Source organism: Cupriavidus sp. 8B (genome assembly GCF_054589115.1).
Genome location: NZ_BAAILO010000381.1, coordinates 125269 through 165906 on the forward strand (window position 1 = coordinate 125269; position 40638 = coordinate 165906).

Annotated in this window: 31 protein-coding genes and 5 tRNA genes; 13 read left to right on the forward strand and 23 right to left on the reverse strand. The window is 64.3% G+C overall.

The features are described 5' to 3' along the window. The 3 genes from ACYP5B_RS36110 to ACYP5B_RS36120 form a co-directional block, all read right to left on the reverse strand. Positions 1-289: UvrD-helicase domain-containing protein (locus ACYP5B_RS36110; RefSeq protein ID WP_459572833.1), on the reverse strand; the 289-nt coding region annotated here is incomplete at its 3' end. Further along, positions 286-3198, reverse strand: a complete 2913-nt coding sequence (locus tag ACYP5B_RS36115) for a PD-(D/E)XK nuclease family protein (protein ID WP_459572834.1) — start codon at positions 3196-3198, stop codon at positions 286-288. The genes ACYP5B_RS36110 and ACYP5B_RS36115, both read right to left, overlap by 4 nt. 118 nt (positions 3199-3316) lie before the next feature. After that, positions 3317-3583 carry a hypothetical protein gene (locus ACYP5B_RS36120; RefSeq protein WP_318231114.1) on the reverse strand — a complete coding sequence of 89 codons (267 nt, stop codon included), beginning with the start codon at positions 3581-3583 and terminating at the stop codon, positions 3317-3319. Positions 3584-4113: 530 nt separating this feature from the next. On the opposite strand from ACYP5B_RS36120, the gene trxA reads away from it, so the two are divergent. From trxA to ACYP5B_RS36150, 6 genes are all read left to right on the forward strand, one after another. Next, positions 4114-4440, forward strand: coding sequence for a thioredoxin TrxA (gene trxA / locus ACYP5B_RS36125; protein WP_010814265.1), 327 nt, complete (start codon positions 4114-4116; stop codon positions 4438-4440). Positions 4441-4632: 192 nt separating this feature from the next. Further along, complete coding sequence (gene rho / locus ACYP5B_RS36130; protein WP_043347534.1) at positions 4633-5895, forward strand: transcription termination factor Rho; 1263 nt, start codon at positions 4633-4635, stop codon at positions 5893-5895. Between the two features lie 105 nt (positions 5896-6000). After that, positions 6001-6855, forward strand: coding sequence for a M90 family metallopeptidase (locus ACYP5B_RS36135; RefSeq protein WP_459572835.1), 855 nt, complete (start codon positions 6001-6003; stop codon positions 6853-6855). Positions 6856-7104: 249 nt separating this feature from the next. Beyond that, the gene (locus ACYP5B_RS36140) at positions 7105-7368 is read left to right on the forward strand and encodes a type B 50S ribosomal protein L31 (RefSeq protein ID WP_006157720.1); all 264 of its coding nucleotides are present in this window, start codon (positions 7105-7107) and stop codon (positions 7366-7368) included. 185 nt (positions 7369-7553) lie between these two features. Beyond that, complete coding sequence (locus tag ACYP5B_RS36145; RefSeq protein WP_459572836.1) at positions 7554-9341, forward strand: ArnT family glycosyltransferase; 1788 nt, start codon at positions 7554-7556, stop codon at positions 9339-9341. Positions 9342-9365: 24 nt separating this feature from the next. Beyond that, a complete protein-coding gene (locus ACYP5B_RS36150) occupies positions 9366-10718 on the forward strand; it encodes an MATE family efflux transporter (protein WP_459572837.1) in 1353 nt (450 codons plus the stop codon). A 249-nt stretch (positions 10719-10967) separates the two neighbouring features. On the opposite strand, the gene ACYP5B_RS36155 is transcribed toward ACYP5B_RS36150, so the two are convergent. The 5 genes from ACYP5B_RS36155 to ltrA form a co-directional block, all read right to left on the reverse strand. Next, a tRNA-Asp gene (locus ACYP5B_RS36155) sits at positions 10968-11044 on the reverse strand. Positions 11045-11112: 68 nt separating this feature from the next. Further along, a tRNA-Glu gene (locus ACYP5B_RS36160) sits at positions 11113-11188 on the reverse strand. A gap of 110 nt (positions 11189-11298) precedes the next feature. Next, a tRNA-Ala gene (locus ACYP5B_RS36165) sits at positions 11299-11374 on the reverse strand. A 272-nt stretch (positions 11375-11646) separates the two neighbouring features. After that, complete coding sequence (gene gltX, locus ACYP5B_RS36170; protein WP_459572838.1) at positions 11647-13053, reverse strand: glutamate--tRNA ligase; 1407 nt, start codon at positions 13051-13053, stop codon at positions 11647-11649. A gap of 145 nt (positions 13054-13198) precedes the next feature. Then, the gene (ltrA, locus tag ACYP5B_RS36175) at positions 13199-14902 is read right to left on the reverse strand and encodes a group II intron reverse transcriptase/maturase (protein WP_441636888.1); all 1704 of its coding nucleotides are present in this window, start codon (positions 14900-14902) and stop codon (positions 13199-13201) included. A gap of 1120 nt (positions 14903-16022) precedes the next feature. Here ltrA and ACYP5B_RS36180 point away from each other — a divergent pair. Further along, positions 16023-16964 (forward strand): patatin-like phospholipase family protein, encoded by a 942-nt coding sequence (locus ACYP5B_RS36180; protein ID WP_459572839.1) that lies wholly within the window; start codon positions 16023-16025, stop codon positions 16962-16964. A gap of 107 nt (positions 16965-17071) precedes the next feature. Here ACYP5B_RS36180 and ACYP5B_RS36185 read toward each other — a convergent pair whose 3' ends face one another. From ACYP5B_RS36185 to ACYP5B_RS36205, 5 genes are all read right to left on the reverse strand, one after another. Next, entirely contained in the window at positions 17072-17758 is a 687-nt protein-coding gene (locus ACYP5B_RS36185; RefSeq protein ID WP_400096480.1) for a C40 family peptidase, read from the reverse strand. A 286-nt stretch (positions 17759-18044) separates the two neighbouring features. Further along, positions 18045-19736 (reverse strand): ABC transporter ATP-binding protein, encoded by a 1692-nt coding sequence (locus ACYP5B_RS36190; RefSeq protein WP_400096487.1) that lies wholly within the window; start codon positions 19734-19736, stop codon positions 18045-18047. Positions 19737-19786: 50 nt separating this feature from the next. Then, positions 19787-20914, reverse strand: a complete 1128-nt coding sequence (locus ACYP5B_RS36195) for an ABC transporter permease (RefSeq protein WP_400096479.1) — start codon at positions 20912-20914, stop codon at positions 19787-19789. Further along, positions 20911-21963 (reverse strand): microcin C ABC transporter permease YejB, encoded by a 1053-nt coding sequence (locus tag ACYP5B_RS36200; RefSeq protein ID WP_150983328.1) that lies wholly within the window; start codon positions 21961-21963, stop codon positions 20911-20913. Before ACYP5B_RS36200 ends, ACYP5B_RS36195 begins: the two co-directional genes overlap by 4 nt. An 18-nt stretch (positions 21964-21981) precedes the next feature. Then, positions 21982-23862 carry an extracellular solute-binding protein gene (locus ACYP5B_RS36205; RefSeq protein WP_400096478.1) on the reverse strand — a complete coding sequence of 627 codons (1881 nt, stop codon included), beginning with the start codon at positions 23860-23862 and terminating at the stop codon, positions 21982-21984. A 238-nt stretch (positions 23863-24100) separates the two neighbouring features. Between ACYP5B_RS36205 and fabI the strand changes: the two genes are divergently transcribed. Next, positions 24101-24889 (forward strand): enoyl-ACP reductase FabI, encoded by a 789-nt coding sequence (fabI, locus tag ACYP5B_RS36210; protein WP_318231122.1) that lies wholly within the window; start codon positions 24101-24103, stop codon positions 24887-24889. 104 nt (positions 24890-24993) lie between these two features. On the opposite strand, the gene ACYP5B_RS36215 is transcribed toward fabI, so the two are convergent. The 3 genes from ACYP5B_RS36215 to ACYP5B_RS36225 form a co-directional block, all read right to left on the reverse strand. Continuing rightward, positions 24994-25881, reverse strand: coding sequence for an alpha/beta hydrolase (locus tag ACYP5B_RS36215; RefSeq protein WP_459572840.1), 888 nt, complete (start codon positions 25879-25881; stop codon positions 24994-24996). Positions 25882-26063: 182 nt separating this feature from the next. Continuing rightward, positions 26064-26140, reverse strand: a tRNA-Arg gene (locus tag ACYP5B_RS36220). Positions 26141-26268: 128 nt separating this feature from the next. Further along, on the reverse strand, positions 26269-27486 hold the full coding sequence (locus ACYP5B_RS36225; protein WP_459572841.1) for a GGDEF domain-containing protein: 1218 nt from the start codon (positions 27484-27486) through the stop codon (positions 26269-26271). Positions 27487-27885: 399 nt separating this feature from the next. Here ACYP5B_RS36225 and ACYP5B_RS36230 point away from each other — a divergent pair. From ACYP5B_RS36230 to ACYP5B_RS36245, 4 genes are all read left to right on the forward strand, one after another. Beyond that, positions 27886-27962: transfer RNA gene (locus tag ACYP5B_RS36230), tRNA-Pro, on the forward strand. Between the two features lie 775 nt (positions 27963-28737). Further along, the gene (gene infA, locus ACYP5B_RS36235) at positions 28738-28959 is read left to right on the forward strand and encodes a translation initiation factor IF-1 (protein ID WP_006157708.1); all 222 of its coding nucleotides are present in this window, start codon (positions 28738-28740) and stop codon (positions 28957-28959) included. Positions 28960-29349: 390 nt separating this feature from the next. Continuing rightward, the gene (locus ACYP5B_RS36240; RefSeq protein WP_400096475.1) at positions 29350-29826 is read left to right on the forward strand and encodes a SixA phosphatase family protein; all 477 of its coding nucleotides are present in this window, start codon (positions 29350-29352) and stop codon (positions 29824-29826) included. Between the two features lie 139 nt (positions 29827-29965). Next, a complete protein-coding gene (locus tag ACYP5B_RS36245) occupies positions 29966-30820 on the forward strand; it encodes a GNAT family N-acetyltransferase (protein WP_082054896.1) in 855 nt (284 codons plus the stop codon). 83 nt (positions 30821-30903) lie between these two features. Here ACYP5B_RS36245 and ppx read toward each other — a convergent pair whose 3' ends face one another. Further along, entirely contained in the window at positions 30904-32436 is a 1533-nt protein-coding gene (ppx, locus tag ACYP5B_RS36250; protein ID WP_400096474.1) for an exopolyphosphatase, read from the reverse strand. A gap of 145 nt (positions 32437-32581) precedes the next feature. Here ppx and ppk1 point away from each other — a divergent pair, with 145 nt between their 5' ends. Next, positions 32582-34705: a polyphosphate kinase 1 gene (gene ppk1, locus ACYP5B_RS36255; RefSeq protein ID WP_400096473.1), complete on the forward strand. Its 2124-nt coding sequence runs from the start codon at positions 32582-32584 to the stop codon at positions 34703-34705. A gap of 67 nt (positions 34706-34772) precedes the next feature. Here the strand turns inward: ppk1 and phoR are convergent, their stop codons facing one another. The 6 genes from phoR to pstC form a co-directional block, all read right to left on the reverse strand. Beyond that, on the reverse strand, positions 34773-36116 hold the full coding sequence (gene phoR / locus ACYP5B_RS36260; protein ID WP_459572842.1) for a phosphate regulon sensor histidine kinase PhoR: 1344 nt from the start codon (positions 36114-36116) through the stop codon (positions 34773-34775). A gap of 149 nt (positions 36117-36265) precedes the next feature. After that, positions 36266-36973, reverse strand: coding sequence for a phosphate regulon transcriptional regulator PhoB (gene phoB / locus ACYP5B_RS36265; protein WP_043347578.1), 708 nt, complete (start codon positions 36971-36973; stop codon positions 36266-36268). A gap of 23 nt (positions 36974-36996) precedes the next feature. Next, the gene (gene phoU, locus ACYP5B_RS36270; RefSeq protein WP_318231129.1) at positions 36997-37701 is read right to left on the reverse strand and encodes a phosphate signaling complex protein PhoU; all 705 of its coding nucleotides are present in this window, start codon (positions 37699-37701) and stop codon (positions 36997-36999) included. A gap of 55 nt (positions 37702-37756) precedes the next feature. Then, the gene (gene pstB, locus ACYP5B_RS36275; protein ID WP_020202891.1) at positions 37757-38545 is read right to left on the reverse strand and encodes a phosphate ABC transporter ATP-binding protein PstB; all 789 of its coding nucleotides are present in this window, start codon (positions 38543-38545) and stop codon (positions 37757-37759) included. Between the two features lie 53 nt (positions 38546-38598). After that, entirely contained in the window at positions 38599-39486 is an 888-nt protein-coding gene (pstA, locus tag ACYP5B_RS36280) for a phosphate ABC transporter permease PstA (protein WP_440938105.1), read from the reverse strand. Positions 39487-39497: 11 nt separating this feature from the next. Beyond that, positions 39498-40463 carry a phosphate ABC transporter permease PstC gene (pstC, locus tag ACYP5B_RS36285; RefSeq protein WP_400096470.1) on the reverse strand — a complete coding sequence of 322 codons (966 nt, stop codon included), beginning with the start codon at positions 40461-40463 and terminating at the stop codon, positions 39498-39500. Positions 40464-40638 lie beyond the last annotated feature (175 nt).

Below are 40638 nucleotides of genomic sequence, written 5' to 3' on the forward strand. Positions count from 1 at the left end.
TGAGCGCGGCGATCACCGCGTCGTCATCGTCGCGCGCGAGCTGCGCGAGCACTTCCAGCAAGCGCTCGCGCATTTCCTCCGCGGCCTTGCGTGTGAAAGTGATGGCGAGGATCTCGTGCGGCGCCGCGCCAGCCAGCAACAGGCGCAGCAGGCGCGCCACCAGCAACCAGGTCTTGCCGCTGCCCGCGCAGGCCTCGACCACCACGGAGCCGGCGGGGTCGCAGGCCGCGCGCGTGAACTCGGCCTCGGCAACCGGCTGGCCATCGCGCAGATAAGGGTGGACGCTCATGCGCGGCCCCCGATCCCCGGCGGCAACGCCGTGCTTTCCCAGAAGCCCTTGCGGCACAGGCCGCGGGCGGTGCAGTAGGTGCATGCGCCGGCGTCCCCGAAGGCCGGCAGCGGCGCGTCCTGGCGCAGGCGCATCACGTCGCTGCGCAGTTGTTGTTCGAGCCACGCCACCGCGGCATCGAAGTCAGGCAGGCTCACTTCGCGCTGGGGTGCCGGCGGGCCGTCCTTCGCGCCTTCGAGCGCCACCCAGCTGCCACCGGCGACGTCGGCGCGCAGCAATCCATAAAACGGCAACTGGCAATCCTCTTCCACGTCCCCCACCTTGCGCTTCAAGCGCAGCACGGTCTGGGTCTTGTAATCGAGCACCGCGCGGCTGCCGTCGCGCGCGCGATCGAGCCGGTCGATGCGGCCGTTGACGCGCAGCGGCTGGCCGTCGGGCATGGGCAGGTCGACGGTGGCATCGAGCTCGCCATCGTCCCAGAACCAGCCCTGCGCTTCGCGCTCGGCCTGCCATGCCACGTAGGAGGGCAGCACCTCGCACCAGCGGCGGTAGTAACCGATGGCGTTGCCGTCTTCCTTCATCAGCGCGCCGAACTCGTGATCGGAAATCTCGCGCAGGCGCGCCAGGCGAGCGTCATCGCGGCGCAAGCCGTCCTGCGACGCTTCGCGGTGGTAACGCAGCAGCACGCGGTGCAGCAGCTCGCCGATATCGCGTTTTTCCAGGTCGTCGCTGACGACTTCCAGCCCCGCCAGCCCGAGCATGCGGCCGGCAAAGAACTGGTAGGGACAGCGGCGCAGCATGTTGTACGCCTGCGCGCTCCAGCGCTCGGGCACCAGCTCCGATGCCGCGGGCGCGGGCATGCCGCCCACCTCCGCGAAGGTCTCGTGCAGCACCGGCAGCGCGCTTGCCTCGATCGGCGCGCCCGCGCGCGAGCACAGCGCGCTGAGCCGCTCGATCCAGCCCGACACATGCTTGGGCTCGCCGCGCGCGCCAAGGCGCTGCCAGGTGAGCACCACGTCATCGTTGTTCAGCAAGACCTCGGCCAGGTCGCGCGCCTGCTGGGCGAAGCGCACCTCGCGGTCTTCCAGCGCGAGCTCGCGCCGCATCTGGTTGGAGAAAAACATCAGCTCGGCCGCGCTGGAGGGGAGCTGCGTGTCGTCACAACCCACCACCACGACACCGTCGAAGCGGCGCATGCGCGCGCCGTTGAGCGGCAGGATGGTGATGCGCGCGGCGCCGCTGGCCGAGGGTTCCTTATAGGCAACCGACTCAAGCAAGGCTGACAGCATGGAGCGGAATTCACCGAGATCGAGCGTGGCGCCCGAGCCCGTCTCGTCCTGCGGCAGCTCGGCAAGGCGCGCCAGCGCGTCGAGCAACTGCATGCCGGCATCGTCGGCCGAAAGCGCCTCGCGCATGCCAAGCACATCGAGCGTGGCATCGAGGCGCTCCAGCCAGGTCGAGACCGGGTGCTGCGCATTGCCGCGCGGCCAGGCGCCGGCTTCGGCCGCAAGGTGCTGCACCAGCTCGCAAGCGGCCTGCCGGGCCGCGCGGCGGGCGTCTTGCTCCGCGTCGTCGCCGTTGCTATCGCCGCTGGCCTGGTCAGCCGCGTCAATCCGGAAGCGCTGCTGCAAGCGGCGCCAGCCACCGCTGATGCCGTCGCGCCGGATCTGCCGCTCGAGCGCGGCGATGGCCTCGCCCCGCAGCGGAAAACCGGGCAGGCAGAACGGGCTCTTGAGCAGGTCGAGCAGCGCCGAGGTATCGCCGTCCTGGTTGAGCAGGTCGAACCATCGCATCAGCGCAGCCGCAGCACGCGTGGTCGAGAGCTTCCAGCCGGTTTCGTCGCGCACCGGCGCGCCGGCCCGCGCCAGCAAGGCGCGCGCGCGCCGCGCCACCACGCGGTCGTGCGCCACCAGCGCCACGTGGCGGCGGCCTTCGTTGAGCCACTGCACGAGTTGCTCGGCGGCAGCGCCGGCCTCGTCCTCGAAGCGCGCGCTGCCGATCACGCGCACGCGCGGGCGCTGCGCCGGCAGGCCGCGCGGCGCGCGGCGCGCGGCGGCTTCGTTCGCGCCAGGCAGCCGCGCCTCGGGCCACAGCGCCAGCAAGGTGTCGTACCAGTCGTACTCCCCTTGCCCCTCGCCCATGTCGGCATCGAGACCGCTGCTCTGCGCCTGCGCGGACTGCGCAGTCCAGTCATAGCCGATGCGGATCACCGGCACGAGCTCGGCAGCTTGCCGCAGGAACGCTTCCTCGATCGGCTGGGGCGGCGTTGGCCCGAGCCAGATGACCGGACCGTCCAGGTGCTGGGCCAGCCGGTGCAGCGTGCGGCGGCGCGCCGGCAGCGGATCGTCCGGTCCGGACAGGGCTTGCCAGAAGGCCATGACGATGCGCGCTTCCTCGCCAAGGAAGCGGGAGGACAGATGCGCGTAGGTCCGCTCCAGCGCGCCTTGCAGCAGGGCCGCACGGTCGTCCCCATCGACATCTTCGTCGCGGATGGCGTCGTCGTCGAGCCAGCGCGCGCTCAGTTCGTCGCTGATGGTGAGCAGCGTCTGCGCCAGCCCCCATGCCGCGGCCTCGGTCTGCGCGCCAAATGCGCGCCGCAGCCAGTCCTGCGCGCGGATGGCCTGCTGCACGGCCAGCAGCCGCGCCGCATGGCTGCGCACCGGGATCGGGTCGGGCGGCAGGTCGAGCAGCCAGTGGCCAATGGTGACGACGCGTGGCAGCAGCCGCGGCTTGCCGGCCGCGCGCGCGGCGGCATCCAGCGCCTGGCGCACGCCGGGGATCTGCGCAGCGGTGGGCACCACCACATGCGCGGCGGCTTGCTGCTCCCCGCAATGGTCGAGGAAATACCAGGCCGCGGCGGCGGCCTGCGCAAGGAAGTCGGGGCCGGGACGAAATTGCAGCGAGGTCATGAAGCGAGAGTGACGGCCGGATCGGATGCCATGGCAAGCAAGCGCGCGGCGGTCAGCGCGCGCAGCCGGGCATCGCGCATCGGGATGCGCGAAAAGCGCGGGAATACCCGGAGAGCGTTCAGTGGCTGCCGCCTTCAAGGCGCGTGCGGATTTCGCGCGCGGTCTCCAGCAAGCCTTGGTAGCCGGAGCGCGCGTGCTCGGGCAGGTCGGGGTCGCCTATCAGCGCGCCCAGGGTCTCGATGACGCTGTACAGGAGGCCCTTGGCCGCGCCGCCGGCAATGCTCTCCTGTTCGACCGCGGCATTGATGTGATCCAGCGCGTCGCTCAAGTGTTCCACTTCGGGAGGCTGCTCCGGATCCGGCTTGGAAGGGGTGTCTGGCGTCATGGTCTGTAGCCTTGTCTGTTGCGCGGGAAGGCGCCGGGCGCGAGGCCGGGCGCATGATTCTATTCTACGCGTCCGGTGGCGCCGCGCGACCTTTGCATCGCATGGGATTGCGCTTCTCGCAAGGCAGGCGCACCGGGTGTCCAAACACAAGAAACGTTATCGATAAGTCACACGCCAGGCGCCTGGCGGCGAGCCTCGACGCACCTCCCGATTGATAAAAGCTCTTGCGCCGATTAATACAATCATCCCACCAGGCTTGGCTTCGCGGGCAGAATTGCACTACACGCCGCCGCACCGGCCGGTCTTATCACCGCGTACGGCAGCGCACCGTAAGGTTGGCGGGCAGGTATTGAATTCCCATCAACTGGTAACATATCAGCAGCATCCCGCCTATCTTGGCTGTCCCGTCGCTCGGGCCGGCCTGCACCGGGTGAGGCGCCTGCCTACGGGTATGCGCAAACTCGTGTAATGTAGCGGTTCGGCAAATCCCGCCTTCAAATTAAACTGAGCGAAACCAGAGGTTTTCCGCCATGAGTGAACAAATCAAGTATGTGAGCGACGCCTCCTTTGACGCTGACGTGCTCCAGTCAGACAAGCCCGTCCTGCTCGATTTCTGGGCAGAATGGTGCGGTCCGTGCAAAATGATCGCCCCGATCCTGGACGAAGTGGCCAAGGACTACGGCGACAAGCTGCAGATCGCAAAGATCAACGTCGATGAGAACCAGCAAGTGCCGGCCAAGTTCGGCATCCGCGGCATCCCCACGCTGATCCTGTTCAAGAATGGCGCGGTTGCCGCGCAAAAGGTCGGCGCGCTGTCCAAGTCGCAACTGACCGCGTTCCTCGACGGCAATCTGTAAGACGCTTGCCCGGGGCGCGGCGCCTTCAGGTGCCCCCCCCCCGGTGTAGCCACAATCCGACGTGCGTGCGCCTTCCCTGGCGCACCGTCCGGATTGTGCTAAGATGGCATCAACAACTTCCCCGAGCGTTCGCTCATTTCCTCCCCCTTCCTTTAGGTCCAGCCCGTCCGGGCGCCTCTGTACCCCTCGTCTATGCACCTGACAGAACTCAAATCGCTTCACGTGTCTGCGCTTCTCGAAATGGCCGCGACCCTCGAGATCGACAACGCACAACGGATGCGCAAACAGGAGCTGATGTTTGCGATCCTGAAGAAGCGCGCCAAGCTGGGCGAAATCATCTTTGGTGACGGCACCCTGGAAGTCCTGCCGGACGGCTTCGGCTTCCTGCGCTCGCCCGAGACCTCCTACCTGGCAAGCACGGACGACATCTACATCAGCCCTTCGCAGATCCGCCGCTTCAACCTGCATACCGGCGACACGATCGAGGGCGAAGTACGGACCCCCAAGGACGGCGAGCGCTATTTCGCGCTGGTGAAGGTGGACAAGGTCAACGGTCAAGCGCCTGAAGCGGTGAAGAACCGCATCATGTTCGAAAACCTGACGCCGCTGCACCCGAACCGGCCGCTGACGCTGGAGCGCGAAATCCGCGCCGAGGAAAACATCACCGGCCGGATCATCGACATGATCGCGCCGATCGGCCGTGGCCAGCGCGCCCTGCTGGTGTCCTCGCCCAAGTCCGGCAAGACCGTGATGCTGCAGCACATCGCCCACGCGATTGCGAACAACCATCCGGAAGCGGACCTGTTCGTGCTGCTGATCGACGAGCGCCCGGAAGAAGTGACCGAAATGATGCGCTCGGTGCGCGGTGAAGTGGTGGCGTCGACCTTCGACGAACCCGCCATCCGCCACGTGCAGGTCGCTGAAATGGTGATCGAAAAGGCCAAGCGCCTGGTCGAACTCAAGCGCGACGTGGTGATCCTGCTGGACTCGATCACCCGCCTGGCACGTGCCTACAACACGGTGGTGCCGGCCTCGGGCAAGGTGCTCACCGGTGGTGTGGACGCCAACGCCCTGCAACGCCCCAAGCGCTTCTTCGGCGCTGCGCGTAACCTGGAAGAAGGCGGCTCGCTGACCATCATCGCCACCGCGCTGATCGAAACCGGCAGCCGCATGGACGACGTGATCTACGAAGAGTTCAAGGGCACCGGCAACATGGAAGTGCACCTGGAACGCCGCCTGGCGGAAAAGCGCGTCTATCCGTCGATCAACCTGAACAAGTCCGGCACGCGCCGCGAAGAACTGCTGATCAAGCCGGAAATCCTGCAAAAGGTCTGGGTGCTGCGCAAGTTCATCTCGGACATGGACGAAGTGCAGGCCATGGAGTTCATCCTCGACAAGATGAAGGCGACCAAGAACAACGCCGAGTTTTTCGATATGATGCGCAGAGGCGGCTGATCGTTCGTTATGCCGCGCGCTGCGGTTCGCGCGCTGGCACTGCACTGGAAGGGCGTGCCTCGGCGCGCCCTTTTTGCATTTCCGCCCTGTGCCTTCAGGAGTCCCATGTTCGGCCGACTGAGCCACTTCCTGCGTGCGCGCTCGCGCGTGCGCAAACTCGAGCACTACGCGATCCCCGATGCGCTGTGGACGCACACGGTGGCCATGCTGCCGTTTGTGCAGCGCTATGGCGACGCCGATCTCGCCGCCCTGCGCGAGCTCGCCACGCTGTTCATTGCCGACAAGGAATACTCGACCGCGCATGACCTGCCGCTCACCGACGACATGGTTGCCAGCGTGGCGCTGCAGGCCTGCGTGCCCATCCTCAGGCTGGGCATCGAGTGGTATCGCGGCTGGCGCGGCATCGTGCTCTATCCCGGTGAATTCGTCATCCGCCGTACCGTCGAGGACGAGATCGGCCTGGTGCATGGGGTGGTGGAGGAAGCCAGCGGCGAAGCCTGGGAACATGGGCCGGTCATCCTCTCCTGGCCCGATGTGCAGACGCCCGGCGCCGGACTGAATGCGCGCCACGCCCACCACCCCGACGACACCTACAACGTGGTCATCCACGAGTTCGCCCACAAGCTCGACATGCTCGACGGCGAACCGGACGGCGTGCCGCCCTTCTCGCGCGTGCTCCATCCGGGCATCGACCGCGAGCAATGGGCCGAGACCTTCCTCACCGAATACGACCGCTTCGCCGACGCATGCGAGCAGCAGTCCGACCATGCCTGGGACCATCCGGAACGGCTTCCGCCGGCGCTGCGGGTGATCGACCCGTATGGCTGCGAGGCGCCGAGCGAGTTCTTCGCGGTGGCCTCGGAGACCTTCTTTGTCGAGCCGGCTGGCCTGCGCCGGCACTGGCCGGTCCTCTATGATTCGCTCGCGGCGTTCTACCGTCAGGACCCGGCCTCGATGTGATCGAAGATCAATATTTCGGCACCCTCGCCCGCCCTGCGCATCGCGCACTCAAAACTTGCCCAGCATTTTGTTTTTCTGCGATAATCCCGGATTGTCCGTTATCGGCAAGTGGTTCGTTCGCCGCAACGCTGCCAGCGCAATCGGTGCAATCAGCGCATCCAGCTTTTGGCGCTCTTGGCGCTTTTAGTCATGGCAGCGGCAGCAGCACGGCAAACAACGGACTGGCTACCCAACCTGAAAGGAAACACCATGAAAGAAGGCATTCACCCGAATTATCGCGAAGTCGTATTCCTCGACGTGTCGAACGACTTCAGCTTTGTGACCCGCTCGACCATCCAGACGCGCGACACGATCACCCGCGACGGCAAGGAATACCCCCTGGCCAAGATCGAAGTTTCGTCGGAATCGCACCCGTTCTACACCGGCACCCAGAAGATCATGGACACGGCCGGCCGCGTCGAGAAGTTCCGCCAGAAGTTCGGCAGCAAGCTGAACAAGCTCACCGCGAAGTAATTCGCCGCGAGCCCGCTCGCTGCATGGCCTCGGACAAGATGCTCCGGCGCCGCGCACCCAAGCAAAGAGGCAGCATCGGCTGCCTCTTTGCTTTTGCAGCCTCCGCTGGATCGGCACCAACCGGCGCCGCCGGACGCAGCTAACCGGAAGCGCCCGCCCCGGCCGCCCCCAAGCCCCACCAATCAATGAGCGCAGCCAAGACTTCCCGTGTCCACCTGACCGCAGCCGCCACCGGCACGCTTCCGCGCGCGCTGCTGCTGGCCATCTGCATCATCTACGGCCTGGCTGGCTTGTTCGGCCGCGATCCGTGGAAAAACGAGGATGCGGCCGGCTTCGGCGTGATGTGGCAACTTGCCACCGGAGGCACCCAGGACTGGCTGATGCCCAATATCGTGGGCCGCCCTTACGGCGAAGACGGCCCGCTGGTGTTCTGGGTTGGCGCCCTGATGATCCGGCTGTTTGGCGGCTGGCTCGGCGCGCCGGACGCGTCGCGCATCGCCACGGCACTCTTTTACTTTGGCACCTGCGCGCTGATCTGGTACGCCACCTACCTGCTCGGCCGGCGCGCCGAGGTGCAGCCTTTCGCCTATGTCTTCGGCGGCCAGCCCAACGCGCGCGACTACGGCCGCACGCTGGCCGACGGCGCCCTGCTGATTTTCCTGGCCTGCGTGGGCCTGGCCATGCGCGGCCACGAAACCACGCCGCAGGTGGGCCAGGTCTGCTTTGTCGCCATGAGCCTGTATGGCATGGTGCGCAGCCTGGACAAGCCGCTCCAGGGTGGCACCTGGCTGGGCGTCGGGCTGGGTGCGCTGACCCTGTCCAGCGGGCCGGTCATCCCGCTAGTGTTGCTGGTGTCGGTCATCATCTGCGGCCTGGCCTGCAAGCCCCTGCCCTTGCCGCGCGTCTTGCTCGCGAGCGTACCGCTGGCGCTGGCGCTGGTGGCGGCCTGGATGGCCGCCGCCTACTTGGGCGCGACCGACCACAACGACGCCGTGACCTTTATCCGCGAGTGGTCGCGCTACGATCGCCGCACCTACGGCGCACCGAACGCCACCGCGCTCAACTTCATCGCACGCAACCTGCTGCTGTTTACCTGGCCGGTGTGGCCGATTGCCTGCTGGGCCTGGCTGAGCTGGTCGGGCATGCGCCGCGCGCCGCATGTGGCGCTGCCCCTGGCGATGCTGCTGCCTCCGCTGCTGCTGCTGTTCCTGCTGCGCTCGCCGGGCGACGTGCAGTTCATCCTGCTGCTGCCGCCGATGGCCGTGCTTGCCGCGTTCGGGTTGCCCACGCTCACGCGCGCCGCCATCAACGCGATCGACTGGTTCGCCCTGCTGTTCTTCACCATCTTCGGTGGCTTTGTCTGGTTCATGTGGATCGCCAGGACGACGGGCCAGCCCCCGCGCATCGCCGCCAATATCTACCGCCTGCTACCGGGCTTCCAGCAAGACTTCACCGTCAGCGCGATCATCTATGCGCTGCTGGTGACGGCAGCCTGGATCCTGATCGTGCGCTGGCGCCTGTCGCGCGCGCCCAAGCAGATCTGGCGCCCCGTGGTGATCTCGGCCGCGGGCACCACGTTGATGTGGGTACTGGCAATGACGCTGTGGATGCCATCGATCAACTACGGCAAGACCTATCGCGATGTGGCCCAGGCCGCCTCGATGGCGCTGCCCACGGCTTATAACTGCGTCCAGCCGATTCGCATGGGCGACGCGCAGCTGGCCTCGTTTGCCTATTTCGGCCACATCCGCTTTGGCGGCCCGAACGACGGCTGCGACATCCTGCTGCGCCACGATCCCGTCGACTACGGCGAGCCCACCAGCATCTCGCATTTCGAATGGCGCCTGATCTGGGAAGGCCGACGCCCTTCCGACCGCGACGAGCGCTTCCGCATGTATCGCCTGGTCGATATGTCCCGGGTTGCGCCGCCCCGGCCCAGCCTGCCTGGGCGCCGGCTGCCGAGCCACCCCTGAGGTGACTGCGCCGCGCCTGCCCGCATGAACATGTTCCACGATATCCGCCGCATTTCCGTGCTGGCCGCGCCGGTCCTGGTCGGCCAGCTTGCGGTGATTGCCTTTGGCGTGATCGATACCATCATGGCCGGGCGGGCCTCGGCCATCGACCTGGCCGCCGTGGGGCTGGGCGGATCGATCTACGTCACGGTCTACATCAGCTTGATGGGCGTGCTGCAGGCGCTCGCCCCGATCGCCGGCCAGCTCCATGGCGCCGGGCGGGGGGCGGAAATCGGCAGCGAGGTCAGGCAGGCCGCGTGGCTGGGACTGGCGCTGGCGATCCCCGGCATGTTGCTGCTCTTGTTCCCCGGCCCGCTGCTGGAGTTTGCCCAGGCACCGCCGGAGCTGGTCGAGAAGGCCACGCACTACCTGCATATCCAGGCATTCGGCTTGCCGGCCGCACTTGGCTTTCGCATCTACTCCGCGCTCAATAACGCCTTGTCGCGCCCGGTCATGGTGACCGTGCTGCAGCTCGTCGGGCTGGTGGTGAAGGTTCCGCTCAATGCCTGGTTTATCGACGGCGGATTCGGCCTGGCGCCGATGGGCGGGCCGGGCTGCGCGCTGGCCTCGGCGCTGATCAGCTGGATCTGGTGCATCTCTGGCGTCCTGATCCTGCGGCGCAACGCGGCCTACCGCCCCCTGCAGATCTTTTCCAGCTGGGCATGGCCGCAGGCGCGGCCGATCCGCGCGCTGCTGCGCCTGGGCGTGCCGATGGGGCTGACCTACCTGATCGAGATCACCTCGTTCACGCTGATGTCGATCTTCATCACGCGCATGGGCACCGTGGTGCTGGCTGGCCACCAGATCATCGCCAACCTCGGCGCGGTGGCCTACATGCTGCCGCTGTCGCTGGCGATCGCCACTTCCACGCTGGTCGCGCAGTCCATCGGCGCGCGCGACCAGGACAGCGCACGCCGCATTGCCCGGCGCGGCATCTGCCTGGCAGCAACGCTGGCGATCATGGTGGGCGGCCTGCTGTGGATCCTGCGGGAACCGCTGCTGCATGCCTACGCCAAGGATCCGGCAGTGGTACGCGCCGCCCTTCCTCTCATGTTGTTCATTGCCTTCTACCAGGCTTTCGACGCGGTACAGGTCATGACGGCGTTCATCCTGCGCGCCTACAAGATCGCACTGGTGCCTACCTTGATCTACGCGGTGTCCCTCTGGGGCGTCGGCCTGGGGGGCGGCTACGTGCTGGGCTTTGGCCTGATCGGCTCCCTGCCCGCCTTCACACGGGGTGCCGCGGGGTTCTGGCTGGCTAACAGCATCAGCCTGGCCATCGCCGGCTCGCTGCTGGTGCGCTACTTCGTCACCGTCAGCCGGCGCCGCGCACGCTGAACAAGCCTGGAACGCGCGGAGGATGGATTATCTCCACTGCGGCTAGGGCATATAGTCGAGCCATGGCCGACCGCCGCCGGCGACGACGCGATAATGCCTGCCTGGCTAGCAGGCGCGGCCGGACATAATGCGCCGCGCCACCACCGTGCGCGCGCCGAATCAAATAGCGGGGATTATCGGAAACTGCCTGAGCGAATGCCGGACAGCGAAAGAAAAAACCCGCATGGCATAACCATGCGGGTTTAGTTTTGGCGGAGTGGACGGGACTCGAACCCGCGACCCCCGGCGTGACAGGCCGGTATTCTAACCAACTGAACTACCACTCCATACTCTTACCTGCCATCGACAACGATGCTTTCGACGACAAACCGAACGTTTGGTTACGTTCGTTATTTGGCGTCCCCAAGGGGATTCGAACCCCTGTACTCACCGTGAAAGGGTGATGTCCTAGGCCTCTAGACGATGGGGACAGAAACTTGTCTTTCGACTTATTCCGTCTGGCACTGCGAAGACCTGAATAATCAGATTTTCACCGCACCTGGGAAGCCTCGATTTACTGCATTCGAAACTTCCGGCATTTTGGTGGAGCTAAGCGGGATCGAACCGCTGACCTCTTGCATGCCATGCAAGCGCTCTCCCAGCTGAGCTATAGCCCCATGGTACTCCGTTGCTGCCTACTGCTTTTTACTACCACTGCGTTTCGCGTTTGTTTCTTCGTTTCAGCGAAGACAAGATTATATAAACAACCTTGCTTTTTTGCAACCCCTTTTTTTAACTTTTTTCTGCGATCCGCATTACTGCGGGATTACTTCTTATCGCTTCCATCCGTTATGCCCGCTTGGTTTTTGTCCGCGCTGCAGGGAGAACGAGATTATGCTGAATTCCTGGCGGGAGCGCAAGCCCCCGCCAGAACTTTCTGCAAATTATTTCAGGCAAGCCCCGCCTGGATGCGGCGCAGCACCGTATCGCGCCCAAACAGCTCCAGCACGGCATCGATGGCAGGCGTCTGCAACTGCCCCGCCACAAGCAGGCGGACCGGCATGGCCAGCTTGGGCATCTTCAGGCCGAACTCGGCCAGCACCGCCTTGAAGGCCGCGCTGATCTCGTCGCGCCTCCACTCGGTGAGCGCCGCCAGCCGCGTGGCCAGGGCCTGCAGCGCCGGCAGGATGTCAGCGTTGAGGTGTTCCGCCTTGAGCGCCGGATCCGGCTGCGACTCGCCACGGTAGAACAGCAGTGCGGCCTGCGCCACGTCCTTCAGGGTATTCGCACGGTCCTTCACCAGCCCGATGACGCCTTCCAGGCTTGCACCTTCCACCTTGCCACCCAGCGCCTCGATGAACGGCTGGGTCAGCCCGGCCAGGCGTGCGTTGTCGCCAACCTTGATGTAGTGGTTGTTCAGCCAGGCCAGCTTTTCCGGGTTGTACTGCGCCGGCGACTTGCCCAGGTGCTCCAGGTCGAACCACTCCACGAACTGCTCGCGCGAGAAGATTTCCGCATCGCCGTGCGCCCAGCCCAGGCGGGCCAGGTAGTTGAGGACGGCCTCGGGCAGATAGCCTTCGTCGCGGTAGCCCGTCACGGGCATGGCGCCATGGCGCTTGCTCATCTTCTCGCCCTGCTCGTTGAGCACGGTCGGCAAGTGGGCGTACACGGGAGCAACGCCGCCCAGCGCACGGATGATGTTGATCTGGCGCGGGGTGTTGTTGACGTGGTCGTCGCCGCGGATCACGTGGGTGATGCGCATATCGAGATCGTCGATCACCACGCAGAAGTTGTAGGTCGGCGTGCCGTCAGGGCGGGCGATCACCAGGTCGTCCAGCTCGTCGTTGGAGATCTCGATCCGGCCCTTGACCGCGTCGTCCCAGACCACACTGCCGCCAATCGGGTTCTTGAAGCGGATTACCGGCTGCACGCCGGCCGGCGGGGCCGGCAGGACCTTGCCCGGCTCGGGGCGCCAGAAGCCGTTGTAGCGCGGCTTCTCGCCCCGCTCGCGCTGCGCGTCGCGCAGGGCGTCGAGCTCTTCGGTGCTCATGTAGCAGGGATAGGCCAGCTCGCTGTCCAGCATCTGCTTGACCACCTCGCGATAGCGGTCCATGCGCTCCATCTGGTAGAACGGGCCTTCATCGATATCGAGATCGAGCCAGGCCATGCCTTCCAGGATCACGTCCACCGATTCCTGCGAAGAGCGTTCGACGTCCGTGTCCTCGATGCGCAGGATGAAATCGCCCTTCATGCGGCGCGCAAAGGCCCAGGGGTAGAGCGCGGAGCGAATATTGCCGAGGTGAATGAAGCCGGTCGGGCTCGGCGCGAAGCGGGTGCGGACGCGTTGTTGTGTCATATAGGAATGAAACAAAAAAGCCCGCGCACGAATGCGCGCAGGCCGGGGTGTGGCGGGTAGGGACAGGGTCATTGCTGACCCGTCCCCCCCTAAGAACCGTACTTGCGAGTTTCCCCGCATACGGCTCAAGCCTTTCGAAATCCCCTCACATTGAGGGGGCCGGTTTCTTAACGGTTAGACCGTGGTTATGTACTTGGATGTGACAGTCTGGATGCAACAGTACCCGATTTCCTAGAGCGTCCGAGCCACCGTGTACACGATACTCAATATGATGGTCATGCCACCCCGTCTCTTTGGTCATCCTGCACTGGCACAACGCACACAAGCCGTGCTGTGAAATGTACAACTTGATCCATTGCTTTCGGTGCGACATGCTATTCAACATGCGCTTCTGCTGCAAGGTCTCGCCATACCTCTCCTGCGCCGGATCAAAGGGGTGGTAATCCCCTCGGACTTTCTGGTGGCGCCGGATGGGTGTTCGCGGTAGCGAGTACAACTCCACCCTATCCTGACTGCCGTCGTCTCTCACTACTGTGGTTCCAAACACCCAACTTCGATCACCCCTGGATGCAAAGTACTTCTTACGAATCCAGGTGGGCGTCTTGTTGGCGTGCCTCCGTTTCGCCCACCGCCATAGAGCACGAAATATGTCGTGTTCCAGACGGTTGAACGTGGCTTTTGCCACCACCGGGCTGTGATACTGCGCCCAGCCCCTCAGCAACGGGTTCAGCAGTAGGATGAGCTTCTCCTGCTGCACCGCTTTGTTAGCACTGATGACAGCCTTCACCTTGCGATAGAACGTTTGCACGTTTTTCTTGCTTGGCTTGATGAGTAGCTTTCCCAGGTACTTCCGGAAATTCCACCCCAGAAAGTCAAAGCCGTGTGCGATGTTGACGATTCGCGTTTTCTCCGTCGAAAGCGTCAGTCCCCGTACTGCAAGGAACTGCTCTACCCACGGTTTCACTTCATTCGCCAGCATCTCTTGCGAGGAACCGGTGATCACGAAGTCATCTGCGTATCGGACTACATTCACCTTCAGCTTCCGAGACTGGGCTACCCCGAGCGTTGCCGTCACATGGCTCAACAGTTGCTCTTCCAGTCCATTCAGCGCTACGTTTGCCAATGTCGGGGAGATGATGCCTCCCTGCGGCGTTCCAGCCTCGGTTGCCTGAAACTGGCCCTGAAATACCACGCCAGCCTTCAGCCACTTCCTCAGGATCGCTTTGTCCATTCGGACATTGCTCTCCAGCCAGTCATGACTGATATGGTCGAAACAGCCTTTGATATCCGCTTCCAGCACCCATTGGGCTGAGACCTTCTGTGACAAGGCCACGTATAGCTGGGACATGGCATCCAACGTGGAACGATTGAGCCGGAACCCATACGAGTTCGGATCGCTCGTCCCTTCGGACACTGGTTCCAACGCCAGCAGGTACAAGGCCTGCATGGCTCGATCCAACATGGTCGGAATGCCTAGTGGGCGCTCCTTCCCGTTGGCCTTAGGGATAAAGACCCGCCTCAATGGCATAGGTCGGTACCCTCGGCGCTTCAACCGCCCAATGGCTTCCCACCGGGCTTCAGGCGAATCCCACAGTTCGCGATCGACGCCTGCCGTTCGCTTACCTCGGTTTGCCGCCACTCGTCGTACCGCCGATGCTTTGGCGGACCACGAGCGGGTCAGAGACCTTTGCAGAGCTTTCACCCTGCGCCAGTCCCCTTCCTTTGTTGCCTTCGCAATTCTGACCTGCATCTCCCGAACGTTCCGCTCTACTCTGCGCCAATTGATGGCCGCCCAGCTACGCGATGCGTCGGAAAGCGCAGAATCATCCTTGCAGATGATTACTTCCATGCTGCTCTCCTATCTTGAGGGCTACCCCAACATCAAGAGAGACAACTTGCCCCCTAAGGGGCACGTTGGCCCCCTAGGGGAAAATTTCACATTCAAGCGAGATCTGTCAGTTCGTCTTGCGACGAAAGACCAGTTGGAAGTCTGCCCGCTTTCGCGTGGAGTGATGTTGCAACCCCTATCCGAACCATTACAGCCCGGCATTCGCTTTTTCCAACCTCCCATACCCGCACAACCGACAGCGTCCCTTACGGTTCGCCTGCCGAAGTCAACTGCGTCTCGGCGGCCATACGGGCTTACTGCGTTCCCTGCACGTTACAAGACCGGGTTAGGGCCTGCCTATTCGCCGGTGGTCCAATGACGACGTATCCCAAGATCCTAGCGGGATAACCGACCACATACCTTTTGGTTGATGCCTAACAGCAGCTTTGGCACCGCAATGCTTACGACGTTTATCAGCAGTTCACTTAAGTTACCCATGCCAGTCAGCCTAGCTCCTCAACCCCAGTGCTGCTTGGAGTCTCTACAGTTCTACCTCACGGACGAACCGCACCCTTGCGGGGGCTACATTGTCAGGAAAGCTTCACACCCCACCGTCACCAGTGACGCATGTCTCCCTAGGCTACTGCTAATCGCATAGCAGGTTCTCTATCGGGGGCAGCCTCGCGGCTGGCTCCGACCGAACCATAACGCGCAGAGCTTATCGCCCTGATCTTCTTACCCACTCTTGCGGGTCAAAACGTCGCGCACACCTTCGCCTTATGGGCGAAGACATCCGCCCCTGGCGTAGTATGACGATCGTCAGCTCATACTCAGGCACTACGCCTGAGGAACTACCATTGCAGAGACGACTCAGGGTAAACCCCAGTCGTTACGTTTAAGTTGCGGCGGAGGCCGCTGCGAGTTCAAGGCTCTCGCATCGCACAGGATCGCCGCATTATAGCAAGCAGGGCGTGGCAGCCCGCCCCGCCCTGGCTCGGAATGCCCAGCCGCGCGGAATCATTTATGCTCTGCCCGGTCTGAATGCTGTCGCGCGGGACGCGTGGCCAGCGCGGACAGCATATTCCTGCCGTCACGCGCGCTGGTTGTGACGACTGCGCCATTTCTCTTCCCTCGGTTATCCATGCAACGACGCAACTTCCTTGGCGCCGGCGCGGCAGCGCTGCTGGCTGCCTGTTCCTTTGGCCCCAAGCCGGGCACCCTCACCGCCACGCCGGAAACACCGGCCGTGCCGCCCGCGGTGCCGCCTCGTCCCATCAAGATCGGCCTCGCGCTTGGCGGGGGCGCCGCGCGCGGGTTCGCCCATATCGGCGTGATCAAGGCACTCGAGGCCCAGGGCATCCACCCGGACCTCGTCACCGGCACCAGCGCGGGTGCGGTGGTCGCGACGCTCTACGCTTCAGGCATGAGCGGCTTCCAGCTCAACAAGCTGGCGCTGACGATGGACGAAGCCGCCATCGCCGACTGGGCCCTGCCCTTCGGCACCCGTTTCGGCGGCTGGCTCAAGGGCGAGGCGCTGCAGAACTACGTCAACAAGCTGGTCGCCAATCGCCCCATCGAGTCCATGAAGCTGCCGCTGGGCATTGTCGCCACCGATCTCAAGACCGGCCAGGGGATCCTGTTCCGGCGCGGCAACACGGGCCAGGCGGTGCGCGCATCGAGCAGCGTGCCGGGGGTGTTCCAGCCAGTCTCGATCCAGGGACATGATTATGTGGACGGCGGACTGGTCGAGCCCGTGCCGGTGGATTCCGCGCGCACCATGGGCGCGGACTTCGTGATCGCCGTGAATATCTCCGCCGAGCCTTCCAGCCAGAAGAGCAACGGCCAGAGCGGTGTATTGCTGCAGACCACCGCCATCATGGGGCAGTCGATCAGCAAGATGGCGCTGGCGCGGGCCGACGTGGTGATCCGCCCCGACCTGCCGGACATGGGCGGCAGCGACTTCGCCTCACGCAACCGCGCCATCCTGGCTGGCGAGCAAGCCGCCGCCGCCGTGATGGCGAGCCTGCGCGACAAGCTGGCCCAGGCTCGGCTGCGGCCCGCCGGGACGGTGGCCGCGCAGTAAGGGCGGGCGCACGTGCCGCCGGGCGGCGGCACCCATGAAGAAAATGGAAAAAGGACTGCGTGGCAGTCCTTTTTCTTTGACCTGTGCGGACCGCGTCCGCCTGTCGATCAGCCGCCGTAGAGCGAACGGCCACCAGCGCTGGGGTCGAAGCGCTTCAGGGTCTCGACCATATTGCCAAGGTTGTTGGCGCTGCCGCTGTCCTGCGGCGCATCGTCGATACGGCGCGCGCCGTTGTAGCGCGTCACCCAATACGAGGCGCGCATGTCGTCGACACGGATCTTGCTGCCGGTGGACGGCGCGTGCACGAACTTGTTGTCGCCGATGTAGATGCCAACGTGCGAGAAGGTATGGCGCATGGTGTTGAAGAACACCAGGTCGCCGGGACGCAGGTCGTTGGAAGCCACCGTGGTGCCGACCTGGCTCATTTCAACCGAGCGGCGCGGCAGCACAAAGCCAAAGGTGTCGTTGAACACGTAGCGAACGAAGCCGCTGCAGTCCAGGCCCGATTCGGGGCTGTTGCCACCAAAGCGGTAGCGCACGCCGATCAGCCCGAGGGCGTTCATGACGAGGTCGCCGGCCTTGCTGGCCACATGGCTGGTGGAGCTCATGACCGAAGAGAGCAAGCCGCGCTTGCCTTCCGGATGCGGCTCTGCGCTCAGTTCGGTACGTGCGTCGATGCGGGCGTCGGGATCCTTGAAGACCGTATCAGCCAGCACTCCATTCGATAGAGTGGCACCGCAGGCAATGGCAATTCCTACGGCGCCGCGCGCCAGGGAATGAAGCATTCGCTGCATTGGTTCTCCTGATGAATCGTTCTAGACCAGGCCTGGGAAAACACACCGGGCGGGCTTGAAATCAATGGGATGACTCGCATGCAAAAAGCGGACCAAGTGATGCAAACCACTCGCCACACGCATAAGAGACGCGCGAACCACCCCCGAAATTAGTTCTCGCCGGATGGTATAAGGTTGTCATCCACATGTCAAAGTTCGTTACAAAATTCAGATAAAAGGCTTTGCAATCAAGGCTATACGACGAAAGTCGCAGAAGCTTTCTCAGTTTGATTATGTCAACCGCAGGTCAATCGGGTGACACCCTGAGTTCGGCCGCACCAATTTGTGGCAGCGTCGGGTCGCTCGCACCAATTTCGGCCGCGATCATGAGCTTGCGGGTGTATGCGTGCTGTGGAGCACCCAGGACAGCCTCGGTATCCCCCGCCTCGACCACCTCGCCGGACTTCATCACGATGACCCGGTGCGCCATGGCGCGGATCACCGCCAGGTCGTGGCTGATGAAGAGATAGCTCAGGTTGTACTTGCGCTGCAGCTGCGACAGGAGCGCGAGCACCTGCTGCTGGATGGACACGTCGAGCGCCGATGTGGGTTCGTCGAGCACCAGCACCTGCGGCTTGAGGATCAGCACGCGCGCGATGGCAACGCGCTGGCGCTGGCCGCCGGAGAACTCGTGCGGATACCGCCCCAGGGCAGTGCGGTCCATGCCTACCTCGCGCAGCGCCTCGGTGACGCGCTGGCGCATGGCATCGCGCGACAGGCCCGGCTGGTGCAAGGCCAGGCCCTCCCCCACGATCTGCTCGATGGTCATGCGCGGCGACAGCGAGCCGAACGGGTCCTGGAACACCACCTGCAAGCGCGATCGCAACGTGCTGCGCTCGCGCCGGGAGACCTCGTCCAGGCTCTTGCCCAGGAACTGGATATCCCCGGCGCCGCGGCGCTGCAGGTTCAGCACGGCATGGGCCAGCGTGGTCTTGCCGGAGCCCGACTCGCCCACGATGCCGATGGTCTCACCCTCGCGCAGCGCAAAATTCACGTCCTTGACCGCGGCAAACTGGTCACGGCCAAACCACCCGGCCAGGCCGCGGCGCTTGCGCGCATAGTTCACGCACAAGCCGCGCGCCTCCAGCAACACCGGCGCGAGCGGCACCAGCGGCAGCACCTCGCGGCGCGGCCGGCTGTCGATCAGCTTACGGGTGTACGGGTGCTGGGGCGCGGCGAAGACCGTGGCGGTCTCGCCCACCTCGACCAGCACGCCCTTCTCCATCACCCCCACCCGCTGGGCGAAGGCCCGCACCAGGTTGAGGTCGTGCGTGATCAGCATGACGGCCATGCCGAACTCCGCCTGCAGGTCGCGCAGCAGCTCCAGGATCTGGACGCGAATGGTGACGTCCAGCGCCGTGGTGGGCTCGTCGGCAAGCAGCAGCTTGGGCCGGCAGGCGAGCGCCATGGCGATCATGGCGCGCTGGCGCTGGCCGCCCGAAAGCTGGTGGGGAAAGCTGTCGAAACGGTGCGCCGCGTCGCTGATGCCCGTGCGCTCCAGCAGCGCGATGGCGCGCTCGCGCGCCGCACGCCGGTCCAGGCCCTCATGCAGCGCCAGCGTCTCTACGATCTGGTTGCCGATCGTGTAGAGCGGGTTGAGTGCGGTCATCGGCTCCTGGAAGATCATGGCGATGTCGGCGCCGCGGATGCCGCGCATCTCGCGCTCCGACACCTTGAGCAGGTCGCGCCCCTCGAAGCGCACCGAGCCCTGGTAGCGCGCGTCCTCCACCAGGCGCAGCATGGCCAGCGCCGTGACCGTCTTGCCCGAGCCGGACTCGCCCACCAGCGCGAAACGCTCGCCGGCACGCAGGTCGAAGCTGACATCGCGCACCGCCCGGGTGGCATCCTCGCCATGGCCAAAGGTGACCGACAAGCGGTCGATGCACATCAGCGGGCCGCCTGCATCGCCTTTGGCTTGCGCGGGTTGCGTTGGGTCCATCGCGCTGGCTTGTGTAGCCTGCGTGGCCTGCGTGGCTTGTTGCAGTGCGCTCATGACGCCGCCTCGGCCGCGGGCGAACCCTCCGGCGCCTTCGGCTCTACACGGCCGCGCAGCTGGGCCAGGCCCAGGCGCGTATCGAAGGCGTCGCGCAGCGCGTCGCCCATGAACGTCAGCAGCAATAGCGTCACCACCAGCACGGCAAAGGTCGACAAGGAAATCCACCAGGCATCGAGGTTGGCCTTGCCCTGCGCCAGCAGCTCGCCCAGGCTCGGCGTGGTAGGCGGCACGCCCAGGCCGAGGAAGTCGAGGCTGGTCAGGGCCAGGATGGCAGCGCTCATGCGGAATGGCAGGAAGGTGATGACCGGCGTCAGGCTGTTGGGCAGGATATGGCGCCACATGATCTGTACATTGGACAGTCCCAGCGCCCGCGCCGCCTTGACGTAGTCAAGCGAGCGGTTGCGATAGAACTCGGCGCGAACATAGTCGGACAGACCCATCCAGCCGAACAGCGAAAGCAGGATGATCAGCAGCGCCAGGCTCGGCGTGAAGATCGAGGCGAAGATGATCAGCAGGTAGAGCTCGGGCATCGAGCTCCAGATCTCGATGGCACGCTGCGAGATCAGGTCGAAGCGCCCGCCGAAGAATCCCATCAGGGCGCCCGTCAAGGTGCCGATCACCACGCCGATCAACGTCAGCGCCAGGCTGAACAGCACCGAGACGCGGAACCCATAGAGCAGCCGCGCCAGCACATCGCGCCCGCGATCGTCGGTGCCCAGCCAGTTCTCCGCCGAAGGCGGCGCCGGGTTGGGCTCCTTGGAGAAATAGTTGATCGAGTCGTATGAGTACCGGTTGGGCGGGAAGATCGCGAAATTGCCGTTGCTGGTGATGCGGTCGCGGATAAACGGATCGAGATAGTCAGCCTTGGTGGGAAAGTCCCCGTCGAACGTGCTCTCGGCGTAGGTCTTGACGATGGGGAAATACCACTCACCCTTGTACTTCACCACCAGCGGCCGGTCGCTGGACAAGGTCTCGGCGACCATGCTCAGCAGGAAAATGGCGACGAACAGGATCAGGCTCCAGTAGCCCAGGCGATTGCGGCGAAAGCGTTGCCAGGCGCGCTGGCGCGGCGACGGGGAATGCGGCAGCCCATTGGGGAGCGTGCGCGAGCTGAATTTCATCGGTGCACCGCCTCGAAGTGGATGCGCGGGTCGACCATCACATAGCAAACGTCGGAGATCAGCCGCGTCACCAGGCCGATCAGGGTGAACAGGTAGAGCGTGCCCAGCACGACAGGATAGTCCCGCCGCAACACGGCCTCGTAGGACAGCAGGCCGAGCCCGTCAAGCGAGAACAAGGTTTCGATCAGCAGCGAGCCGGTGAAGAAAGCACCGATGAAGGCCGCCGGGAAACCGGTCACGAGTGGAATCAGCGCGTTACGGAAAACGTGCTTCCATAGCACGCGCCGCTCCGCCAGCCCCTTGGCGCGAGCGGTCAGGACGTACTGCTTGCGGATCTCTTCCAGGAACGCGTTCTTGGTCAGCATGGTGACCACGGCGAAGCTACCCACCACCGAGGCGGTGATCGGCAGCACCAGGTGCCACAGGTAATCCATCACCTTGCCCATCAGCGTGAGCTGGTCCCAGTTATCCGACGTGAGGCCGCGCAACGGGAACCACTGCACGAAGGTGCCGCCCCCGAACAGCACCAGCAGCAACACGCCCAGCACGAAGCCGGGAATGGCATAGCCCACCAGCACCACCATGCTGGTCACGACATCGAAGCGGCTGCCCGCCCGGATCGCCTTGGAGATCCCGAGCGGCACCGATATCAGGTAGGTCAGGAAGAAGGTCCACAGACCCAGGCTGACCGAGACCGGCATCTTCGACTTCACCAGTTCCCACACGCTGCGGTGCTGGAAATAGCTCTGTCCCAGGTCAAACTGGGCGAAGCGCTTGAGCATCATGAAATAGCGCTCCAGCGGCGGCTTGTCGAAGCCGTACAGGGCCTGGATCTCCTTGATCTTGTCGGGGTCCACGCCGCGCCGGCCGCGATATTCGGCACCGCCGCCACTGGCCTCCCCGCCACCGCCGCCCCGTCCCTTGAGCTCCAGCATCATTTGTTCGACCGGCCCTCCCGGCACGAACTGGATCACCGCGAACGTCAGCGTGATGACGCCGAGCAGGGTCGGTATCATCAGCAGTACGCGCTTGAGCAGATAGGCGAGCATTTTGTTTCCTTGTCGCGCTTATTGAGCGGCCGGCTTGGTGTCGGCGCGCCACCAGTTGCTCAGGATCCAGCCTTCGGCCGTGTAGTAGTACGGCAGGCGCTGCGGATAGATCAGCTCCTTCCGGTAGGCCACCCGATGCGACGCGCTATACCAGTTGGGCACGATGTAGTAGCCGTGCATCAGCACGCGGTCCAGTGCCCGCCCGGCGTTGACCAGTTCTTCGCGAGTATGGGCGTGCAGGACATTGTCCACCAAGCGGTCGATCGCCGGCGATTTCAGGCCAAACAGATTGTCGGATCCGGGCGTGCCGGCCGCCTCGCTGTTGAAGCGGTCGCGCAGCTCGTTGCCGGGGCTCTGCGAATCCGGGAAACGGATCGACACCATGTCGAAGTCGAAGTCTTCAAGCCGCTTCTGGTACAGCGCGAAATCGGTGGTGCGCTGGTTCACCTCGATGCCCAGCTTTTCCAGGTTGCGCACGTAGGTGGTGATGACGCGGCTCATGGCGCCGCCGTCGTCCAGGAACTCGAAGACGAAGGGCTCGCCCTTGGCATTGCGCAGCGCACCATCCTCGTACGTCCAGCCGGCCTGCGCCAGCAGCCGGCGCGCATCGCGCAGGTTGTCCCGCAGCGAACGCGGCGGATTGGTGGCGGGCTGCGAGACGATGGGACCGAACACCTCGGGCGCGAGCTGCGCGCGCATCGGCTCCAGCAGTTCCAGCTCGCCGGGGCCGGGCCGGCCGTCGAACGTGGCACTGGCGGCCAGCTCGCTGTTGGAAAACCAGCTATCGAGGCGGCGATACGCGCCATAGAACAGCTGGCGGTTGAGCCACTCGAAATCCAGCGCCAGGATCAGGGCTTGCCGCACCCGCACGTCCTGGAACATCGGCTTGCGCATGTTCATGACGAAGCCCTGCATGCCGGCTCCGTTGCGGTGCGGAAAATCGGTCTTGAGCAGTTCGCCGTTGGAAAAGCGCTTGCCCTCATAGCTCTTGGCCCAGCTCTTGGCCTTGTACTCGACGATGGCATCGAACTCGCCCGCCTTGAAGGCTTCGAGCTTGGCGGTCTCGTCCTTGTACAGGCGATAGACCACCCGGTCGAAGTTGAAGGTACCGCGCCGCACCGCCAGGTCCTTGCCCCAATACGACGGGTCGCGCTTGAAGGTGATGCCGCGCCCGGCATCGTAGCGCTCGATCAGGTAGGGCCCGCTGGTCACCGGATCCTCGAAGGTCAGCTTGTCGAACGATACCGTGGCGGTCCATTTCTTCGAGAACACCGGCAAGGAGCCGACAATCAGCGGCAGCTCGATATTGCGCTGCTTGAAATCGAACCGCACCGTGCGCGGGTCCACCACCGTGACGGCCTTCACATCCGTGCACATGCTGCGGTAGCCGGGGCTGGATGCCTTGCTCATCAGCATGTCGTAGGAGTACTTGACGTCGCTGGCCAGCACCGGATCGCCGTTGCTGAAGCGCGCCTGCGCCCGGATGCGGAAGGTAACGGACAGTTCGTCCGGCGCCACGGTCACGTCTTCCGCCAGCAAGCCATAGGCGCTGGCGGTTTCATCGCTGCTGGCAATCAGCAGCGACTCGAACATCAGCGCATTCACGCCCGGGGCGGAGGTACCCTTGAGCGTGAACGGATTGAACTTGTCGAAGCTGGTGCGGCGGTCCGGGTTCGCGAGCGTCAGCGTGCCGCCGCGCGGCGCGTCCGGGTTGGCGTAATCGAAATGGGTGAAGTCGGCGGGATACTTGAGGCCGCCATATTGTGCGAAGCCATGGGCGGCTCCGGCTGACAAGGGAAAACCCGCGGTACACAGGGCTACTAATCCACAGCCCAGCGCCGCAAATGTGCGGAAGCGCTGCCATGCCGCCTGAAGCGGTCTACGTGCGCGAATATGCATCCGGTCTGGGTCCTCCACCTGAATCGGATAGTCCGCAGCCTTCGGCGGCGCGGTCAAGTTATGAGACAATTTTACATGGGTTCGGCTGGCATCCAGCCATCCGGACATTCCAGTACGCGGCACCGCCGTCTTGCCGGTCGTCAGCCTGCTGCAAAGCAGCCGCCGCGCGGTGCGCGCCGCAACCCGGACGCCATTGCACGAAACGTGCCCGTCCATCTCGAAGATCATTGGAGAAGTTATGGGATTTCTCGCAGGTAAGCGAATCCTGATCACCGGCTTGCTGTCCAACCGCTCGATCGCCTACGGCATCGCAACGGCCTGCAAGCGCGAAGGCGCCGAGCTCGCATTCACCTATGTCGGCGAGCGGTTCAAGGACCGCATCAACGACTTTGCCAAGGAATTCGGCAGCAGCCTGGTATTCGAATGCGACGTTGGCAGCGACGAGCAGATCGCCGCCACCTTCGCCGCGCTCGGCCAGAGCTGGGACAAGCTCGATGGCCTGGTGCATTCGATCGGCTTCGCTCCGCGCGAGGCCATCGCCGGCGACTTCCTGGAAGGCCTCTCGCGCGAATCCTTCCGCGTGGCGCACGACATCTCCGCCTACAGCTTCCCCGCGCTGGCCAAGGCCGCCTTGCCCATGCTGTCGGACAAGGCCTCGCTGCTGACGCTGACCTACCTCGGCGCGCAACGCGTGGTCCCGAACTACAACACCATGGGCCTGGCCAAGGCATCGCTGGAAGCCAGCGTGCGCTACCTGGCCGCCTCGGTGGGCCCGCGCGGCATTCGCGCCAATGGCATTTCCGCCGGCCCGATCAAGACCCTGGCCGCTTCCGGCATCAAGGGCTTCGGCAAGCTGCTGGGCCACATCGAAGAGGCAGCGCCGCTGCGCCGCAATGTGACCATCGACGAGGTCGGCAACGTGGCCGCCTTCCTGCTGTCGGACCTGTCCAGCGGCGTGACCGGCGAGATCACCTACGTGGACGCCGGCTTCAATACGGTGGGCGCGAGCCTGCCGGAAGAAGTGTAAATCCCGGCACGGCCGCCTCTCGTGGCGGCCATCGCAATAATGGGGCGTACGGCTTTGGCCGACGCCCCTTTTTAGTGCCCGCCCGTCGGCACAGCGCGCGCAGCCTATTCGGCACCCTGCCCGGCCAGGCGGCCCGAGCGCAGATAAGCGACGATGGGCGCCCAGAACGCGTCCTGCCGCTCCGGCTGGATCGCCGCATCGTGCGGCAGCGCCGGCAGCGCCACCAGCCGGCTGGGGCCGCCGGCAGCGCGCTCCAGCCGTTCGGCATGCGCGAAGGGAATCACCTCGTCCGCGCGGCTGTGCACAAGCAGCAGCGGCAGCATCGATTTTCGCAGCTGATCCTCGTTGTCCCACGGCTCAGGAAGCAGCCTGGCGATCCACGCCGGCACCCGCCCCGTCACCACCGCCGCCTCGCGCGCGGACGTGAAGCCTGCGGCAATCACAAGGCCCGCGGGCGCCGGGCGCAAGGCGGAGATCACATCCAGCAGCACCCCGGATCCCAGTGAAAAGCCCATCACATAGCGCCGGCTGGCCCGCGGCGTCATGGCGAGGAACTGTCCATACGCAGCCAAGCCGTCCTCATGCAGGTTGACCACGCGGGGCTTGCCGCCGCTGGCGCCGTAGCCGCTGTAGTCGAACACGCAGGACGAGATCCCGTTGCGGTAGAGCAGCGCCTGCGCGCTGGCCCAGTCGGACAGGTTTTCCTCGTCGCCGTGGTAGATCAGCACGGCGGGCGCATCACCGCCCTGCGCCAGGACGCAAGAGGCGCGCAACATGCGCTCGCCACTGGCAAACGCGAACTGGCGCGACGCGACGCCCAGGCGGTCCGGCGTCATCGCGTCGGCCGCGCCGGCCGGCTTGGGCTCGAACACGTCCTCCTCGACCGCCAGGAACAAGGCATGGCGGGCAACGGCAGCCAGCATCAGCAGGCAGGCGCCGCCGGCCAGCCAGTAACGGAGCTTCCTGCCAGCGCCTGGGGTGGACTTCGCCATGGGAATGGGAATACGGAAAATGGCCTCGGGAAAGGCGCCGTGACAAAAACAAAGACCACGGCCAGCCCCGAAATCTTAGTCCGGACTGGCGGCCAGCGGCGGCGCATCCGCGATGTTCGCGATGCGATGCCGGTTCTGGAAGCACCGGAGGCTATGGGCGATGGGGAATGCGGGGGTGAAAATGGTCCGCCCTACACGATTCGAACGTGTGACCGCTCGCTTAGAAGGCGAGTGCTCTATCCAACTGAGCTAAGGGCGGACAGGAGGAACTGCTGAAATGCTGAAGGCTTGGCATGCTGCTGAACGCTTAGCATGCGAAGCCCGGTATTCTACCTCAGCCCCGCGTCTGATCCTACCGCGTCGGCACGCTGCCTGATACAGCCCGGCTCAAGATGCCTGCGAAATCCGCATCCGCGGCGGCGTCGCCATGCCGGCAAGCCGTTCAATGGGCTGCGTGGACACACAGTTGCGCCCCATGGTCTTGGCATCGTAGAGGGCATTGTCGGCACGGCGCATGAGCGTATCCGCCCCCTCTCCCGGCAGCCGCTCGGCCATGCCGATGCTTACCGTGTAAGAAATCGCATCCGGCTCGGATGGACATGGGGTGGTGCGCACCAGCGCGCTCAGGCGCAGGCTGATCGCCCTGCCCTGGTCCAGCGCGGTGCCGGGCATCACGATGCCAAACTCTTCCCCGCCCAGCCGGCCGACGAAATCGTCCGCGCGCACGGTCCTGCGCAGCAGGCCGCTGAAATGGCGCAACACGCTGTCGCCGGCCAGATGGCCGTAGAGATCGTTGATGGCCTTGAAATGATCCAGGTCGATGAACGCCACTGTCAGCGGTCGTTGCTGGCGGTCCGCCTGCTTGCAGGCCTCTTCCAGCGCCTCCCAGTAGGGTCCGCGCGACAGTACGTCGGTCAGGTCGTCATAGCTGGCACGGCGCTCCAGACGCCGGCGCAGGCTATCGTGGGCAAGCAGCGCGAAGCTCACGGCCAGGCTGACAATGCCAAAGGCATGCAGGATGGTGAACGATTCCCGGGGCGGCAGCTTGGCCAGCCAGGCAAGGCCAGCGGGCAGCAGCGTGAGGTCGATGGCTTGATAGAGGCCCATGGCCGCGCAAGCGAGCGCGATCAGCCCAAGCGACAGCGCTGCCAGGCGGCCGGTGCCGCGCTTGGCGCGCATTTGCGGCGCCACTACACGCAGCAATCCCAGCGGAAGATAGATATTGGCCAGGATAAAGACGAGCGCCGGCTCCTTCGGCGACACGCCCGCCCAATCGAAGTAGGCGGCATTGGCCAGTACCGCCAGGTTCAGCAGGCAGAGCGCAAGCGCGCCCCCGCGCTTGCCGAAGAAGCGGCGCGTGCCATAGACCATCAAGGACAAGGCCGCCGTCATGGCCAGATCCACCAGATTGAGCGTAAGCCATTCCGGCAGATAGTCCTGCGCAGCGAGCAAGACGGTGGCTGCGGTGACCAGCAACGCACCCGCCACCCAAGAATTCAAACCGGCGCGGCCCATGCCGGGTGCGCGCTGCAAGACTGCGAACACCACCGCCATCTGCAGCCCGAATAGGCCCGCGACCAGCACACTAACCTGTGACTGAAACATGATTTCCCCGTCCAACTTGGCAGGCGGCGTTCCGTCACGCCACCATGCGCCCCGGGACCCGCGCGGACCCGAGGTTTTCGCCATACTTTCTTTTTAAGCTTCTGACCGTCTTCATGCGCCCCGGCGGACAGGGGCTGGGCCTCGCGATCGTGGCGAGGGCACTCTTATTCTCATGTTCGGCGCCAGTCCCGCCAGCGGCCCGGATTGCCTCTGCGCCTGACCGGGCGCAGGGCCTGGCCGCTGCGGTGTGCGGATTATGTCAGCGCTTGCGACCAAGTCAAGCGAACCCTTCTATCCATCAAACCCAGCGACGATGCCCACACCGGCCGGCGCTTCGCTTGGCCGATGCAAAAGTAAAATTTGACCCTGGCCCTGCCGCCGGGCTACAATCCGACGCTTCGGGGCGTAGCGCAGCCTGGTAGCGCATCTGATTTGGGATCAGAGGGTCGCATGTTCGAATCATGTCGCCCCGACCAGTATTTAGCAACAAGATCAAAGGCTTAGACCGTAGGGTCTAAGCCTTTTTTTGTCGCCTCATTTTGTCCGGGCCTGTTCTGGCCGCCGCGGCCACCCTGCTTTCATTGCGGCGCAGCAACCCAATGGCAATGCCATGAATATGGGATGCCCTGCACGCTTGAAACGCCCACACTGGCACCGGGCGGGTCCGCGAACCGCCCACACCACTTTTTAGCCCGCAACCCACCCGGCGGCGGGCATTTTTTCTCGTGTTTTCGCCGCCGTTCCGGGTAGGGCGAGCGCGCGCGCCACGCCTCAAATGCACACCCATGATATAATCGCGCGTTAGCCCGGGGTTTATGCAGCATGCCCTGTAACCGGGCGCCCTTGCCGAGGAACGCAGCCATCACACTGCAGCGCAGTATTCAGCGAACTGCGCAGCGCAGTTCGCAGCGCAGTTCGGCAAGTCACCGGGAACATCTTGCCCGCTTCATTGCCCCCGCGCCTATCACGGTAGCACGGCCGCATTAGCTTGGGCCGCAACCGGCAAGGCAATCGGCCGGGCACTGACGCGCCCCCTGGCGATTCCCTAACGTGGACCTTTTTTGCACGCGCTTTTTTTGCCGTGCCGGTCCGGGTCAGCTTGCCTCCCGCAACTTCAAGGCGCAACCAAGCAAGCCGGCGCTTGTCACTGCTGGCACCCGGACCTCGCGAGCATGCAGGCAGCCTGCCGGCGCTCGTCTCACCGGATTTACCTAAATTCATGCAGCCCAAGGCTGCCGTAAAGGAAGAAGATTGGCTAAGGAAGAACTTATCGAATTTGGCGGTGTTGTCTCGGAAGCCCTGCCGGACAACCGTTACCGCGTGACGCTGGAAAACGGCGTGGAAATCTGGGCCTATGCCTCGGGCAAGATGCAGAAGCACCGCATCCGCATTCTGGCCGGTGACCGCGTGACGCTGGAAATGTCGCCCTACGATCTGACGAAGGGCCGCATTAACTTCCGCCATAAAGTCTGATCTTCTTCCACGCTCGTCGCCGCCGGCGAGCGTTGCGCTAAACCGCGCTCCAGGGCACCGCATCGCCGCGGTCCCGCCCTGGGAAACATCTGGCCATTGCCACCAGCAAGCATCGACAGGAACGATTCCACTGAAATAATCATGATGGCTATTCCATCTTGATGCCTCAGGCCTGGCGTTCTGGTCGATGCCGGTGGCTTGCCTGCCGTTGCTGCCCTCTCGTTTCATCCCAGGTTGCCACTGCTTCCGGCATGCATGGCTCGCCACATACGCGTCATTCAGCCGTGCCATGCTGCATGCCCGCCCGGTGTTTGCCCGTCTTGCACGCACCTGAGCGCGTGGCCATACTCGAAACATCCCTTTTCCCATTAGCTTGAGCACACTGCTCTCATGAACCTGATCCTGTGGCGTCATGCCGAAGCCGAGGAGTTGTCTGGCGCGCTTGGCTTTTCCCGCAATGCCGACCTGCAACGCCCCCTGACCAGACGCGGGCATAAGCAGGCGGATGCCTCCGCAGCCTGGTTGCGCAGCCACCTGCCTCCCGGGACGCGGGTGGTCTGCAGCCCCGCCCTGCGCACCCGCGAGACCGCCGCTGCCCTGTGGGAGAACGCTGAGGTATTGCCCGAGCTTGCCCCGAGCGCCGATGTCAGCTCGGTGCTAGCCGCGATCGACTGGCCCCAAGGCGCCGAGCACACCGTGCTCGTCGGCCACCAGCCTTGGCTTGGCCGGCTTGCCAGCCTGTTGCTGGCGGGCTCGGAAATGAACTGGAGCGTGCGCAAGAGCGGCATCTGGTGGCTGTCGGGACGCACGCGCGAAAGCGAATCGCAGGTAGTGTTGCGCGCTGTCATCAATCCGGAATTTCTCTAGCATTTTTTTTTGCACCCCGCACCCGCGCGGCCCGGCTTTCCGGGCCGCCGTCACGGAACCGTCACGACGGCTTCACGGCACTGTCACCTGCCCTCTCTACATTCAACCGCAACAGTTTCGTCACCGAAAGGACATACTGATGCGAGAGCTCCCGACGCCCACCCAGCCGTTGTTCGATTCCCTGCCCAGTGGCCTCTCAGGCCATTCGGCGCGGAGGCGTCTTCATCGCCAGCAACCTGCACAAGCACATGAACAAGCGCATGACCAGCCTGCTTTCAGCGTGGCGTGGGCGCGCCACCAGGATGAAGTAGAAGAAGCGCAGCGCCTGCGCTACAAGGTCTTCGCCGAAGAAATGGGCGCCAGGCTAAACCCGTCGAGGCCTGAACTTGACGTGGATATGTTCGACGCCTACTGCGATCACCTGATCGTGCGCGATACGGCCACGCTCAAGGTCGTTGGCACCTACCGCGTGATGGCACCCCACCAGGCCAAGCGCATCGGCTGCCTCTATGCCGAGTCGGAATTCGACCTGGTGCGCCTGGCTCACCTGAAACCCAAGATGGTGGAACTGGGCCGCTCGTGCGTGCACCGCGACTACCGCTCGGGCAGCGTGATCATGGCGCTTTGGGGCGGCCTGGGCGAGTATCTGCAGCGCTGGGGCATCGAGTCGATGCTGGGATGCGCGAGCGTGCCGATGAGCGATGGCGGCCACTACGCGGCCAGCCTCTACCGGGTCTTTGCCGAGCGCGCCCTGGCGCCGATCGAGTACCACGCATTCCCGCGCCTGCCCCTGCCGATCGATGAGCTCAACCAGACGCTGGACGTAGAGCCGCCGGCGCTGATCAAGGGTTACCTGCGGCTAGGCGCGCGCATTTGCGGCATGCCGGCGTGGGATCCCGACTTCAACGTGGCAGACTTCCTCACGCTGCTGCGCGTCAACGACATGAACCCCCGCTATGCGCGCCACTTCCTTGGCCTGAACCGCGACGCCTGAGCCTGCACGGGCGCTCGCCGCCTGTTTTGGTCTGAGCCGCTTGTCGAAACGGGGGCAGCCATCCGGCTGCCCCCGCGCTTTGCTTAGGCGTACACCACCTTGTAGCGCTTGCCGATGCGTTCCCACTCGTCGGCTTCCTGCGCCAGGCTGTACTCGACCAGCGGGTTGGCCTCGATCCACGCCTTCGGCAGGCGCACCTCGAAGCCTTCGTCCAGCGCATCCGAGCGCTGGCCCACGGTGATCTCGGGCAACGGCTCGTCGGCGCGGCGCCGGCACAGCACGAACGCCAGGCGCAGGCTGAAGAGCATCCGCCAATCGAGGAACTTGCCACTGCCGGAGAGCTTGCCGAGCTTGCCGGCATGCCCAAGCAGCAGGGTCGCCAGCCGTGCCTGGTCGGTCTTTGAGAAGCCCGGCATGTCGGCGTGCGTGGCGATATAAGCCGAGTGCTTGTGGTAGCCACTGTGCGAGATGGTCATGCCGATCTCGTGCAGCCCGCCGGCCCAGCCCAGCAGCGCCAGGTTGTCGTCGCGGCGCTCATTGCGCGGCTCGGGAAACTGCGCCAGCAAGCCCAGCGCGGCCTGGCGCACGCGCTGGGCCTGCGCGCGGTCGACTCCATAGCGGCGCATGAACTGATCAACGGTGATGGTGCGCATGTCCTCGTGATGCGTGCGGCCCAGCAGGTCGTACAGCACGCCCAGGCGCAGCGCGCCGTCGGTGACGTCCATGCGATCGAGGTCGAGCTCGGCGAACACGCCGAGCATGATCGACAGGCCACCGGGCAGCACGGGGATGCGATCCGCCTTCAGGCCCACCAGCTTGACCCTGTTGGCGTTCTCCGCCTTGACCAGCGCGCGCTTGAGGCGCTCCAGCCCTTCGCGGGTGATGCCGTGCTCGGCCGGGTTGTCGTTCATGCCGTTGAGCTCGATCAGCTCGGCCAGCGCGCGCGCCGTGCCCGACGAACCCACCGCCTGCTGCCAGCCGGCAGCGCGGTACTGGCGCACCAGCACCTGGATCTCCCTGCGCGCGGCCAGTTCCGCCTGCTTCATCGCGTAGTCGTCGACGTTGCCGCTGGGGAAGAACTGGCGGCTGTGCGAGACGCAGCCGATGTAGAGGCTCTCCATCAGCTTGGACGTGTAGCCGGTGCCGATGATGAACTCGGTCGAGCCGCCACCGATATCGACCACCAGCCGGTTGCCCGCGCAGGCCGGCGCATCGTGCGAAGCGCCCAGGTAGATCAGCCGCGCTTCCTCGCGCCCGGCAATCACTTCAATCGGGAATCCCAGCGCATGCTCGGCCTCGATCAGGAATTCCGAAGCGTTCTTGGCTACCCGCAGGGTATTGGTGGCCACCGCCCGCACCTGGTCGGGGGAGAAATCGCGCAGGCGGTCGCCGAAACGCCGCAGGGCGTCGATGCCGCGCCGGCGCGCCGGCTGGTCCAGGTATTTGTCCGGCGTCAGGCCCGCGGCCAGGCGCACCGGCTCGCGCAGCGCATCGACCTGGAATAGCTGGCTGGCCGGCCCGGATGCGGTCAGGCTTTCGTCCACCCGCCCGATCATCAGGCGGAAGCTGTTTGAGCCCATGTCGACGGCGGCCAGCAGGCGAGGGGTTTGGTTCATCGCGGTAGGGGAATGTGGGTAAAGGCCGCAAGCCGCGGCGTAAGTAACGGTGTCGGGCAGTCAGGTTCGACCAACCATAGAAAATATGTCTTTATCATGTCTATATCGTGACAAAATCACATTGTCATCAATTTGACATGATTCTATGAAAAAGTCGCCGCATTACCAAAAGAAGGTCATGCCAATGTCGACAAGCCCACCCGGCACGCTGCTCAACCGCGAAATGGGCATTCTGGAATTCAATATGAGAGTCATGGCACAGGCGGCTGACGCCAACGTGCCACTGCTCGAACGTCTGAAGTTCATCTGTATCGTTTCAAGCAATCTGGACGAGTTCTTCGAGATCCGCATGGCCGGCTTGAAGGAGCAGATGCGTGACAATCCGTCCGGCATCACGCCCGACGGCCTTTCCTTGCAGCAGGCATACCAGATCGTCACGGAACGCGTGCAAAAGCTGGTGGCAATGCAGTATGACATGCTGCAAAACGTGATTTTGCCCCTGCTGGAGAAAGAAGGGGTGTTCTTTCACCTGGCCCCCACCTGGAACGAGGCACAGCGTGAATGGGCGCGCAGCTTCTTCGTGCGCGAGCTCGGCCCGGTCCTGACGCCGATCGCGCTGGACCCGGCCCACCCCTTCCCGCGGGTGCTCAACAAGAGCCTGAATTTCATCATCGAATTGTCGGGCAAGGATGCCTTCGGCCGGGAGGCCGACCTGGCGATCGTGCAGGCGCCCCGCGCGCTGCCGCGCGTGGTCAGGATGCCCGGGGAGCTCTCCGGCTATCCCTACGGCTTTGTGCTGCTGTCGTCCTTCATGCAAGGGTTCGTGCATGAGCTGTTCCCCGCTATCAAGGTCAACGGCTGCTATCAGTTCCGCGTCACCCGCAACTCTGACCTGTTCGTGTCAGAGGACGATATCACGGACCTGCGCGAAGCACTGCAGGGCGAACTGCCGACCCGCCACTTCGGCGACACCGTGCGCCTGGAGATTTCGGCCGACACCCCCCCGGCCATGGCACGCCGCCTGCTGCTCGAATCCGGCCTGGGCGAGCAGGACGTGTACCGCGTAAGCGGCCCGGTCAACCTGGTGCGACTGATGCAGATCCCCGACCTCGTCGACCGCCCTGCCCTCAAGTACCCGCCGCACGTGCCGGCGCCGGTCAAGGTGTTTGTGCCCGGCGCTTCGATGTTCGACGCGATCCGCCAGCAGGACGTGCTGCTGCACCATCCTTACGAGAGCTTTAGCTCGGTGCTCGACCTGCTGCAGCAGGCCGCCGTCGATCCTGCCGTGGTAGCCATCAAGCAGACGGTCTACCGCACCGGCAACGAGTCGCCGGTGATGGAGGCGCTGATGACCGCGGCGCGCAACGGCAAGGAAGTCACGGTGGTGGTGGAACTGCTGGCGCGTTTTGACGAGGAAACCAATATCAACTGGGCCGAGCGGCTCGAATCCGCCGGCGCGCATGTGGTCTACGGCGTGGTTGGCCACAAGTGCCATGCCAAGATGCTGCTGATGGTGCGGCGCGAACTGGATAGCGCCAAGAGCAAGCAGTTCAAGCTGCGCCGCTACGCGCACCTGGGCACCGGCAACTATCATCCGCGCACCGCACGGCTGTACACCGACTTTGGCCTGCTCACCGCCAACGAGCAGATCTGCGAGGACGTCCAGCACGTGTTCCAGTTGCTCACGGGTACCGCGGGCACCATCCGCCTGAATCACCTGTGGCAGTCGCCATTCACCATGCAGAGCAACCTGGTGGAGCATATCCGCGCGGAGGCCCGCAACGCCCGCGCCGGCAAGCCCGCCCGCATCATGGCCAAGATGAATGCGCTGCTGGAGCCATCGATCATCGACGAGCTGTACAAGGCGTCGCGCGCCGGCGTGAAGATCGACCTGATCATCCGTGGGGTGTGCGCGCTGCGCCCGGGAGTGCCGGGCCTGTCGGAGCACATCACGGTGCGCTCCATCGTCGGGCGCTTCCTCGAGCATCACCGCGTCTATTACTTCTTGGCCGACGGTGCGGAGGTGGTCTACCTGTCCAGTGCGGACTGGATGGACCGCAACCTGTTCCGTCGCGTCGAGGTGGCATTCCCGGTGCTGGACAAGGTACTGAAGGCGCGGGTCATCAAGGAGAGCCTGCGGGTGCATCTGCACGACAATGCCTCCGCATGGACCATGCAACTCGACGGCAGCTACACCCGCAAGCACACCAAGTCCAAGCAGCCGCACGTCAGCCAGAACGACCTGCTGGCCCTGTTCGGCAGCGCCTGAGGGTTGGAATCGGCACGGCGCGCCTCGCGTGCGCCGTGCCATGCACAACGCCGCGAGCGAGCGCGGGTCAGGCCGCCTTCTGCGGCGACTGGCCAGGCTGAGGCAAGGCGCTAGGCAAATAGCCGCTGCGATCGCCCGGGAATACCACGCGGAACACGCTGCCGCGCCCCACTTCGCTGGTGATGCGCAGGTCGGCATGGTGGCGCGACAGCACATGCTTGACGATGGCGAGCCCCAGGCCAGTGCCGCCGGTATCGCGCGAACGGCTGCGGTCGACCCGGTAGAAGCGCTCGGTGAGGCGCGGGATATGGTCAGCGGCGATGCCCAGACCCGTATCGGTGACCGAGAAAATGGCGTGCTCGTTCTCGTACGTCAGCGCGATGCTGATGCGCCCACCCTCCGGCGTATAGCGCACCGCGTTGGAAACCAGGTTGCCGAAGGCCGACAGCAGTTCACGCTCCGCACCGCGGATCATGACGGCCGGATCGATCTGCGCCGAGATCTGGTGCTCGCCCTGCGATAGCGCCTCGGCGTCGTGCACAAGGTGCGCAACGAGTTCGGCCATGTTGATCCGGTCCAGGCTCGGCGGCTGCTCGTCGCTTTCCAGCTTGGCCAGAACCAGCAAGTCCTCGACCAGGTGCTGCATGCGCATGGACTGCACCAGCATCATGTCGAGGTAGCGGTTGCGATCCTGCTCCGACACCGGCAGGTCGCGCACCGTTTCCAGGAAGCCGGTCAGCACCGTCAGCGGTGTCTTCAGTTCGTGCGAGACGTTGGCGACGAAATCCCGGCGCATCGCCTCGGTGTTCTCCACCTTGGTGATGTCGTGCGTGAGCACCAGCTTGCGGTTATCCCCGTAAGGCAGGATCTGCACGGCGATCACGCTGCGCTTGTGCTCGCCCATGTCGCGCATCACCAGCGGCTCATCGAAACGCTGCAAGTGCAGGTACTGGACGAATTCCGGCCGCCGGATCAGGTGGGTGATGCGCTGGCGCACGTCCCGACGCGCATTGAGGCCAACATGCTGCTCGGCGACATCGTTGCACCATTCGATCTGGTCGGCATCGTCGAGCATCAGCACGCCATTGGGCGACGCCTGGATGGCCTGGATAAAGCGGGTATGTTGCTGCTCGACCTGCAGCACCTGGGTGCGCCAGCGCTTGACCAGGCGATGCAGGCGGTAATACACCTCGCCCCACAGCCCCAGCGCGCTGGGAATCTCGCCGTAGGCAGGCGCATCCAGCACTTTCCAAAGCCGGTTGATCTGGTAGATGTAGTAGAGCAGATGCCCCAGCAACCCGACGCACAGCACGGCCAGCGCAGGCACGGGACCAAGGACGAAGTACAGCCCGGCCGAAGCCAGGGCCAGGAGAATCAGGATGGCCGCCGAACGGGCCCAGATGACGTTCATGAAGAAGTGAGAAGGTCAGGCAGGCGGCAAGACCGCATGGAATGCGGTGGAGTGTGCCACGAAACGGGCAACAAGCAAGCAACAGGCGACTGGCAAGCGACTCGCAGGCAAACAGGCGCCACGCCGGCGACGGCGTGGCAAGCCGGGTATCAGTGGCTGGGCGCGCGCGCCAGGCGGTAGCCGCTGCCGCGCACCGTCTCGATCATGTTGCTGTAGCCGCCGGGGGTCAGCGCGGCGCGCAAGCGCTTGATATGCACGTCGACGGTCCGCTCTTCCACGAACACGTGATCGCCCCAAACCTGGTCCAGCAACTGCGAACGGCTGTGGACGCGCTCCGGATGCGTCATCAGGAAGTGCAGCAAACGGAACTCGGTAGGACCGAGGTCCAGCTTGATCAGGCCGGATTCGTCCTGGCCGGTGACCCGATGCGTGGCCGGGTCAAGGCGCAGGCCATTGATGGCAACGACGTCGTCGGTCAGTTGCGGGGCGCGGCGGCGCAGCACGGCCTTGATGCGGGCCAGCAGTTCCTTGGGCGAGAACGGCTTGGTGACGTAGTCGTCCGCGCCGGCCTCGAGCCCCAGCACCTTGTCCTGCTCTTCGCTGCGCGCGGTGAGCATGATGATCGGAATCTGCTTGGTGCGGTCGTTATTGCGCAGTTCCTTGGCGAAGGTTGCTCCCGACTTGCCCGGGAGCATCCAGTCGAGCAGCACCAGGTCGGGCAGCACGTCGCTCATCAGCGACAGCGCCTGCTCGGCGTTATAGGCCCGGATCGGATAATGTCCCGCGTGTTGCAGGTTGACCGCGATCAGTTCGGCAATCGCGGGTTCGTCTTCGACAACAAGAATGCTGCTTGGCATGTAATTTTCTCCGCGGTGGCGCCTTAACTCAGCGCTTCGCGCTCCATGTCCTCACGCGAGGCGTGGCGGACGTCGGTTCCCTTGACGATGTAGATGATGAATTCAGCGATGTTCTTGGCGTGGTCGCCAATGCGCTCGATCGCCTTGGCGATAAAGAGGAAATCCAGCGCGACCGAGATCGTGCGGGGGTCTTCCATCATATAGGTGATGAGCTTGCGCACGAACGCACGGAATTCGTCGTCGATGGCCTTGTCGTCCTTGACGATCCGGGCGGCAGCCACGGTGTCCAGGCGCGCAAAGGCATCGAGTGCCTGGCGCAGCAGCGCGATGGCCATCTCGCCCGAGAGCTTCACCTCGGAATAATTGATCTGGTGGGCGCCCGCGTCTTCCATGATGTGCTTGGTGCGCTTGGCGATTTTCTCCGCCTCGTCGCCCGCGCGTTCCAGGTTGGTGATGGTCTTGGAAATCGCCATCACCAGGCGCAGGTCGCGCGCGGTCGGTTGCCGGCGCGCGATGATGTTGCCGCAATCGGCATCGATCTCGAGTTCCAGGGCATTCAGGTGATGCTCGCGCGCGATGACCTGGTCGGCCAGGCCCGCGTCGAACTCCGAAAGCGCCCGCATGGCGTTTTCGATCTGCGACTCGACCAGACCGCCCATCTGCAGCAGTTTCGTGCTGATGGCGTTGAGGTCGGCGTCGAATTGGGTCGACAGATGCTTGTCAGACATGTTGCTCTCCTAGCCGCTCTATTCGTATGCTATGCGTTATGTGCTTAACGCTCAATCAGCCGAAACGGCCGGTGATGTAGTCTTCCGTTTCCTTGCGATGCGGCTTGATGAAGATCTTCTCGGTCTCGCCGAATTCGATCAGTTCACCCAGGTACATATAGGCGGTGTAGTCCGAGCAGCGCGCGGCTTGCTGCATATTGTGCGTGACGATCACCACCGTGTAGTCGTCCTTGAGCTCGGCGATCAGTTCTTCGATCCGGCCCGTCGAGATCGGGTCGAGTGCGGAGCACGGTTCATCCAGCAACAGGACTTCGGGGCGGATGGCGATGCCACGCGCGATGCACAGGCGCTGCTGCTGGCCACCGGACAAGCCGTAGCCCGACTGGTTGAGCTTGTCCTTGACTTCGTTCCACAGCGCCGCCTTGGACAGTGCCCACTCCACGCGGTCGTCCATCTCCGAGCGCGACAGCTTCTCGAACAGGCGCACGCCAAAGGCAATGTTGTCATAGATCGACATGGGGAACGGCGTGGGCTTCTGGAACACCATGCCAACCTTGGCGCGCAACAGGGCGATGTCCTGCTTGGCGGTCAGCAGGTTGTCGCCATCCATGTTGATCTCGCCCTCGGCACGCTGCTCCGGGTAGAGCGCGTACATCTTGTTGAAGGTGCGCAACAGGGTCGACTTGCCGCAGCCGGACGGGCCGATAAAGGCCGTCACCTTGCGCTCGGGAATCGACATGTTGACGTTCTTCAACGCATGGAACTGGCCGTAGTAGAAGTTCAGGTTGCGCACGTCGATCTTGGCGCGGGTCGTGTCGGGAATGTCGATGACGGTCGAGGTCATGCTCGTCTCTCGCAAAGAATTTCGGGAATGCCGTGCGGCTATCGCGCTGCCGGTCATTTCTTGAACAGCATGCGTGCCAGGATATTGAGCGCCAGCACGCCAACGGTAATCAAGAACACGCCGGCCCAGGCCAGTTGCTGCCACTCGACAAACGGGCTCATGGCGAAGCGGAAGATGGTCACCGGCAGGTTCGCCATCGGCTTGTTCAGGTCGCTGGTCCAGAACTGGTTGGACAAGGCCGTGAACAGCAGCGGCGCGGTCTCGCCGGCAATACGCGCGACCGCCAGCAGCACGCCGGTGACGATGCCTGCGTACGACGACTTCACCGTGATCGACAGCACCATCTTCCACTTGGGCGTGCCCAGCGCGAAGGCCGCTTCACGCAGCGCGTTCGGGACCAGGTTCAGCATGTTCTCGGTCGTGCGCACCACGATCGGAATCTGCAGCAACGCCAGCGCGCAGATCCCGGCCCAGGCGGAGAAGTGCCCCATGCGGGTCACCACCAGCGCGTAGACGAACAGGCCGATCACGATCGACGGCGCCGACAGCAGGATGTCGTTGATAAAGCGGATGAAGCTTGCCAGCGGCGAAGTCTTGCCGTACTCGGCCAGGTAGATGCCGGCCAGGATGCCCAGGGGCGTTCCGCACAGCGTGGCGAGGCCAACCATGACGAAGCTGCCGTAAATGGCATTGGCAAGGCCGCCGCCGGCGGTATTCGGCGCCGGCGTCATTTGCGTGAACAGGTCCATCGACAGGCCACCCACTCCCAGCGAGATGGTGGTCCACAGGATCCAGGCCAGCCAGAACAGGCCGAACGCCATGGCGCCCAGCGATGCGGTCAGCGCATAGAAATTGGTGCGGCGGCGGCGTGCCTGCAGGCGCGTGCGCATGGCATCCGCATCTGGGCTCACAGCCGGAATCGAGGAAGAGGAGGAAGTCATCGCGGCTTGGCTCATTTTGCGCCCTCGCTCTTGGCCAGGCGCAGCAGCAGGATCTTCGACAGCGCCAGGACCACGAAAGTGATGAAGAACAGGATCAGGCCAAGTTCCATCAGCGCGGCGGTATGCAGGCCGGCGCCGGCTTCGGCGAATTCATTGGCCAGCGCCGAGGTGATGCTGTTGCCCGGCGAGAACAGCGAGGCATTGTCCAGCAGGTTGGTATTGCCGATCACGAAGGTGACCGCCATGGTCTCGCCCAGCGCACGACCCAGGCCCAGCATCACGCCGCCGATCACCCCGGCACGGGTGAAGGGCAGCACCACGCGCCACATCACTTCCCAGGTGGTGCAGCCCACGCCATAGGCGGATTCCTTGAGCAGCACCGGGGTGACTTCGAACACGTCGCGCATCACCGAAGCGATGTAGGGAATGATCATGATGGCCAGGATCACGCCGGCGCACAGCAGGCCGATGCCCAGCGGCGCGCCCTGGAACAGCTTGCCGATCAGCGGCACCTGGCCCACGGTGGCGGCCAGCGGCTTCTGGAAGTACTCGCCGAAGATCGGCGAGAACACCAGCAGGCCCCACATGCCATAGACGATCGAGGGCACGGCGGCCAGCAATTCGATCGCGGTGCCGAGCGGGCGGCGCAGCCAGGCCGGCGACAGCTCGGTCAGGAACAGCGCGATGCCAAAGCTGATGGGCACCGCAATGATCAGGGCGATCAGGGAGGTGACGATGGTGCCGTAGATCGGCACCAGCGCGCCATAGACGTCCGCGGGTGGATCCCACTCGGCGGTCCACAGGAAGCGCAGGCCGAAGGCCTCGATGGAAGGCCATGCGCTGATTGCGAGTGACACGATGATGCCGCCAAGCAGCAGCAGGGTCACGATGGCGGCGCCGCGCGTCAGGCCACCAAACAGGATGTCACCGGTACGGCTAGGCGGCCGCACTGCGGATTGATCGGATGTAGTCGCCATGATGTGGTATTGGAATTCGTTTAGTTGGCGGCTCGCCGGCCGTGCCGATCGCTCGGGGCCGATGGGCCCATCGCATTGCGTCGTGCTGCCCGCGCGGATTGCCGCGTTTGCTGCGCTGCTTCTCTACTACTGCTTCTACTGCCTTGCTGTCTTCAATGCCGCTACCGCGGTGGGC

Bases quoted from the DNA above. Each gene is read 5' to 3' on its own strand.
- ACYP5B_RS36115 (WP_459572834.1), bottom strand. From the start codon at position 3,198: ATGACCTCGCTGCAATTTCGTCCCGGCCCCGACTTCCTTGCGCAGGCC.
- ACYP5B_RS36120 (WP_318231114.1), bottom strand. From the start codon at position 3,583: ATGACGCCAGACACCCCTTCCAAGCCGGATCCGGAGCAGCCTCCCGAA.
- trxA (WP_010814265.1), top strand. From the start codon at position 4,114: ATGAGTGAACAAATCAAGTATGTGAGCGACGCCTCCTTTGACGCTGAC.
- rho (WP_043347534.1), top strand. From the start codon at position 4,633: ATGCACCTGACAGAACTCAAATCGCTTCACGTGTCTGCGCTTCTCGAA.
- ACYP5B_RS36135 (WP_459572835.1), top strand. From the start codon at position 6,001: ATGTTCGGCCGACTGAGCCACTTCCTGCGTGCGCGCTCGCGCGTGCGC.
- ACYP5B_RS36140 (WP_006157720.1), top strand. From the start codon at position 7,105: ATGAAAGAAGGCATTCACCCGAATTATCGCGAAGTCGTATTCCTCGAC.
- ACYP5B_RS36145 (WP_459572836.1), top strand. From the start codon at position 7,554: ATGAGCGCAGCCAAGACTTCCCGTGTCCACCTGACCGCAGCCGCCACC.
- ACYP5B_RS36150 (WP_459572837.1), top strand. From the start codon at position 9,366: ATGAACATGTTCCACGATATCCGCCGCATTTCCGTGCTGGCCGCGCCG.
- gltX (WP_459572838.1), bottom strand. From the start codon at position 13,053: ATGACACAACAACGCGTCCGCACCCGCTTCGCGCCGAGCCCGACCGGC.
- ltrA (WP_441636888.1), bottom strand. From the start codon at position 14,902: ATGGAAGTAATCATCTGCAAGGATGATTCTGCGCTTTCCGACGCATCG.
- ACYP5B_RS36180 (WP_459572839.1), top strand. From the start codon at position 16,023: ATGCAACGACGCAACTTCCTTGGCGCCGGCGCGGCAGCGCTGCTGGCT.
- ACYP5B_RS36185 (WP_400096480.1), bottom strand. From the start codon at position 17,758: ATGCAGCGAATGCTTCATTCCCTGGCGCGCGGCGCCGTAGGAATTGCC.
- ACYP5B_RS36190 (WP_400096487.1), bottom strand. From the start codon at position 19,736: ATGGACCCAACGCAACCCGCGCAAGCCAAAGGCGATGCAGGCGGCCCG.
- ACYP5B_RS36195 (WP_400096479.1), bottom strand. From the start codon at position 20,914: ATGAAATTCAGCTCGCGCACGCTCCCCAATGGGCTGCCGCATTCCCCG.
- ACYP5B_RS36200 (WP_150983328.1), bottom strand. From the start codon at position 21,963: ATGCTCGCCTATCTGCTCAAGCGCGTACTGCTGATGATACCGACCCTG.
- ACYP5B_RS36205 (WP_400096478.1), bottom strand. From the start codon at position 23,862: ATGCATATTCGCGCACGTAGACCGCTTCAGGCGGCATGGCAGCGCTTC.
- fabI (WP_318231122.1), top strand. From the start codon at position 24,101: ATGGGATTTCTCGCAGGTAAGCGAATCCTGATCACCGGCTTGCTGTCC.
- ACYP5B_RS36215 (WP_459572840.1), bottom strand. From the start codon at position 25,881: ATGGCGAAGTCCACCCCAGGCGCTGGCAGGAAGCTCCGTTACTGGCTG.
- ACYP5B_RS36225 (WP_459572841.1), bottom strand. From the start codon at position 27,486: ATGTTTCAGTCACAGGTTAGTGTGCTGGTCGCGGGCCTATTCGGGCTG.
- ACYP5B_RS36240 (WP_400096475.1), top strand. From the start codon at position 29,350: ATGAACCTGATCCTGTGGCGTCATGCCGAAGCCGAGGAGTTGTCTGGC.
- ACYP5B_RS36245 (WP_082054896.1), top strand. From the start codon at position 29,966: ATGCGAGAGCTCCCGACGCCCACCCAGCCGTTGTTCGATTCCCTGCCC.
- ppx (WP_400096474.1), bottom strand. From the start codon at position 32,436: ATGAACCAAACCCCTCGCCTGCTGGCCGCCGTCGACATGGGCTCAAAC.
- ppk1 (WP_400096473.1), top strand. From the start codon at position 32,582: ATGAAAAAGTCGCCGCATTACCAAAAGAAGGTCATGCCAATGTCGACA.
- phoR (WP_459572842.1), bottom strand. From the start codon at position 36,116: ATGAACGTCATCTGGGCCCGTTCGGCGGCCATCCTGATTCTCCTGGCC.
- phoB (WP_043347578.1), bottom strand. From the start codon at position 36,973: ATGCCAAGCAGCATTCTTGTTGTCGAAGACGAACCCGCGATTGCCGAA.
- phoU (WP_318231129.1), bottom strand. From the start codon at position 37,701: ATGTCTGACAAGCATCTGTCGACCCAATTCGACGCCGACCTCAACGCC.
- pstB (WP_020202891.1), bottom strand. From the start codon at position 38,545: ATGACCTCGACCGTCATCGACATTCCCGACACGACCCGCGCCAAGATC.
- pstA (WP_440938105.1), bottom strand. From the start codon at position 39,486: ATGACTTCCTCCTCTTCCTCGATTCCGGCTGTGAGCCCAGATGCGGAT.
- pstC (WP_400096470.1), bottom strand. From the start codon at position 40,463: ATGGCGACTACATCCGATCAATCCGCAGTGCGGCCGCCTAGCCGTACC.